The 55,666-nt window shown below is 62.1% G+C and carries 55 protein-coding genes and 2 pseudogenes (2 of these 57 cut by a window edge); 22 read left to right on the top strand and 35 right to left on the bottom strand.

Translation table 11 applies throughout. From position 1 onward, the window contains the following. On the bottom strand, positions 1 to 880 hold the 5' portion of the coding sequence (locus GC127_RS15870; protein ID WP_151978976.1) for an AsmA-like C-terminal region-containing protein. It extends 2,525 nt beyond the left edge of the window; the window shows 880 of its 3,405 coding nt (coding positions 1-880); the start codon lies at positions 878 to 880; its stop codon lies off the left edge, out of view. 107 nt (positions 881 to 987) lie between these two features. Here GC127_RS15870 and GC127_RS15865 point away from each other — a divergent pair, with 107 nt between their 5' ends. From GC127_RS15865 to GC127_RS15855, 3 genes are all read left to right on the top strand, one after another. After that, positions 988 to 1,449, top strand: coding sequence for a peroxiredoxin (locus GC127_RS15865; protein WP_008280403.1), 462 nt, complete (start codon positions 988 to 990; stop codon positions 1,447 to 1,449). A gap of 20 nt (positions 1,450 to 1,469) precedes the next feature. Further along, the gene (locus GC127_RS15860) at positions 1,470 to 2,273 is read left to right on the top strand and encodes a ferritin-like domain-containing protein (RefSeq protein ID WP_151979809.1); all 804 of its coding nucleotides are present in this window, start codon (positions 1,470 to 1,472) and stop codon (positions 2,271 to 2,273) included. Between the two features lie 183 nt (positions 2,274 to 2,456). Further along, positions 2,457 to 3,776 (top strand): M23 family metallopeptidase, encoded by a 1,320-nt coding sequence (locus GC127_RS15855; RefSeq protein WP_198385577.1) that lies wholly within the window; start codon positions 2,457 to 2,459, stop codon positions 3,774 to 3,776. 569 nt (positions 3,777 to 4,345) lie between these two features. Here GC127_RS15855 and GC127_RS15845 read toward each other — a convergent pair. Further along, a complete protein-coding gene (locus GC127_RS15845; RefSeq protein WP_081508320.1) occupies positions 4,346 to 5,236 on the bottom strand; it encodes a LysR family transcriptional regulator in 891 nt (296 codons plus the stop codon). Between the two features lie 96 nt (positions 5,237 to 5,332). Further along, entirely contained in the window at positions 5,333 to 6,208 is an 876-nt protein-coding gene (locus tag GC127_RS15840) for a dioxygenase (protein WP_008281990.1), read from the bottom strand. Between the two features lie 177 nt (positions 6,209 to 6,385). On the opposite strand from GC127_RS15840, the gene GC127_RS15835 reads away from it, so the two are divergent. The 3 genes from GC127_RS15835 to GC127_RS15825 are packed head-to-tail and all read left to right on the top strand — an operon-like array spanning position 6,386 to position 8,510. After that, the gene (locus GC127_RS15835; protein WP_151978956.1) at positions 6,386 to 6,781 is read left to right on the top strand and encodes a hypothetical protein; all 396 of its coding nucleotides are present in this window, start codon (positions 6,386 to 6,388) and stop codon (positions 6,779 to 6,781) included. Further along, positions 6,778 to 7,635 carry an alpha/beta fold hydrolase gene (locus GC127_RS15830; protein WP_151978955.1) on the top strand — a complete coding sequence of 286 codons (858 nt, stop codon included), beginning with the start codon at positions 6,778 to 6,780 and terminating at the stop codon, positions 7,633 to 7,635. Before GC127_RS15835 ends, GC127_RS15830 begins: the two co-directional genes overlap by 4 nt. 14 nt (positions 7,636 to 7,649) lie before the next feature. Continuing rightward, positions 7,650 to 8,510: a 3-keto-5-aminohexanoate cleavage protein gene (locus GC127_RS15825; RefSeq protein ID WP_151978954.1), complete on the top strand. Its 861-nt coding sequence runs from the start codon at positions 7,650 to 7,652 to the stop codon at positions 8,508 to 8,510. 31 nt (positions 8,511 to 8,541) lie between these two features. On the opposite strand, the gene GC127_RS15820 is transcribed toward GC127_RS15825, so the two are convergent. From GC127_RS15820 to GC127_RS15810, 3 genes are read right to left on the bottom strand one after another with little or no spacing between them, the layout of a single operon-like run. After that, positions 8,542 to 9,219, bottom strand: coding sequence for an ABC transporter ATP-binding protein (locus tag GC127_RS15820; protein WP_151978953.1), 678 nt, complete (start codon positions 9,217 to 9,219; stop codon positions 8,542 to 8,544). Continuing rightward, a complete protein-coding gene (locus GC127_RS15815) occupies positions 9,216 to 10,421 on the bottom strand; it encodes an ABC transporter permease (RefSeq protein WP_151978952.1) in 1,206 nt (401 codons plus the stop codon). The genes GC127_RS15820 and GC127_RS15815 overlap by 4 nt, the downstream gene beginning before the upstream one ends. After that, entirely contained in the window at positions 10,421 to 11,452 is a 1,032-nt protein-coding gene (locus tag GC127_RS15810) for an efflux RND transporter periplasmic adaptor subunit (RefSeq protein WP_151978951.1), read from the bottom strand. Before GC127_RS15810 ends, GC127_RS15815 begins: the two co-directional genes overlap by 1 nt. Positions 11,453 to 11,843: 391 nt before the next feature. Between GC127_RS15810 and GC127_RS15805 the strand changes: the two genes are divergently transcribed. Continuing rightward, positions 11,844 to 12,875, top strand: a complete 1,032-nt coding sequence (locus tag GC127_RS15805; protein WP_151978950.1) for a proline racemase family protein — start codon at positions 11,844 to 11,846, stop codon at positions 12,873 to 12,875. A 30-nt stretch (positions 12,876 to 12,905) separates the two neighbouring features. On the opposite strand, the gene GC127_RS15800 is transcribed toward GC127_RS15805, so the two are convergent. Further along, positions 12,906 to 13,943 carry an Ldh family oxidoreductase gene (locus GC127_RS15800; RefSeq protein ID WP_151978949.1) on the bottom strand — a complete coding sequence of 346 codons (1,038 nt, stop codon included), beginning with the start codon at positions 13,941 to 13,943 and terminating at the stop codon, positions 12,906 to 12,908. Positions 13,944 to 13,970: 27 nt separating this feature from the next. Next, entirely contained in the window at positions 13,971 to 14,606 is a 636-nt protein-coding gene (locus tag GC127_RS15795) for a helix-turn-helix domain-containing protein (protein ID WP_008282000.1), read from the bottom strand. A 157-nt stretch (positions 14,607 to 14,763) separates the two neighbouring features. On the opposite strand from GC127_RS15795, the gene GC127_RS15790 reads away from it, so the two are divergent. From GC127_RS15790 to GC127_RS15775, 4 genes are read left to right on the top strand one after another with little or no spacing between them, the layout of a single operon-like run. After that, positions 14,764 to 16,464, top strand: coding sequence for an aconitase X (locus GC127_RS15790; RefSeq protein WP_151978948.1), 1,701 nt, complete (start codon positions 14,764 to 14,766; stop codon positions 16,462 to 16,464). A gap of 45 nt (positions 16,465 to 16,509) precedes the next feature. After that, positions 16,510 to 17,469 (top strand): dihydrodipicolinate synthase family protein, encoded by a 960-nt coding sequence (locus GC127_RS15785; RefSeq protein ID WP_008282002.1) that lies wholly within the window; start codon positions 16,510 to 16,512, stop codon positions 17,467 to 17,469. Further along, a complete protein-coding gene (locus tag GC127_RS15780; RefSeq protein ID WP_151978947.1) occupies positions 17,460 to 18,374 on the top strand; it encodes a proline racemase family protein in 915 nt (304 codons plus the stop codon). Before GC127_RS15785 ends, GC127_RS15780 begins: the two co-directional genes overlap by 10 nt. 21 nt (positions 18,375 to 18,395) lie before the next feature. After that, a complete protein-coding gene (locus tag GC127_RS15775) occupies positions 18,396 to 19,637 on the top strand; it encodes an FAD-binding oxidoreductase (RefSeq protein WP_151978946.1) in 1,242 nt (413 codons plus the stop codon). A gap of 49 nt (positions 19,638 to 19,686) precedes the next feature. Here GC127_RS15775 and GC127_RS15770 read toward each other — a convergent pair whose 3' ends face one another. From GC127_RS15770 to GC127_RS15755, 4 genes are all read right to left on the bottom strand, one after another. Beyond that, a complete protein-coding gene (locus GC127_RS15770) occupies positions 19,687 to 20,409 on the bottom strand; it encodes an amino acid ABC transporter ATP-binding protein (RefSeq protein ID WP_081508330.1) in 723 nt (240 codons plus the stop codon). Continuing rightward, on the bottom strand, positions 20,402 to 21,055 hold the full coding sequence (locus tag GC127_RS15765) for an amino acid ABC transporter permease (RefSeq protein ID WP_008282006.1): 654 nt from the start codon (positions 21,053 to 21,055) through the stop codon (positions 20,402 to 20,404). Before GC127_RS15765 ends, GC127_RS15770 begins: the two co-directional genes overlap by 8 nt. A 12-nt stretch (positions 21,056 to 21,067) precedes the next feature. Next, the gene (locus GC127_RS15760) at positions 21,068 to 21,733 is read right to left on the bottom strand and encodes an amino acid ABC transporter permease (RefSeq protein WP_008282007.1); all 666 of its coding nucleotides are present in this window, start codon (positions 21,731 to 21,733) and stop codon (positions 21,068 to 21,070) included. 75 nt (positions 21,734 to 21,808) lie between these two features. Then, a complete protein-coding gene (locus tag GC127_RS15755; RefSeq protein WP_008282008.1) occupies positions 21,809 to 22,615 on the bottom strand; it encodes a transporter substrate-binding domain-containing protein in 807 nt (268 codons plus the stop codon). A gap of 176 nt (positions 22,616 to 22,791) precedes the next feature. On the opposite strand from GC127_RS15755, the gene GC127_RS15750 reads away from it, so the two are divergent. Continuing rightward, positions 22,792 to 24,306: an aldehyde dehydrogenase (NADP(+)) gene (locus GC127_RS15750; RefSeq protein WP_151978945.1), complete on the top strand. Its 1,515-nt coding sequence runs from the start codon at positions 22,792 to 22,794 to the stop codon at positions 24,304 to 24,306. 72 nt (positions 24,307 to 24,378) lie between these two features. Here the strand turns inward: GC127_RS15750 and GC127_RS15745 are convergent, their stop codons facing one another. Beyond that, the gene (locus tag GC127_RS15745; protein WP_199861271.1) at positions 24,379 to 26,658 is read right to left on the bottom strand and encodes a DEAD/DEAH box helicase; all 2,280 of its coding nucleotides are present in this window, start codon (positions 26,656 to 26,658) and stop codon (positions 24,379 to 24,381) included. A 174-nt stretch (positions 26,659 to 26,832) separates the two neighbouring features. Here GC127_RS15745 and GC127_RS15740 point away from each other — a divergent pair, with 174 nt between their 5' ends. Further along, complete coding sequence (locus GC127_RS15740; protein ID WP_008282011.1) at positions 26,833 to 27,993, top strand: M20 aminoacylase family protein; 1,161 nt, start codon at positions 26,833 to 26,835, stop codon at positions 27,991 to 27,993. Positions 27,994 to 28,005: 12 nt separating this feature from the next. Here the strand turns inward: GC127_RS15740 and GC127_RS15735 are convergent, their stop codons facing one another. Next, a complete protein-coding gene (locus tag GC127_RS15735) occupies positions 28,006 to 29,367 on the bottom strand; it encodes a cytochrome P450 (protein WP_151979801.1) in 1,362 nt (453 codons plus the stop codon). A 128-nt stretch (positions 29,368 to 29,495) separates the two neighbouring features. Here GC127_RS15735 and GC127_RS15730 point away from each other — a divergent pair, with 128 nt between their 5' ends. Further along, on the top strand, positions 29,496 to 30,209 hold the full coding sequence (locus GC127_RS15730; RefSeq protein WP_151978944.1) for a hypothetical protein: 714 nt from the start codon (positions 29,496 to 29,498) through the stop codon (positions 30,207 to 30,209). Positions 30,210 to 30,317: 108 nt separating this feature from the next. Next, positions 30,318 to 30,728, top strand: a pseudogene (locus tag GC127_RS15725) (GTP-binding protein); the annotation flags it as partial. A 7-nt stretch (positions 30,729 to 30,735) separates the two neighbouring features. On the opposite strand, the pseudogene GC127_RS23145 reads toward GC127_RS15725, so the two are convergent. Beyond that, positions 30,736 to 30,921, bottom strand: a pseudogene (locus GC127_RS23145) (acetyl-CoA carboxylase, biotin carboxyl carrier protein); the annotation flags it as partial. A gap of 149 nt (positions 30,922 to 31,070) precedes the next feature. Beyond that, positions 31,071 to 31,607, bottom strand: a complete 537-nt coding sequence (locus tag GC127_RS15715; protein ID WP_037298358.1) for a LuxR C-terminal-related transcriptional regulator — start codon at positions 31,605 to 31,607, stop codon at positions 31,071 to 31,073. Positions 31,608 to 31,720: 113 nt separating this feature from the next. Here GC127_RS15715 and GC127_RS15710 point away from each other — a divergent pair, with 113 nt between their 5' ends. The 5 genes from GC127_RS15710 (at position 31,721) to queF (ending at position 35,536) form a co-directional block, all read left to right on the top strand. Beyond that, positions 31,721 to 33,199 carry an AMP-binding protein gene (locus GC127_RS15710; protein ID WP_151978943.1) on the top strand — a complete coding sequence of 493 codons (1,479 nt, stop codon included), beginning with the start codon at positions 31,721 to 31,723 and terminating at the stop codon, positions 33,197 to 33,199. Between the two features lie 87 nt (positions 33,200 to 33,286). After that, positions 33,287 to 33,985 (top strand): 7-cyano-7-deazaguanine synthase QueC, encoded by a 699-nt coding sequence (gene queC / locus GC127_RS15705; protein WP_151978942.1) that lies wholly within the window; start codon positions 33,287 to 33,289, stop codon positions 33,983 to 33,985. Continuing rightward, complete coding sequence (locus GC127_RS15700) at positions 33,985 to 34,341, top strand: 6-pyruvoyl tetrahydropterin synthase family protein (protein WP_081508304.1); 357 nt, start codon at positions 33,985 to 33,987, stop codon at positions 34,339 to 34,341. Before queC ends, GC127_RS15700 begins: the two co-directional genes overlap by 1 nt. Further along, the gene (gene queE / locus GC127_RS15695) at positions 34,320 to 35,060 is read left to right on the top strand and encodes a 7-carboxy-7-deazaguanine synthase QueE (protein ID WP_151978941.1); all 741 of its coding nucleotides are present in this window, start codon (positions 34,320 to 34,322) and stop codon (positions 35,058 to 35,060) included. Before GC127_RS15700 ends, queE begins: the two co-directional genes overlap by 22 nt. An 11-nt stretch (positions 35,061 to 35,071) precedes the next feature. Further along, positions 35,072 to 35,536 carry a preQ(1) synthase gene (gene queF, locus GC127_RS15690; protein WP_151978940.1) on the top strand — a complete coding sequence of 155 codons (465 nt, stop codon included), beginning with the start codon at positions 35,072 to 35,074 and terminating at the stop codon, positions 35,534 to 35,536. A gap of 51 nt (positions 35,537 to 35,587) precedes the next feature. Here queF and GC127_RS15685 read toward each other — a convergent pair whose 3' ends face one another. The 11 genes from GC127_RS15685 to GC127_RS15635 all read right to left on the bottom strand — a co-directional run bounded on the left by GC127_RS15685 (position 35,588) and on the right by GC127_RS15635 (position 45,588). After that, positions 35,588 to 36,277 carry an ABC transporter ATP-binding protein gene (locus GC127_RS15685; protein ID WP_081508307.1) on the bottom strand — a complete coding sequence of 230 codons (690 nt, stop codon included), beginning with the start codon at positions 36,275 to 36,277 and terminating at the stop codon, positions 35,588 to 35,590. After that, positions 36,270 to 37,013 (bottom strand): ABC transporter ATP-binding protein, encoded by a 744-nt coding sequence (locus GC127_RS15680; RefSeq protein ID WP_008281967.1) that lies wholly within the window; start codon positions 37,011 to 37,013, stop codon positions 36,270 to 36,272. The genes GC127_RS15685 and GC127_RS15680 overlap by 8 nt, the downstream gene beginning before the upstream one ends. Then, on the bottom strand, positions 37,006 to 38,010 hold the full coding sequence (locus GC127_RS15675) for a branched-chain amino acid ABC transporter permease (RefSeq protein ID WP_008281968.1): 1,005 nt from the start codon (positions 38,008 to 38,010) through the stop codon (positions 37,006 to 37,008). Before GC127_RS15675 ends, GC127_RS15680 begins: the two co-directional genes overlap by 8 nt. Before the next feature lie 4 nt (positions 38,011 to 38,014). Beyond that, the gene (locus tag GC127_RS15670; RefSeq protein WP_008281969.1) at positions 38,015 to 38,884 is read right to left on the bottom strand and encodes a branched-chain amino acid ABC transporter permease; all 870 of its coding nucleotides are present in this window, start codon (positions 38,882 to 38,884) and stop codon (positions 38,015 to 38,017) included. Between the two features lie 54 nt (positions 38,885 to 38,938). Then, a complete protein-coding gene (locus GC127_RS15665) occupies positions 38,939 to 40,114 on the bottom strand; it encodes an ABC transporter substrate-binding protein (RefSeq protein WP_151978939.1) in 1,176 nt (391 codons plus the stop codon). A gap of 42 nt (positions 40,115 to 40,156) precedes the next feature. Continuing rightward, positions 40,157 to 40,936 (bottom strand): benzoate diol dehydrogenase BenD, encoded by a 780-nt coding sequence (gene benD / locus GC127_RS15660; RefSeq protein WP_151978938.1) that lies wholly within the window; start codon positions 40,934 to 40,936, stop codon positions 40,157 to 40,159. Then, a complete protein-coding gene (gene benC, locus GC127_RS15655) occupies positions 40,933 to 41,955 on the bottom strand; it encodes a benzoate 1,2-dioxygenase electron transfer component BenC (protein ID WP_151978937.1) in 1,023 nt (340 codons plus the stop codon). Before benC ends, benD begins: the two co-directional genes overlap by 4 nt. A gap of 56 nt (positions 41,956 to 42,011) precedes the next feature. Continuing rightward, on the bottom strand, positions 42,012 to 42,497 hold the full coding sequence (gene benB, locus GC127_RS15650) for a benzoate 1,2-dioxygenase small subunit (protein ID WP_368074236.1): 486 nt from the start codon (positions 42,495 to 42,497) through the stop codon (positions 42,012 to 42,014). Positions 42,498 to 42,551: 54 nt separating this feature from the next. Then, entirely contained in the window at positions 42,552 to 43,940 is a 1,389-nt protein-coding gene (gene benA, locus GC127_RS15645; RefSeq protein ID WP_008281974.1) for a benzoate 1,2-dioxygenase large subunit, read from the bottom strand. A 40-nt stretch (positions 43,941 to 43,980) separates the two neighbouring features. Beyond that, on the bottom strand, positions 43,981 to 45,129 hold the full coding sequence (locus GC127_RS15640; RefSeq protein ID WP_302848604.1) for a muconate cycloisomerase family protein: 1,149 nt from the start codon (positions 45,127 to 45,129) through the stop codon (positions 43,981 to 43,983). A gap of 198 nt (positions 45,130 to 45,327) precedes the next feature. Further along, positions 45,328 to 45,588, bottom strand: a complete 261-nt coding sequence (locus tag GC127_RS15635) for a DUF2312 domain-containing protein (protein WP_008281976.1) — start codon at positions 45,586 to 45,588, stop codon at positions 45,328 to 45,330. A 134-nt stretch (positions 45,589 to 45,722) separates the two neighbouring features. Between GC127_RS15635 and GC127_RS15630 the strand changes: the two genes are divergently transcribed. Further along, on the top strand, positions 45,723 to 45,938 hold the full coding sequence (locus GC127_RS15630; RefSeq protein WP_008281977.1) for a hypothetical protein: 216 nt from the start codon (positions 45,723 to 45,725) through the stop codon (positions 45,936 to 45,938). Between the two features lie 5 nt (positions 45,939 to 45,943). Here the strand turns inward: GC127_RS15630 and GC127_RS15625 are convergent, their stop codons facing one another. From GC127_RS15625 to GC127_RS15590, 8 genes are all read right to left on the bottom strand, one after another. Continuing rightward, positions 45,944 to 47,908, bottom strand: a complete 1,965-nt coding sequence (locus GC127_RS15625; RefSeq protein WP_151978934.1) for an enoyl-CoA hydratase-related protein — start codon at positions 47,906 to 47,908, stop codon at positions 45,944 to 45,946. 85 nt (positions 47,909 to 47,993) lie between these two features. After that, positions 47,994 to 48,203 carry a hypothetical protein gene (locus GC127_RS15620; RefSeq protein WP_254700135.1) on the bottom strand — a complete coding sequence of 70 codons (210 nt, stop codon included), beginning with the start codon at positions 48,201 to 48,203 and terminating at the stop codon, positions 47,994 to 47,996. A 90-nt stretch (positions 48,204 to 48,293) separates the two neighbouring features. Further along, the gene (locus GC127_RS15615) at positions 48,294 to 48,620 is read right to left on the bottom strand and encodes a TraR/DksA C4-type zinc finger protein (RefSeq protein ID WP_008281980.1); all 327 of its coding nucleotides are present in this window, start codon (positions 48,618 to 48,620) and stop codon (positions 48,294 to 48,296) included. A gap of 96 nt (positions 48,621 to 48,716) precedes the next feature. After that, on the bottom strand, positions 48,717 to 49,721 hold the full coding sequence (locus GC127_RS15610) for a FliM/FliN family flagellar motor switch protein (protein WP_151978932.1): 1,005 nt from the start codon (positions 49,719 to 49,721) through the stop codon (positions 48,717 to 48,719). 78 nt (positions 49,722 to 49,799) lie between these two features. Next, entirely contained in the window at positions 49,800 to 52,484 is a 2,685-nt protein-coding gene (locus GC127_RS15605) for a sensor histidine kinase (RefSeq protein ID WP_081508318.1), read from the bottom strand. Continuing rightward, a complete protein-coding gene (locus tag GC127_RS15600) occupies positions 52,485 to 52,751 on the bottom strand; it encodes a hypothetical protein (RefSeq protein WP_151978931.1) in 267 nt (88 codons plus the stop codon). Further along, the gene (locus GC127_RS15595) at positions 52,748 to 53,116 is read right to left on the bottom strand and encodes a response regulator transcription factor (protein ID WP_008281984.1); all 369 of its coding nucleotides are present in this window, start codon (positions 53,114 to 53,116) and stop codon (positions 52,748 to 52,750) included. Before GC127_RS15595 ends, GC127_RS15600 begins: the two co-directional genes overlap by 4 nt. A gap of 69 nt (positions 53,117 to 53,185) precedes the next feature. Then, positions 53,186 to 54,496: a helix-turn-helix domain-containing protein gene (locus GC127_RS15590; RefSeq protein ID WP_151978930.1), complete on the bottom strand. Its 1,311-nt coding sequence runs from the start codon at positions 54,494 to 54,496 to the stop codon at positions 53,186 to 53,188. Between the two features lie 325 nt (positions 54,497 to 54,821). Here GC127_RS15590 and GC127_RS15585 point away from each other — a divergent pair, with 325 nt between their 5' ends. Next, on the top strand, positions 54,822 to 55,666 hold the 5' portion of the coding sequence (locus GC127_RS15585) for a DMT family transporter (protein WP_151978929.1). 184 nt of this gene lie beyond the right edge of the window; 845 of the gene's 1,029 nt are visible here — the first part of the coding sequence; its start codon is at positions 54,822 to 54,824; its stop codon lies off the right edge, out of view.

The following is a 55,666-nucleotide window of genomic DNA, read 5'->3' as shown; positions in this document are numbered from 1 at the left end:
GCAGCGCGCCGGAAATCGGCGCTTGCAACGCCCCCAGCCACGCCAGCGCCGGCGACTGTCCGGCAATGTCACCTGCGGGCATATCCTCAAAAGTAGCGCCAAACTCTGCCACCTTGCTGCCAATCCGGCCCGTATAGTTCACCGCCAGCGTTGTCGCATAATCGCGCGCCCCCAATAGCGCCACGTCGCCCCGCAAGGTCAGATCATCGCCTGCGCGCGTCAACTCCAACCGCCCGCCATCCGCACTCCAGGCGCGGCCCGCGCGCGCATCCTCATAACGCAGCGTCAGGTTATCCGCCGTCACACGGGACAGCGCATCCAGTTGTGGTCGGGCAAAGAGCGCATCCATCTGCTCGTTGAATGTTCCGTTCTGCCCCGTGCCCTCGAACATGATCGCGAACTCGCCCGACGCCATCCGCCGCAGCCCCAAACGCGCCCCCGACAGATGCACCGCCTTGGGCTGCACCTCGCCGCGCAAAAGCGGCGCGGGCGCCACCGTGACCGCAAGCGATCCCAGCGTGACCAGCGGCACCCCGTCGAGATTGGCCAGCACCACATCGCGCAGCGCCACACGCGGCACCAGATCCTCACCCACCACCAAAGACATCTCGCCGAACCGAAGGGCATACCCCGGCACGCTTGCATCAATCCGCGTGGCGATGCGTTCCTGCAACCAACCGGGCGCGCGCAGGCTTGCGCCAATGCTCATCGCCACACCAAGGCCCAGAACCACAACCAGCACCGCGCAGGAAAAGAAAAACTGCATCACATGCCGCAGCGCACGCCGACCCTGACGCCGCGTGCGGGGGCGCGCGGTCGGGTTTCCGACAGGCTCTGACGTTTCCGCCGCGCCCTGCTCTTGTGTCGGCTGCGTGCTCATCCTATCCGTTCGGGCGCGTCTTGCGCCTCTCTTCTGCCTCGTGGCTTTATTCTGGTCTCTTGCGTCCTAATATGGAATTCACAATTTTTCATCCCAGAGGATACCCCATGCCCGATACATCCGAAATGGCCCCCGATTTCACCCTGCCGCGCACCGGGGGTGACAGTACTACGCTCTCGGCCCTGCGTCCCGGCGCAGTTGTCCTGTTTTTTTATCCCCGCGATGACACTTCGGGCTGCACAAAAGAGGCGGTGGCCTTTTCCACCCTCAAGGATCAGTTCGACGCCGCCGGTGTGACGGTCATGGGCATCTCCAAAGACAGCCTCGCAAGCCACGAAAAATTCGCATCGAAACATGCACTTACTGTGCCTCTCCTGTCTGACGAACATACGGATGTTTGCGAAGCCTACGGCGTTTGGGCGGAAAAGAGCATGTATGGCAAGAAATACTTTGGCATCGAACGCTCGACCTTCCTGATTGATGGCGAGGGTCGCATCGCGCGTGTCTGGCGCAAGGTCAAGGTGCCCGGCCACGCCGAAGAGGTGCTGGACGCGGTCAAGGCCCTGTGACCCCCCAAACCCTGACAGACATGGCCGTCGCGGTGCTCTCTACCCACGACGGCCGCACCAAAACGGCGCTGTCGCGCGCCCATGCCGCCACATGGTTCGCCGCGCGCGCGGCAGGGCACGACATTCCTTTGGGGCGTGCGCAACCGCCCCTGCGTCCTGCCCGGCCCGCCAAGCCCGAACTGCTCGACCCGCGCGACGTGCCGCGCCGCCGCCCCGGTTCGGTGCAGGGCCGCATCGCGCTTCTTCATGCCGTGGCCCATATCGAACTCAACGCCGTCGATCTGCATTGGGATATCATCGCACGCTTTGCAGACATCCCAATGCCGCTTGGATTCTACGATGATTGGGTCAAATCCGCCGATGAGGAATCCAAGCATTTCAACATGATATGCGACTGTCTTGAAGCGATGGGCAGCCATTATGGCGCTCTGCCCGCCCATGCAGGCATGTGGCGCGCCGCCGAGGATACGGCGCAGGATTTCATGGGTCGGCTTGCCGTCGTGCCCATGGTGCTCGAGGCGCGCGGCCTTGATGTCACCCCCGGTATGATCGAAGTGTTCGACCGCGCAGGAGAGTCCGCCGCCGTCGCCGCCATGCAGGTGATCTATGCCGAAGAGGTGCATCACGTCGCCTATGGCTCCAAATGGTTCCACTTTCTATGCGGTCGCCATGACCTCGACCCCAAGACCACCTTCCACGACCTCGTACGCCGCTACTTCCATGGCGCGCTGAAACCGCCCTTTAACGAGGAAAAACGGGCCGAAGCAGGCATTCCACCCGATTTTTACTGGCCTTTAAGCGAGGCTGGCTCAATTCAAGGTTGAAATTCAGGCCACAGTATCGGCGAATTTCCGCCACTCGGGCAAGAAACAGCCCAGCCTCGCCCCCTGATTGGTCAAAAATCTTGCCCAAAGCCCGACCGCTGGCTAATCACGGTTCATTACGGTGCCTGCAATCAATGCGGCATCCTTCAGGACTACGGCAGGGGCAACAGGGACAATGAGCGCGTGAGAACAAGACTTGCGATAAAAATCCATGCGATCCTTGAAAGGTATTTTCCCGAACGTCGGGTCTTTTTGCGATCCGACAATGATACGCGGTTCATTCGCCTGCGCCCCTCAACACAGCTTTTCGCCTTTCTCGGGGCCTCGGCGATCATAGCGTGGTCAATCATCGCCACCTCTATCCTCGTGATGGACAATATCGGGGCCGGCAACTTCCGCGAACAGGCCAAGCGCGATCAGCGCACCTATGAAAACCGCCTCAACGCCCTGTCCTCCGAACGCGACAAGCGCGCGCAAGAGGCGATTGCCGCACAAGAGCGGTTCTCTTCCGCGCTCGAACAGATTTCGCTGATGCAGTCCGAATTGCTGGCGTCAGAAACCCGCCGCCGCGAATTGGAAACCGGCATCGAGGTGATCCAATCCACCCTGCGCCGCACCATGTCAGAGCGCGAAGAAGCGCGCGACGAGGTCGAGCAATTGGCCCTCTCCCTCGAGTCAGAAGGCGGCACCGGCGTCGGGCCGACGGCGGACGCAGGCTCTGATGCCACCGTCGATTTCCTGACCGCCGCACTCGAGGATGCCGCAGAGGAACGCGATACAACCATCGCCAATGCCCAGGATGCCCTCCTCAAAGCCGAAGAGATGGCTTTGGAACTGGACCTGCTCAAGGATCAGAACGACCAGATCTTCAGCCAGCTTGAGGATGCGATGGCGATCTCTGTCGAACCGCTCGACAAGATGTTTCGTGCCGCAGGGCTGAACACCGATTCTTTGCTCGATACGGTGCGCCGGGGCTATTCCGGCCAGGGCGGCCCGCTGATGCCGCTGTCCTTCTCTACCCGTGGCGAAGAACCCTCCGTCGATGCCGAGCGCGCAAACCGCATCCTTGGCCGGATGGACGAGCTGAACCTCTACCGCATTGCCGCGCAAAAGGCACCCTTTGCCCTGCCCGTCAAAAGCGCGTTCCGCTACACATCGGGCTATGGCATGCGCTGGGGTCGGATGCACCAAGGCACCGATTTCGCCGCCCCCCATGGCACGCCGATCTATTCCACCGCCGATGGCGTCGTGACCCACGCGGGCTGGCTTTCGGGCTATGGCCGCCTGATCAAGATCCAGCACGCCTTTGGCATCGAAACCCGCTACGCGCATCTGTCTCAAATCCGTGTCAACGTCGGGCAAAGGGTCTCGCGCGGGGAACGGATTGGTGATATGGGCAACTCTGGACGTTCTACGGGCACACATCTACACTACGAGGTCCGCGTCGGCGACAAGTCCGTCAACCCCATGATATATATCAAGGCTGCAAACAATGTTTTCTAAGAGCAAAATCAACGAACCCGCGCAAAAGCCTGCAGAGGCCAAACCGGCTGCCTCCGAGAACCGGCTCGATTCGGCGCGGCCTGACGCGCTGAATACGGAATTCAAGGCCTCCGCCCCCAAGGCCAAGCCGCCCGCCTCTGTGCTGTCCTCGGACCTGCACGTGACCGGCAACCTCAAGACCACCGGCGATATTCAGGTCGAGGGATCTATCGAGGGCGACATCCGCGCGCATCTGCTGACCGTGGGCGAGGGCGCCACCATCAAGGGCGAAGTGATCGCCGATGACGTGGTGATCAACGGTCGTATCGTGGGCCGCGTGCGTGGCCTCAAGGTGCGCCTGACCTCGACCGCCCGCGTCGAGGGGGACATCATCCACAAGACCATCGCCATCGAAAGCGGCGCGCATTTCGAACTTTCCCTTATACACATCTCCGAGCCCACGAGACGGACTCCTATCTCGTATGCCGTCTTCTGCTTGAAAAAAACAACGCCGGGGCCCCCCACGCCCCCTCGGCGAGGTCCCGGGCCAAGCCCGGCACATGTGCGGTTTCTGTCGAGCGCAACACGCCTTAAAACTGCTTGCGGGCCACGCGTTGAGCGATTTTGACAAAGTTGTGCACATGCACACCCTGTTCGTCGAGGCGGTGATTGACTGATAGGCTGGTGCGGGCAATCTCTGGCTCAATGCGCAGAAACTTCATGCCCTTGCGCGGCGCGGTCGAGACCGATTCCGGCACGATGCACACGCCCTCGCCAATCGCCACAAGGCTGAGTGCTGTTTGCAAATCCATGCACCAAAGGCGCAGAGGGGCGGTGAACCCTGCGCCCTCAATCGCCTTGAGCACAAAGTCGGCATAGCTGGGCCGGGGGTGTTCGGGGTAAAGCACAAGATTATGCGTCTCAAGCCGCTCCAGCTTGGCCACGGTGCGACCGCCGGTGTCGACCGTATCGGGCAGGGCCAAGATCAGCTTTTCCTCCATTAATTCCTTGGTAACGAATTCCGGATCGCGCAGCGCGGGCCGGGCAAAGGCCACGTCAAGCTCGCGCGAGACAAGCGCGCGATGCAGCTGCGCGTTGTTCATCGGGTTAAGGCTCAGATTGACCTCGGGGTAATTGGCGCGAAAGGATTTGATGATCGTTGGCAAGATGCCAAAGGTGGCCGATCCAACAAACCCCACACGCAGCCGCCCCTCTGCCCCTTGACCTAATCGGCGCACTTCAAGTTTGGTATCCTCGAGCTGTGCAAGTATCGACCGCCCGCGTTCGAGCAAGCGCTCGCCGGCCTGTGTCAGGCTGATGGCACTGCGGCCCCGGTTGAACAGGATCGCGCCCAACTCTTCTTCGATCTGTTTGATCTGGCGACTAAGCGGCGGCTGCGCCATGTCGAGCCGTTCCGCGGCGCGGCCAAAGTGCAACTCTTCTGCCACCGCTATGAAATAGGTTAGTTGCTTGAAATTCATGGCACCCTCCAGCCCCAAAACTAGCCTAGCCTGTTGCGGGCATAAAAAAAGCCCCCGCGTGACGGGGGCCTTGAAGTTCCAGGCAGGGAGGGTGGGTTATTCGGCGGCCACGGCCTGCGCCGCAGCGTCTGCCTTGAGCACAAAGTCGAATTCGAAATGCAGGTCTGTGCCAAGCTCTTTGGGGGCCGGTTTGAACTTGCCGATCAGGCTGTCCTTGACTGCGAACACGCTGTCATCATCCAGCCATTTGCTGTCACCGTCATAGATTTGGCTGATCAACTGACGATATCCGTCTTTCGAGATGATGAAATGCATATGTCCGGGGCGGTAGGGATGATGGCCCATATAGCGCAGCAATTCGCCCGCCGTTTCCGTATCGGGGATCGGATAGGGCACGGGGCGCACGGCGACAAAGGCGTAGTGACCATTCTCATCGGTCTCGAACCGGCCGCGCAGGTTGTATTCCGGTTGATCGGGATCGAGGTTTTCGTAGATGCCATTGGGCGCATCTTCCCAGACATCAAGCGTGACACCGGCAATGCCGTTGCCTGCTGCGTCGCGGATATAGCCCTCGAAATAGGCGGTTTCCTCGGTGTCGTAATGTTTCTGGATGGTCGACGCCCCCTTGGGCAGCACGGGCGGATTCTCGCGGTAAAACGGCCCCAGCACGGTCGACTCGCTCTCGGGGCCGTCAATTGGGTTTGACAGCATGTCCACCAGCACTTCGACGCCGAGAATATCGCCCAAAAGGATGAACTCCTGCCGGTTCTCGTCGCAGGTCTGGCCTGCGCGCTTGAGGTATTCGCAGCCCTCAAGAAACTCGCCGTGTTGCAGGTTCACATCCTTGCAAAAGGCGTGCAGGTGGCGAATGAGCGCGGTCATGATGTCGCGCTGACGCTCAGTGATCTCACCGTGCTTGCCGAGGCTTGCGATCACCACATCGGTGATGTTCTCCAGATTTACGATTCCCATGGGTTCTCCTCCAAACGGGGTTTCATATGGCGTGGGGCAGGCCGGGGCGCACCCTGTGGTCCTCGTTGTCGATCAAGGCGGGTGTCAAACCAATGCCGCAGGCGGTATCGCGTGATACCCGGTCCGGCATAGATTAATCGCCCCCTTAAATGCCACCTCTAGCACAGACCTAGCATTATGAGGGAGGCAGAGGTGATCGACAGATTTCGCGAGATTGCGACACGGCTAGAGGACCAGCCCCATCTCTTGCGCCTTGGGCGGCTCTTTTCCGAGACGGTACTGATCGAGATTGAGGGCGACGAAATTTATCTGACCTTTGACAAGGGCCGGATCGTTTCGGTTGTAGCCGGGCCAAGCCGCAAAACGCCGTGGCGCTTTGCGTTGCGCACTGATGCTGACGCACTGGAGCAGTTCTGGCAGGCGCGCCCAGCGCCCGGATTTCACGATATCTTTGGGCTGGCCAAAATCGGGCGTGGGCGGATCGACGGCGACATTCTGAGCCTGGTCAAGAACCTGCGGTTTTTCAAAGAAGTCATGGCGCTTGCGCGGTGCAAAGAGGAGGCTGCCGCATGAGCATCGAGCCCATCACTGGACGTTACATCACGGTCGAGATCGCGGGCGCGCCGCGCCGCATTTATTTCGAAGAGGCGGGGCAGGGGCGGCCTGTTCTGTGCCTGCACACCGCCGGGGCCGATACGCGGCAATGGCGTCATCTGATGAACGATGCCAAGGTGACAGCGGACCATCGCCTGATCGCCTTTGACATGCCGTGGCATGGCAAATCCCTGCCGCCAGAGGGGTTCGAGACCGAAGAATACCTGCTTACGACCGAAGACTATATCGAGACGGTGTTGGCGGTGGTGGCCGGATTGGGACTGGAGCGCCCCATTCTGGCGGGCTGTTCCATGGGGGGGCGGATCGCGCTGCAACTGGCGGCGCTGCACCCGGAGCACTTCAGCGGATTTATCGCCATCGAGGCATCGGATTTTCAGCCCGCATGGTATGATATCGACTGGTTCCACCGTCCCGATGCCCATGGCGGCGAGATGGGCGCGGCGCTCGTGTCGGCCAATATCTCGCCCTATGCTCCAAATGCAGAACGCTGGAACACGCTCTGGATGTTCATGCAGTCGGGGCCGGGCGTGTTTCGGGGGGATCTGAGCTTTTACACGCGCGATGACAGTTTGATCGCGCGATTGGCGCAGATCGACACTGGCAAAACTCCGGTGCATCTGCTGGTCGGGGCCTATGATCTGACCTGCACGCCCGAGGATGCGAAACGCACGGCGGCCGCCATTCCCGGCGCGACGGTTTCGGTGATGGATGAGCTAGGCCATTTCCCGATGAGCGAGCATCCGCAAGGGTTTCGCCCGTTTTTCCTTGATGCCCTTGCGCGGATGCCGCGCGTGGCCGCGCAAGCGGCCTGAGAGGAGTTTCCGACATGACCAATCCCTGCATCATCTGCGTGGCAATCACGGGAAGCTTGCCGCAGAAATCCGATAACCCGGCAGTGCCGATCACTGTGACCGAACAGGTCGAAGCGACCCATGAGGCGTTTGAGGCCGGGGCCACAATCGTGCATGCCCATGTGCGCAATGACGATGGCTCGCCCTCGTCCGACCCTGAGAAATTCGCGCGCCTCAAAGAGGGGATCGAGACCCATTGCCCCGGTATGATCATTCAATTTTCCACGGGTGGGCGCTCTGGTGCGGGTCAGACGCGCGGCGCGATGCTGTCCTTGCGCCCTGACATGGCCTCGCTCTCGGTCGGGTCCAACAACTTTCCCACACGGGTCTATGAGAACCCGCCCGATCTGGTCAACTGGCTGGCGGGGGAAATGCGCGAGTATGAGGTCAAGCCCGAGATCGAGGCGTTTGACCTAAGCCATATCCTCAAGGCCAAGGACATGGCCGATCAAGGCCAACTTCTTGGCACGCCCTATGTGCAGTTCGTGATGGGCGTCAAGAATGCGATGCCGGTCGACCGCGATGTGTTCGACTATTACATCCACACGGTCAAACGCCTGTTTGGCCCGGATGCGCCCTGGTGCGCGGCGGGGATCGGGCGGCATCAGGTCACGTTGAACGACTGGGCCGTTGCGGCAGGCGGGCATGCCCGCACCGGGCTTGAGGATAACGTGCGGCTGGATCGGGATACCCTCGCGCCCTCGAATGCCGCTTTGGTGCGGCGGGTGGTCGAGATCTGCGCGCGCCATGCCCGCCCTGTGGCCACCTGGCGCGAGGCGCGGCAGATGCTAGGCCTGCGCGCGCAACATGGCCTCAAGGATGGCAAAGCGGCGTGATTCTATGGTGAGTGGGCTGGTCCTTTGGCGGTCAGCCCGTCACCTGCCCATCCCCGACCACGATCTTCCGACGACAGAGCGATGCGATCTTGTCGTCATGGGTCGAAATCAGAAAGGTTGTGCCCTCTTCTTGATTGATCTGGGCAATCAATTCCATCACCTGCATGGCTGACACACGGTCGAGATTGCCAGTCGGTTCGTCCGCCAGCACGAGTTCGGGGCTGTTCATCAGCGCCCGCGCCACGGCGACGCGCTGTTTTTGCCCGCCCGACAGGCTGGTGGCGGGGAAATTGATCCGCTCCGCCAGACCCATCCGCGCCAAAAGATCACGGCCCCGCGCCCGCACCGGCGCGGTTTCCCGGCCCTCGCGCACGGCGGTGGGAAAGATCACATTCTCCAGCGCGGTAAAATCCGGTAAGAGATTGTGGAACTGAAAGACAAATCCGATATGGGCATTGCGAAACTCTGTCAGGGCCCGGTCATCGGCGGCAATCAGGTCCTCGCCCAGCATGACGTGACGGCCCGAAGTGGGTTTCATCAAAGTGCCAAGAATGGTCAAAAGCGTGCTCTTGCCCGATCCGGATGGCCCCAGCAAAGCCGCCATTTCACCTGTCTCAAGCCGCAGCGAAAGCCCGCGCAAGACCCGCGTTGCGGCCTCTCCGGTGCCGAAGGTCTTGACCAGATCGCGCACCTCCAGAAGCGCGCTCATTGGCCAATCGCCGTGACAGGATCGACCCGCGCCGCCGCGCGCGCAGGCAGGATCGAGGCGAGGACAGCCCCGATCACTGTGAGGGTAATGGCCAGACCATACGAGCCTTGGGTGATGTCCATCGGCAGGGTGCCCGCCTTGAACGCGTCGCGCGGCGGGAAGGGCAGGAGCGCCAGATACCCAAGCCCCGCGCCCATCATCCCGCCCATCAGCCCAATGAGCGCGCCTTGGGTCACGAAAACCACCACGACAAATCCGCGCCCCGCGCCCATCGCGCGCATGATCCCGATTTCCGGGCGGCGACGGTAGGTCGAGAGCAGCAGCGCCGAGGCCACGCCGATCACAATGGTGATAAGCGCGAATGTCTTGAGGAAATAGCCGGTCTGCGCCTGTGCGCTCAGCGCCTCCATCAACTGTTCGGCCCCATCGGTCCAGGGCACGGCATCGAGCCCGGTCAGGGTGCGAATGCGCAGCGCCGTGGCATCTGCGGCGTTGAGGTCCAAAAGCTTGATTTCGATCTGGCTCACGCCCTGTGGCATGGCAAAGAGCGTGCGTGCAGTCGACAGGCTGACAAAGGCGCGCGCCCCGTCCAAGGCCCCGTTGCCCGTCTCAAAGATACCCGAGAGGGTCAGCAGGGCCGTCACCCCCTCAGAGCTTTGCAGGCGCAGCGGCTGATTGAGCGACAGGTCGAGATCATCGGCAAGCTCGCGCCCCACCACGATCAGACCTGCGCCCAGCCTTGCTCGCCCCTCAACCATATACCCGTCCAGATCGAGGATCGCGGATTCGCGCCCCGGCTCAATCCCGGTCACGCTGACCTGCTCCACTTGTGCCCCACGCGTCAGAAACCCCGCCCCGGTGATCTGTGGCGAGACCGCCTTGACCCCCGGCACCGCCTCAATCAGCGGCAGCCACGTTGCGGCCTCGGCCAAAGAGGCGGTGCGGGTGCGGCCCCGTTCTGCGACCATAAGCACATGGCCTTCGGGCGTGAACAAAAGCGTGGGATCATCCGGTTCCGCCTCGATTGTGACATGGGCGATATCGCCCACGGTGCGCGACAGGATGAATTGCGCCAGCCCCCCGATAAGGGCGGACATGAAGATGAAGATAAAGACACCCACCGTCACCCCGAGCACCAAAAGCGCGGTCTGCGCCTTGCTGGCGGTCAGATAGCGAGCGGCGATCTTGAGCGCATAGAGCATCAGGGCGGCCCCGCTGTGACGGCCTGACCATCCACGATGCCGGTGGCCTCGGTGACGAAAGTATCGCCTTGGGCCAGCCCTGCCGTGACGATCAGCCGAGCGGCGGGCCACTCGACCACTGAAATCGGCTGAAACCTCGCCGTGCCGTCGCGAATGACGAAAACGCCCGGTGCGCCTGCGTCAGAAACCAATGCGGTGCGGGGCACGGTCAGGGCTGCGTCGCGCTGATCCACGATGATATTGGTCGCCACGGTCAGGCCCACCGGCGCAAGGACGGGCGTGTCAAAGGACAACTCGACCGCCAGCCCGCCGGTTGCGATATCGACCCGTTTTGAGACATAGCTGACCTGTCCCGCGCGGGTCTGCGTTTCGCCCGCCAATTGAAGAAGGGCGGGCTGCGCTACGGCGATTTGGGTGGCATAGGCCTCGTCCACATCGGCCTCGACCAAAAGCGCGCTGAGGTCGGCAAGCGTCAGGATGGGCGTGGCGGGGCTGACAAGTTGGCCCTGCTCGACATCGAGCATTACAACACTGCCTGCGACAGGCGCGCGGATTGTGTGATTGGCCAGCAGAACGCGCGCCTGATCGAGCGCCGCACCAAGGCGGGCGACCTCTTGGGTCGCGGCCTCGAGTCTGTAGCCATAGGTGTCGCGCACAGAGCGGGCGATTGTGGTGGTGAGCGACGTGGCGCGATCAAATTCAGCCTGCGCTTCGCGGAGTGCGTCGCGCGCGGCGTCTAGGGCGGCTTGTGCCTGTCGCACGCTGGCGCTCTGCGCCTCGGCATCAACTTGGGCCAAGATCTGACCCGCCTCGACACGGTCGCCCTCGATCACAGGCAATGCCACAAGCGTGCCGGTGACGATTGACGTCACCTCAACCGAATTGACAGCCGCGATCCGGCCATTCACAGCCAAGACGCGGGTGACAGGGGCCAGCGCTGCCGTCTCGACCAAGACGGTTGGCGGGCGGGCCATCCACGCCTGAGCGGTGATGAGCCCAGCAATGGCCATGCCGACAAGCGCCGCTGCCACCCATATCCACCGCCGCCCGGATTTCCGAACAGGAGCGTCCCGGCGCGGCACTGGCAACGGCGAAGGAGATGCAGGGTCTTTCTGCGCGGTCGCAGGCGCGTTGTGTCGGGCAGGTTTCTGGTCAGCCGGGGCCAAACGGGGTTCCTTTGCTCAGGGCACATATGCCGGGGGCGGCGGATTTTGCGCCGCCTCCTGTTCCTCTAGCATAGGCGGGCAAATCGCAACTGCCTTGACGTGGATCAGGGGCGGGTAGACTGCCCGCGCGCCTCCATTGACCCATGCAGGCACCCCGGGCATAACCGACGCAGAGCGGCGGTGACCCGACGCTTTGACACAGGCATGCTGCCCCGGCGGATCAAAGCCTAGGTAGCCAGAAAGATTGAGCCGGACCATGCGCAGCACCAAGATCATCCATGTCGTTTCCTGTCATGCCGAGGGCGAGGTGGGCGATGTCATCGTGGGCGGCGTAACCCCGCCCCCCGGCGATACGATCTGGGATCAGCGCAAATGGATCGCCGAGGATCAGACCCTGCGCAATTTCATGCTGAACGAGCCGCGTGGCGGCGTGTTCCGGCATGTCAATCTGCTGGTGCCGCCCAAGCATCCAGAGGCACAGGCCGCCTGGATCATCATGGAGCCCGAGGATACACCACCGATGTCGGGATCAAACTCGATCTGCGTGTCGACCGTGCTGCTAGACAGCGGCATCATCCCGATGCAAGAGCCGGTGACGCATATGGTGCTTGAGGCGCCGGGTGGGCTTGTGCGGGTGCGCGCCGAGTGCGCCAACGGCAAGGCCGAGCGCATCTTTGTCGAGAACTTGCCCTCCTTTGCCAGCCGTTTGGGCGTGCCGCTTGATGTGCCGGGTGTCGGGCAGATTACTGTGGATACGGCCTTTGGCGGGGATAGTTTCGTGGTGGTCGATCCCGTGGCGCTTGGCGTCGATCTGGTCGAGGATAACGCGCGCCGGATTGCAGAGCTTGGCATCCGCATCACCAATGCCGCCAATGCCCAGTTCCGGTTCGAGCATCCCGAAAAGCCAGATTGGGCGCATCATTCGTTCTGCCTTTTTGCCGGGCCGATCACGCGCGAGGGGAGCGCCCTGCGCGCGCAATCGGTGGTCGCCATTCAGCCCGGCAAGCTGGACCGGTCGCCGACCGGCACGGCGGTCTCGGCGCGCATGGCGATCCTCGCGGCGCGCGGCGAGATGGGCGAAGACGACCGCTTTACCGGCGTGTCGATCATCGGGTCAGAATTTCACGGGCGGATTCTGGGTCGGGTGCAGGTTGGCGGGCAAGAGGCCATTCGCCCCGAGATTAGTGGCCGCGCCTGGATCACCGGCACGGCACAGCATATGCTGGACCCCAGCGATCCGTGGCCGGGCGGTTATCGGCTCTCGGATACATGGCCACGGATCATTTAAGGGGCAGGGCGGCGGGACGCGCCCCTGCGCTCAGACTGTGACCGCAGCCAGCCCTTCGGATTCGAACCGCGCCAGTTGCGCCAGTTCTGCATCGCTTAGGGCAATGCCGCCGCTCAGGGCGTTTGCCCGCGCCGCAAAGCGCCGTTCAGAGGGCAGGCGCGCGCCCTGGCCACTGATGGCGCTCAACAGGCGCTCGCCTTCGGCAATCGGATCGCGCCCGCTGCGTGCGGCGAAGGTCGCCGGATCGAGCGCTAGGACCAATGCGCCATGACGCGGCAAGAGGCTGGTGCCGCCGGAAAACTCTAGCGCTTCCTTGCTCATGAATTCACCCAGCATGGCACCGGCCAGCAATTCGACCATTGTCGAAATCGCCGATCCCTTGTGCCCGCCAAAGGGCAGCATCGCGCCCGCCAGTGCCGCCTCGGGATCGGTGGTGGGGTGGCCGTCCTTGTCCATCGCCCAGCCTTCGGGGATGGGCGTGCCTGCGCGGCGGTGCAATTCGATCTCGCCCCGCGCGGCGACGCTTGTGGCAAAATCGAACACATAAGGATGCGGGCCGGGACGCGGCCAGCCAAAGGCAATCGGGTTGGTGCCCAAGAGCGGCTCTTTGCCGCCCGTGGGCGCGACCGAGGAATAGCTGGGGCACATCGAGAGCGACGCAAGGCCCCGCGCGGCCAAAGCCTCGACATCGTGCCAGAGCGCCGAGAAATGCAGGCAATCGCGGATCACCAGCGCCGCCAGCCCGGTGTCACGCGCTCGCGCGGCCAAGGCATCGACAGCCGCGTCAAAGGCCGGATTGGAAAATCCGCCGCCCGCGTCCACGTCGATCACCGCGCGGCCTGTATCCTGCAGCACCGGCACAGCATCGGGCACCACCTTACCTGCTGCGATCACCCGCAAGCAGCCTTCGATCCGGTAGATGCCATGCGACTTGCAATGATCCCGCTCACCCGCAACGATGACCCGCGCCACGGATGCTGCGCTCTGAGGGCGCACGCCGCAGGACTCGAAAATCGACGTCACGCGCGCCAAAAGGCTATCAACGGAAATCACGGTCGGCTCGGCCATGCGGGCGGTCTCCTTCAGGATTGGGGGCTATTTGTCCACGTCGGTATAGGTGCAGGCCCAGAACACCTTGGTTTCGGTATCATCAATCGCGCGCAACCCGTGTTTGATGGTGCTGTCGAAATAGGCGCAATCGCCGGGCTCCATGATCACCGGCTCGTAATGCTCGACCGTCAATTCAACGCGACCCGAAAGAACATAGAGCGTCTCTTCGCCGTCATGCGATTCCAACTCGTCGCGCGTGAGGGGGGCGCGTTTCTCGACCAGTGTCACCAGCGGGATGATCTTTTTTTCGGCCAGCGCGTTGCACAGCACCTCGTATTCGAAATTCTTGGCGCGCACCTTGCGTCCTTGGCCTGCGCGCGTCACGGTCATGCGCGTGGTCTGTGTCGCGTCATGATCGGCGGAAAAGAGCCGCTCCATGCCAATATCATAGGCGCGGGCGATCTTGATGAGGTTCTCATAGCTGGGCGAAACGCGCCCGTTCTCGATTTTGTGGATGGTCGAAAGCGCCAGACCTGTGCGCTGCGCCGCCACTTCGAGCGTATAGCCGCAGGCCTGCCGCACAGCTTTCATGCGTGCGCCCAAATCCGCGCGCAGTTGATGGCGCTCTACGTCCCAATCATCCGCGGCACTCTCGACGGAGGTTTTTTCTGTTTCGGCCATAATTTTTCTTTTCTTACCAGTCATGATTGTTTAAGCATATATTTGTGTTGGGCACAACAGTAGCAATCCTGATATTGCAGGGGGAGACGGAATATCGGACTTTTCCGTCGTCCGGACCGAATTTCTCAGGAAACAAACTTCAACAAAGGGTGATCTCATGCCAGACCTGATTGTTGCCGCCGAGGTTCAGGGGCCAATCCTGCTCTGCGATGAGGGGCTGAGCGTCTGGGGCGGTGTTGATCCCCAGAGCGGGCGGATCATTGACGCGCATCACCCGCAGCGGGGGCAATCGCTGGCCGGTCACGTTGTAATGATGCCGACCAGTCGTGGCTCTTGCACGGGTAGTGGCGTACTTTTGGGGCTGGCCTTTGCTGGCACGGCGCCCAAGGCGCTGATCTTTCGCGAGGGCGAGGATATTCTGACTTTGGGCGCGCTTGTCGCCACGCGGCTCTTTGATCGACCGATTGCCGTTCTGCGCCTCTCGGCCTCCGACTACGACCGTCTGGCCCAGCAATCCCATGCCAAGATCACCGCCACCCATCTGCGCGCAGGTGATCTGGCGCTGCCGCTGACCTCTGTGGCCTCCGAGGGGCTGACCCTGTCGGACAGCGACCGCGCCTTTCTTGCCGGGGAGCATGGCGAGGCGGCACAACTGGCGATGGAGATCATCACCACCCTCGCCGCCGCCCAAGGCGCGCCCAGCCTGACCGATGTGACCCGCGTGCACATCGACGGCTGCATCTATGCCAGCCCCGCCTTTCTGACCTTTGCCCGCGCCATGGCGGACAAGGGCGGGCGGGTGCGGGTGCCCACCACGATGAACGCTATCTCCGTCGATCACGCCAATTGGCGCGCGCAAGGCGTGTCCGAGGCATTCGGCCTGCCTGCCAGCCAATTGGCCGATGCCTATGTCGAAATGGGCGCGCGCCCCAGTTTCACCTGCGCGCCCTATCTGCTCGAGGACAAGCCGGTCGCGGGCGAGGACATCGCCTGGGCCGAAAGCAATGCGGTGATCTACGCCAACACGGTTCTGGGCGCGCGCACCGTGAAGCATGCCGATTTCATGGACCTCTGCATTGCGCTGACGGGGCGTGCCGCACGCTCTGGCGTCTATCTCGACCAGAACCGCGCAGCCCGTCGGATCATCGACATCGACGTGCCTGAAGGGATCGACGATGCCTTTTGGCCGATGCTGGGCTGGATCGTTGGTCAGGTCGCCCCCGACCGCATCCCGCTCTTGCGCGGGCTGGAGTGGCTGAATCCCTCCGAGGATGATCTCAAGGCGCTTTGCGCGGCCTATGGCACCACCTCTGCCTCGCCGATGATGCATATCAAAGGGATCACGCCCGAGGCGGACATGCCGCCCACGCCCGATGCCGATCACGCCCGCATCACGGCGGCTGACTTTGCCCGGCTTTGGTCGGGGTTCAATCAAGGTACGGACAAGGTCGATCTGGTGGCGCTTGGCAGTCCGCATTTTTCCGCCGCTGAATGCAGCGCCTTTGCGGCATTGATGGAGGGGCGGCAGGTCAATCCCGCCGTAGCCACGATCATCACCCTTGGTCGCGGCACGCTGAGCACCATCACCGCGAGCGGCGTCAAAGCACGGCTTGAGGCCGCCGGTGTGACCATCGTGCCCGATATCTGCTGGTGTTCGATTTCCGAGCCGGTTTTTCCGCCTTCGGCAAAGGTTCTGATGACCAACTCTGGCAAATATGCGCATTACGCGCCGGGTCTCAGCAATCGTGCCGTGCGGTTTGGCTCGCTCGCGCAATGTGCGCAGACCGCGCAATCTGGCATGGCCCCCACAACCTCACCGCCGTGGATTGCCGCGGCTCCAGCCCTTGCTGGCCACTGATCCGCCTCCACAGGCACAACGCCACGCATCCAAAGGAGTTTTCCGATGAACAAAGACGTCTTTCACGGCACCATCCCCGCCCTGCTGACCCCCTGCACCCCGGACCGCAAACCCGATTTTGACGCGCTGGTGCGCAAGGGGCAGGAAATGATCGCGGCAGGCATGTCGGGCGTGGTCTATTGCGGGTCCTGCGGTGACTGGCCGCTTTTGACGGACGCCGAGCGGATGGAGGGCGTCGAACGCCTGACCAAGGCCGGCGTGCCCGTGGTTGTGGGCACTGGCGCCATCAACACGAAATCCGCCGTGGCCCATGCCGCACACGCACAAAAAGTGGGCGCGGCGGGCCTTATGGTGATCCCGCGCGTTCTGTCGCGGGGCCTGTCTGTCGCCGCACAGCGCAACCATTTCAAGGCCATTCTAGAGGCAGCCCCAGATGTGCCCGCGATCATCTACAACAGCCCCTATTACGGCTATTCGACCAAGGCCGATCTCTTCTTTGCCCTGCGCGCCGAGCATAAGAACCTGATCGGCTTCAAAGAGTTTGGCGGCAAGAATGATCTGAGCTACGCCGCTGAACACATCACCTCGCAGGATGATGACGTGATCCTGATGGTGGGGGTGGATACCGAAGTGTACCACGGCTTTGTCAAATGCGGGGCGGTCGGGGCCATTACCGGCATCGGCACGATGTTCCCCAAAGAGGCGCTTTTGCAGGTGGCACTGTCCCGCCGCGCAGCGACGGGTTGCCCCGAGGCGGACATGCGCGCGCGCGAGCTGGCCGATGCGTTTTCCGTGATTGCCAAGTTCGACGAAGGCGTCGATCTGGTGCTCTATTTCAAGCATCTCATGGTGCTGAAGGGCGAAGAGGAATACCGCCTCAACATCAACGAGACTGATGCGCTCTCGCCCTCTCAGGCGCGGTTCTGCGAGGCGCAGTTCCATCAATTCAACGCATGGTTCGCCAATTGGGTCAAACAGGGCGGGGTGATCGCTGAATGCATGTGATCGACAGCCACACCGGGGGCGAGCCGACGCGCGTTATTCTGGACGGGGGGCCGGACCTTGGGTCTGGTGCCCTGTCCGAGCGCGCTCGACTGTTGGCCTCGGAGCATCGCGATTTTTACCAATCGGTCAGCCTTGAGCCGCGTGGACAGGTGGCGATGGTCTGTGCCCTTATGGTGCCGCCAACAGACCCGACTTGCGTGACCGGCGTGATCTATTTCGACGCCGAGGCGGTGCTTGGCATGTGTGGCCATGGCACCATCGGCCTTGTGGTCACTCTGGCACATATGGGCCGGATCAAACCGGGCATTCACCGGATCGAGACGCCCGTAGGCATCGTCACCGTCGATCTTATCGACGCCAACACCGTCACCGTCACCAATATCGAAAGCCGCCGCACCCATACCGGCGTCACGGTCGAGATTGAGGGACTTGGCGCTGTCACTGGCGATGTCGCTTATGGCGGCAATCTCTTTTTCCTTGTCGACCCCAGCCCCGTTCCGGTCCATTCCAGCAATATCCGCGCGCTGACTGATGCCACCATCGCTGTGCGCGACGCGGTGCAGGCGCAGGGAATAGACGTGGATCACGTGATCTTTTACGGCCCCTCTGATGATGCGGCGGCGCATAGCCGCAACTTTGTCCTTTGCCCTGACAACGCCTATGACCGCTCGCCCTGTGGCACGGGATGTTCGGCACGGCTCGCCTGTCTGGCGGCTGAGGGGCGGCTGGACGCAGGGCAAGAGATCGTGCAGGAAAGCGTGATCGGCAGCACCTATCGGCTGTCCTATACCCCCGGCCCGAACGGCGGCGTGATCCCCTCGATCACTGGGCGCGCCTATGTGATGGCCGAAAGCACATTGCTTTTTGATCCCAACGATCCGTTTCGCAACGGTATCCGTCTCTAACCCTTTCAACAAAGGTGCCGCATGGCCCGCTCAGACATCATCGTCATCGGTGCCGGCATCATCGGCGTGACCAGCGCGCTTGCGCTGCAACGGGAGGGTCACCGCGTCCGCATTCTGGACCGCAAGGGCGTGGCGGCAGAAACCTCGCGTGGCAATGCAGGCGCGTTCGCCTATACCGATATCGAGCCGCTGGCGACGCCGGGCATCCTGCGCAAGGCACCGAAATGGCTGCTCGATCCGCTGGGGCCTTTGTCGATCCCACCGGCCTATGCGCTGCCGCTTTTGCCGTGGATGCTGCGGTTCTGGCGGGCGAGTTGGCAGGATCGCTATGCGGCGGCTGTGGCGGCACAGGCCAGCCTGATGCACCATTCGCGTGCGGCCTTGGAGCGTTTGATCGCCAATGTCGACGGCGAGCCGTTGATGCGCCGCGAAGGGCAGTTGCAGGTCTACGAGGGCGAGGCGGCCTATCGCGCGAGCCTGCCCGCATGGACCCTACGTCGTCAGCATGGCGTGCGCTTTGACCTCTTGGAAAGCCCCAATGCCTTGGCCGAGATTCAACCCGGTCTCAGCCCACGGTTTACACATGCGGGCTATACCCCCGACTGGATGAACACCGTCGATCCGGCGCGGTGGACCGAATATCTGGCGCAACAGTTTGTGGCCGTTGGTGGCGTGATCGAGACCGCAGATATTCGCGCGCTGCGACAGGCGGGCGACGGCGTCGAGATTGAGACCGCCACTGGCACGACATGCGCCGATCAGGTGGTTCTGGCTGCCGGTGCTTGGTCGCACCATCTGGCGCGCACGCTGGGGGACGCGATCCCGCTCGAAACCGAGCGCGGTTACAACACCACCTTTTCCACCGCCAGTTTCGATCTGCGCACGCATCTGACCTTTGCCGATCACGGCTTTGTCGTGAGCAAGATCGGCGAGGGGCTGCGCGTGGGTGGGGCTGTGGAACTGGGCGGCCTGCGCCTTGCGCCCAACTACAAACGCTCGGAAACGTTGCTGCGCAAGGCCCGCGATTTCCTGCCGGGGTTTGATCCACAGGGCGGCACGCAATGGATGGGCTTTCGCCCCTCGTTGCCCGATAGCTTGCCGATCATTTCGCGCGCGCCGCGCGCCGACCGGGTGATCTATGCCTTTGGTCACGGGCATCTGGGGCTGACGCAATCGGCGGGCACGGCTGAATTGGTGGCGGCGCTTGCCGCACACCGTGATCCGGCGATAGAACTGCAGGCGTTTGACGCCGCGCGATTTTAAAGGGTGCGGGGTTGGGAGGCGTCAACCGCCCCAACCCGGCCTTTCCCTCTTACCGAACATTGGCCAGAAACTTCTGCGTCTCGGGGTGTTGCGGATCGCCAAAGAGCTGATCCGGCGCGCCGATTTCGGCCATGATACCCTGATGAAAGAACGCCACGCGGTTCGACACATCGCGGGCAAACCCCATCTCATGCGTCACGCAGATCATGGTCATGCCTTCTTCGGCCAGCATCTTGAGGGTTTCCAGAACCTCGCCCACAAGCTGCGGATCAAGCGCGGATGTCACCTCGTCAAAGAGCATGTAATCGGGTGACATGGCCAGTGCACGGGCAATGGCCATGCGCTGCTGTTGCCCGCCCGAGAGACGCGAGGGATAGGTTGTCAGCTTATCGCCCAGACCGACATGTCGCAGCTGCTTTTCGGCGATCGCTTCGGCCTCTGCCTTGGCCATGCCCAGCACCTTGCGCGGGGCAAGGGTGACATTCTCCAACACCGTCAGATGCGGAAAGGCGTTCCATTGCTGAAACACGATGCCCACCTTGCGACGCAGCTTGTTGAGATTGGTGGATTTGGCATGCACCTCGGTGCCGTCGATGGTGATGCGGCCACTATCAATCGGCTCTAGCCCGTTGATGCAGGTCAGCAGGGTAGATTTACCTGACCCAGAGCCGCCGATTACGGTCACCACCTCGCCACGCTGCACCGTCAGGTCGATCCCCTTGAGAACCTCCAGATCGCCAAAGGATTTACGGACATTCTGGATCTCAATCATTGGACCACCTTTTTTCGAGATAGCCGCCGAAACGGGCAAGCGGGAAGCTGATGACAAAATAGAACGCGCCGCAGATCAACAGCAGGAACAGTGGTTCTTGCAGGCGCGTGATGAGGATTTGGGTGGATTTCAACAGTTCGGTAACCTGCACCACATAGACCAGCGCCGAGTCCTTCATCACCCCAAGTGCCAGACCGATCCACGAGGGCAGGGCGACGCGCGTGGCCAGCGGCAGCACGATATAGCGCATGTCCTGCCCCCATGTCAGGCCAAGGGACCGCGCCGCGCGACGGGTGATTTCCGGCACCGCATCAATCCCGCCACGCACGATTTCGGCGCAATAGGCCGAGGTGTAGAGCGACAGCACGATGCAGGCCACGGTAAAGCCGGAAATCTGAAGTTGCAGCACCATGCCGACAAAGGCGTTGCCCAAGACCAGTTGAATAAGTAGCGGCACAGAGCGGAAAATGTCGAGAAAGAAGGTCAGCGGTGCGGCCAGAACCGGGCCAAGCTGCATTCGGATCACCCCAAAGAGGATGCCCAAGAGGGTGCCGATGACCACGGAAATTGCCGTAACAAGGATCGTGATCCCTGCGCCCTTGGCGAGAAAGACCAGATCATTGGCGGTGAGGGCGGTGTCGAACATGCGCGTCTCCCCTCAGTACCGGAACAGACGCGCCGCGATCAGGCGGCCGCCGATGGTGATGGTTTTGGTGATCAGGTAAAAGATCACGGCGGCCAGCGCGAACAGCTCGAATGTGCGGAACGTCAGTGCGTTAAGATCCTGCGTGACCCCGTAAAGATCACTGTTCATGCCCACGGTGACGCCCAAAGAGGTCATCAGGATCGCCCAGACCATCTGATTGGTCATCGGCAGGAAGGAAATGCGCAGCATCTGCGGCAGGATGATGTAGCGAAAGGATTGCAACTGCGTCAGGCCCAGAGACCGCCCCGCGCGCCCCTGCGTATCTGGGATCGCCTTGAGTGCGCCGCGAAAATTCTCGGTCAGATAGCCCGCGTTGTTGAAGGTGATGCCGATCAGGATCGACACGAAGGGGCTGAAATGGATGCCAAAGCTGGCCACGCCAAAATGCGCCATGTAGATTTGAAAGAGCGCGGGCGTATTGCGCGCAATTTCCACCCAAGTGGTTGCAAAGGCCATCAGCGGGCGTGACCCAGATAACCGGAAGACGGTAAGCAGGATGGCAAGTGCTATGCCCAAGGCCATCGAGAGGATCGCGATTTCCATCGTGACCAGCGCCCCGTCAAGCATCTGCGGCAGGCGGTTCAGGGCCTGCTTCCATTGGAAGGTATAGTTGAACATCAGGACACCCCGCCCCTAGGGGAAATAGCAAATGGCGGCACGGGGTGTCCGCGCCGCCAATCCTAGCGCAAGCTATCAGCGATAGGCGTTCGGCACCATCAGTTTCGGTACTTCGCCGCCAACCCACTTCTCGTAAAGCTCGTCATACCGGCCGGTGCGCACCTGCTGGTTCACGAAAAGATCGAGATAGTTGAGAAAGCCGTATTCGTCCCGCTTGGCAAATAGCGCCACATAGTCGGTGTCGAAAGGGGCAAAACCTACAACGGTGATGTCCTTGTAATTGCCCGACTGCACGTTGGCCTGTGCGACGGTGGATGTCGACACGGTCGCGTCAAGCTGGCCTTGGCTCAGCGCCAGGAACACATCGGCCTGCGTCTGATAGGGGCGGAATTCGCCCTCGCCCCATTCCTTGACCTGTGCCTCAAGCGCGATGGCCTCGTAGGTGCCTGCAACCGCGCCGACGGTGTGGCCCTTCATCCCCTCGTAAGAGGTGATGCCGGTGCCAGAATTGGCGGTTACGGCCATTTCAAAGGCGAAATAGGGGATCGAGAAACCGACCGTCTTGGCCCGCTCCAGCGTGTCCGAGGTCGAGGCGACGCCCACATCGACGCGGCCAGACATCAGCGCCGGAATGCGCTCGGGGAAGGGGGTTTCGACGATTTCTGCCTCTACGCCAAGAGCGGCGGCCAGATCGTTGCAATAATCAACGTCAAAGCCGATCGGCACGTTGTTGGCATCGCGCATCCCCATTGGCGGGAAATCGAGCACGACAGCGCAGCGCAATGTGCCCGAGGAAATAATGTCATCGAGTTTGTCCGCCTGAGCGGTGCCTGCGATGCTGGTCATGCCCAGCAAGGCAGCAAAAAGCGTCACTTTTTTCATTGGTGGTCCCCTCTCTGTTGATTCTTTTCTCAGCATGAGGCCTTTGGTTCTTTTTTGCAATAATTTTCCTAAAAGAAAAATACTGGCATGTCGGGAAAAAAATCGGTAAGCCATGAAAACCCCGCATCAGGCCTTTGATCGCGGTCGTATCTTCCCTCGGACCGAAAGGATTTCCCATGACCTTTACCCCCCATGGCAAGCATCTGATTGCAGGCACGTGGACAGGCACCGAAGAGACAGTGCTGTCTGATCCGGCAGAGGGCGCAGGCCATGCGTTTTCGGTCGGCACGCCGGACCTCGTCGATAGGGCGGCGCAGGCCGCGGAAGAGGCGTTCTGGACCTTTGGCACCACCAGCCGGGCCACGCGCGCGGCGTTTCTGCATGCTATCGCCGATGAAATCGAGGCGCGCGGCGCACAGATCACCGAGATCGGCTGCGCCGAGACCGGCCTGCCTGCAGCGCGGCTTGAGGGCGAGCGTGGGCGCACCACCGGGCAATTGCGACTCTTTGCCGAGCATATCCTAAAGGGCGATTACCTCGACCGTCGCCATGATGCTGCGCTGCCAGACCGCAAACCCTTGCCGCGCCCCGATTTGCGGATGATGCAACGGCCCATCGGTCCGGTGGCGGTCTTTGGCGCGTCGAATTTCCCGCTCGCCTTTTCCACGGCAGGCGGGGATACGGCGGCTGCCCTCGCGGCGGGTTGTCCAGTGGTGGTCAAGGGCCACGGCGCGCATCCCGGCACCTCCGAAGTGGTGGCCGAGGCCATCCATGCGGCGATTGTGAAATCTGCGATGCCAAGCGGCGTCTTTAGCCTTGTGCAGGGTGGCAATCGTGCGGTTGGACAGGCGTTGGTGCAGCATCCGTTGATCCGGGCGGTTGGCTTTACCGGCTCTCTGGCAGGGGGTCGTGCGCTCTTTGATCTCTGCGCGGCGCGCCCCGATCCGATCCCGTTTTTCGGCGAATTGGGCAGCGTCAATCCGATGTTTCTGTTGCCCGAGGCAATGGCTGCGCGCGGGGCGGCCATCGCAACCGGCTGGGCCGGATCGCTGACGATGGGCGCGGGGCAGTTTTGCACCAATCCGGGCATTGCGGTTGTCCTCAAAGGACCAGAGGCAGAGACCTTTGCAGAAGCAACGCGCGCGGCGCTGAGTGAGAGCGGTGCGCAAGTGATGCTGACCGATGGAATTGCTGCGGCCTACGTCGCGGGTGCGGCGCAGATGGCGGCGCAGACGGGGGTGCAAGACCTGTTGACCGCGATTTGTGATCAACGTCAGGCCAAGCCCTTTCTCTACCGGGTCGCTGCGTGCGACTGGCTGGGCAATCATGCGCTTGGCGAAGAGGTCTTTGGGCCCCTTGGCCTGATCGTTGTGGCCGAGAATGCCGAGGAAATGGCAGCCGTCGCGCAGAGCCTCAAGGGCCAGTTGACCGCCACCCTGCACATGGACGCAGGCGACACGCCTCTTGCGCGCTGCCTGTTGCCCGTGTTGGAACGTAAGGCGGGCCGGGTGCTGACCAATGGCTTTCCAACCGGCGTTGAAGTCTGCGATGCGATGGTCCACGGCGGGCCATATCCGGCCTCGACCAATTTCGGCGCGACTTCTGTGGGCACCCTCTCGATCCGCCGCTTCCTGCGGCCCGTCTGTTACCAGAACATCCCCGAGGCCCTCTTGCCAGAAGATTTGGTTTAGGGTTCGCAGCGTTCTAAAACACACAGGCCGGGAAAATCCCGGCCTGTTGCTTTTCAGAGCTATGTCAGCACATCACGGCTTGCCGCGCTTCGGTGGGGTGCTGCCGCCAAATCCCGCGCGGGCTTTGGGTGCAGCACCTTTGCCTTTGGGCTTTCCAGCGGCAGGTTTTCCCGCGCCGGGTTTGCCAGCAAAGGTCTTGCCTGTGCCGGGTTTGCCGGGCTTTTTCGCCGCTCCGGGTGGAACAAACCGTTTGGACGTATCAGCCGCAAGATTGGGTCTGGGCGCGGCTGGTTCCGCATCGCGGGGCGCAGGGCGCGCGCGCGGCTTGTCAAAGGGTTTGTCTGACGGTTTCGCCCCCGGCTTGCCATAGGGCTTTGCGCCGGGTTTGCTATCCGACTTGTCATAGGGCCGGCCTTCGGGCTTGCCAAAGGATTTCCCGGGTTTGCGATCCCCGGCGGGCTTGCCAAAGGGCTTGTTGGCAGGTTTGCCAGCGGGCTTGTCACTGGACCAAGGTTTTTTGGCCGGGCGCGGCGCATCGCCCGCCTCTGCACGCGGTTTGCGATACGGGGTCACCGTGCCATCCTCGACCGCGCGGGTCATTGCCGCGGGCGGCGCACCTGCCGGTTTCGGGCGCGGCTTTGGGGCGGTGCGTGGGGCAGAATGGTCGCGCGAGCCGCCATACTCGCGGGGCGCGCGCGCAGGGCGGTCCTCTCGCGGGGCGCGGGGCGCACGTTCGGGACGATCTTCGCGCGGGGCGCGCGGGGCAGGGGCAAATGCCGGGGCACTATCCAGAGCGCGGGCGGTGATGCCCTCATCCAGTTGCCCGCCTTCACCGAGCGAAGAAAGAAATCCGGGAACGGCGGCCTCTGCCAGTTCGACAAAGGTTTCGGCAGCCTGCACGCGGATGGCCCCAATCGCGGATTTGTCGAGATTGCCAGCACGGCACAAAAGCGGAAGCAACCACCGCGCCTCGGCCCGGTCGTCATTGCCAACCGACAGCGCAAACCAGCGGCTTGGGCCAAAGGCCGACCGCTCGCGCGCCGGGGCGGGCGCGCCGGGGGCGCTCAGTTCCTCGGGTGCGGACCAGCGCGATTTGTAAAGACGCAGATAGGCGGCGGCGATCACCTCGGGGCTGTGCAGCGCCAGCAATTCAGCGGCAAAGGCACCTTCGGTCTCGGACGGCGTTTCGGACCAGACCGGGTCGGACAACAGGCGCTCGCGATCCTTGGCCTCGATATCCTCGGGCGTGGGGGGCGTGGTCCATTCTGCGGTGATCTTTGCGAATTTGAGCAGGCGCTCTGCCTTGTTTGCCGATTTGAGTGGAACGATAAGGGCAGAGATGCCCTTGCGTCCGGCGCGACCCGTGCGGCCCGAGCGGTGCAAGAGGCCTTCGGAATTGGTGGGCAGTTCGGCATGCACGACCAGATCAAGGTTGGGCAGGTCGATACCCCGCGCGGCGACATCGGTGGCGACACAGACCCGTGCCCGTCCGTCGCGCATCGCCTGCAGGGCATGGGTGCGCTCGGACTGGCTCAACTCGCCTGAGAGCGAGACCACGGCAAAGCCGCGATTGGACAGGCGTGCCGTCAGGCGGGCCACCATGGCGCGGGTATTGGCGAACACAATCGCATTCTGGGCATCGTGATAACGCAGCAGGTTGATCACGGCGCCCTCGGCATCTTGCGGCGACACAGTCAGCGCCTGATAGGCGATATCAGCATGCTGTTTCGCGCCGGTCAGGGTGGTCACACGCTGCGCATCGCGCTGGAATTTCTCAGCCAGCTTGGCGATCATCGGCGGCACGGTGGCCGAGAACATCAGCGTGCGGCGATCTTCGGGCGCTGCGGCCAGCATGAATTCGAGGTCTTCGCGAAAGCCGAGATCGAGCATCTCATCGGCCTCGTCGAGCACGATGGCGCGCAGGCTTGTCATATCGAGCGCGCCGCGATTGATGTGGTCACACAGACGTCCGGGCGTGCCGACAACAATATGCGCCCCGCGCTCCAGCGCGCGCCGCTCGTCACGGGCATCCATCCCGCCAACGCAAGTGACCAAACGCGCGCCCGCTTCGGCATAAAGCCAGCTCAGCTCGCGCATGACCTGAAGCGCCAGCTCTCGCGTCGGGGCCACGATCAGGGCCAGCGGTGCGGCGGCAGGCGGCAATCGGTCCTCACCCCCCAGCAGGGTGGGCGCGATCGCAAGGCCAAACCCTACGGTTTTACCAGATCCGGTCTGGGCCGAGACCAGAAGATCAGAGCCAGACAGCGCGGGGTCCGTTACCGCCTCTTGCACAGGCGTCAGGGTTTCATAGCCGCGCGCGGCAAGAGCATTGGAGAGGGCAGGCAGGATCATGGGGGAGGTCGGTTCCGAAAAAGGGGTGCGGCTTGCGCGTCAAGCCGCGACGCATAGCTCAGTCACGCGCTGTTGTATATGGCAAATACGTCTGTCTGGCAGTGCCCCTTGTGGTCGCATCGGGATTGCGCCACGTTGGGGAAAATCCCGAATTTGCGAACAGGAGGCTGACCGATGCCCGTCAAGAACCGATTTGCCGAATTGCACACCGACATAACAGAATGGCGCCGCGATATCCATGCCCATCCCGAGATCCTCTATGAGACGCATCGCACCAGCGCACTGGTTGCCGAAAAGCTCAAGGCGTTTGGCTGTGACGAGGTGGTGACAGGCATTGGTCGCACCGGCGTGGTGGGGGTGATCAAGGGCCGCAGCACTGCATCGGGCCGGGTGATCGGCCTGCGCGCCGATATGGACGCGCTGCCCATTCACGAGGCCACTGGCGTGGACTATGCCAGCAAGACCCCCGGTGCGATGCATGCCTGCGGCCATGACGGGCATACCGCGATGCTGCTTGGGGCCGCGCAATATCTGGCAGAGACCCGCAATTTCGATGGCACGGCCGTGGTCATCTTTCAGCCCGCCGAGGAAGGTGGGGCAGGCGGGCGCGAGATGTGCGAGGATGGCATGATGGACCGCTTCGGCATTCAGGAAGTTTACGGTATGCACAACTGGCCGGGCCGCCCGGTGGGCAGCTTTGCCATTCGCCCCGGTGCGTTTTTTGCGGCGACAGACCAGTTCGACATCGCGCTGACTGGCAAGGGTGGACATGCCGCAAAGCCGCATGAAACCGTGGATACCACTGTCATGGCCGCGCATCTGGTCACGATGTTCCAAACCATCGCCAGCCGCAACGCTGATCCTGTGGATCAGATAGTGGTGTCGGTCACGTCGTTTCAGACCTCTTCGACCGCTTTCAACGTGATCCCGCAGGGGGTGCATCTGCGTGGCACTGTCCGCACCATGAGCCCTGAGATGCGCAATCTGGCCGAGCAGCGCATTCGCGCGCTCTGCGAGCATGTGACGGCGGGTTTCGGCGGCAAGGCCGAGGTAAGTTATCACCGGGGTTATCCGGTGATGATCAACCACGAGGAACAGACAGAGTTTGCAGCGAGCGTTGCGGCCAAGGTCAGCGGCGGGTGCGAAGAGGCGCCCTTGGTCATGGGCGGCGAAGATTTCGCCTTCATGCTCGAAGAGCGCCCCGGCGCCTATATTCTGGTCGGTAACGGCGATACCGCCATGGTCCACAGCCCCGATTACAATTTCAATGACGAGGCTATTCCGGCGGGTTGTAGCTGGTGGGCGGGGATCGTCGAAGAACGTATGCCAGCGTGATCCCAACCCGGATCACACCGGCTCTGCCATAAGCCAGACGCCCCCCTGGGGCCGCAACGTCAGGATCATCACCGGGTCGGGATCCCGCCCCGGCACCGGGGTGAACCTGAACCGCGAGAGCAGCGTTGCAAGAATGATCACCGCCTCTTGCAGGGCAAAACTGGCACCAATGCAAATACGCGGCCCATCGCCAAAAGGCAGATAGGCATAGCGCTCGATGGTCTTGCGATCGGCAAAACGGTCGGGGTTGAACGCGTCTGGCTCTGGCCAGAGCTGGTGGTTTCGGTGCAGCGCATAGATCGGGATGATCACCGTATCACCGGGTCGAATGTCACGCCCGCACAGCGTATCGGCAACTTGCGCAGTGCGCGAGATGATGCCCGCAGGCGGATAGAGGCGCAGCGCCTCGTCGATGATCTGGCGAGTATAGGGCAGGCGGGCCACATCCGCGCCCGTCGCGGCACGGCCCCACAGCACGGCTTGCGCCTCGGCGCGGGCGCGGTCCTGCACAGCCTGATCAAAGGCGCAGAGGTAGAGCGACCAGCCCAGCGTCAGCGCTGTTGTCTCGTGCCCCGCGACAATGAAAGTCAGCAGGTTGTCGCGCAACTCGGGCGTGCTCATCCGGCGCTTCGTCTCGGGGTCTTCGCCGTCTAGCAAAAGATCAAGAAGGTCTGGCACGCCCTCTGACCCGCGCGCGCGCCGCGCCTCGACGGCCTCGTCTGCCACGCGCTTCATCTCAGCCACCGAGCCACCCGACATCACGCGCCCCGGGCGCGGCACCCAATCGGGAAAGCCCAAGATATCAAAAAGCGAGATTTTGCCCGCCTCTGAAATATAGGCATCAATACCGCGATGCACGGCGTCCACATCGAACATGCCATCGCCGGAAAAGGTCACGTCGGCGATGACATCAAAGGTGGTGCGCACCATTTCGGCGGCCATATCCACCGCGCGCGGGCCTGCTGCCGCCACACGTGCTGCACTTTGTTCGGCAGCGGCTGTCATGATCGGCGCGAGGTTCATCACGTTGCGATGAGAAAAGACCGGCGCGGCCGTGCGCCGTTGCCAGCGCCAATGCGCGCCCTCGGCAATAAAGAGCGACTCGCCAATGGCGGGGCGTAGAAGGTTCTTGGTGACAATGGATTTCGGGTAATTGTCCAGCTCTTCCAAGAGCATCCGGCGGATCGCGCCGGGGTCCATCACCATGTGCCAGCGTTTGCCGGTGCGCCCTGAAACCATGGGTTGCCGTGTGGCAATCTCGGGGATGATCGACAGGATGTTGCGCCGCGCGGCCTTCAGGCTGGCCAGCACGCCCATTGGCTCTGTCACCAAGGGCACATGCGCGGGCAAAGTATGGGGCGTCTGGCGGGGCATGGGGGACATTGGGCACCTCTGGGCAACTGGGTCTTAGATAGGGCGCAGGAGGGGCGGGGGCAAATGATTGCGTGTCGCCGATGTCTGGGCTATCCCTGCCCGAACTGTCACCTCTGGGGAATTGCTTGATGATCCGTCTCTTCGCGCTCTTCGGGCTTGCCCTGATGGCCGCCTGCACCAATCCCAACGATCTTGACGAGGCCCCGGCCTATCTGGGCAATTTCCATCTGGGGCATAATGTTGTGGTGGCCCCGAACCTGACCAAGGGCCCCGCATCGCGCGAGGCGTCCAAGGAGGAATGGATCGCCGCGATGACCGAGGCGATGACGGATCGGTTCGGGCGCTATGAGGGCACCAAACTCTATCATCTGGGGGTAAGTGTCGAAGGCTATGTGCTGGCCATTCCGGGCGTGCCATTGGTTGCGTCGCCGAAATCGGCGCTGATCCTGAATGTCACCGCTTGGGATGATGCCAAGGGCGGCAAGCTCAACGCCAAGCCGCATCTGGTGACAGTGGTCGAGAGCTTTTCCGGCAATACGTTCCTTGGCTCGGGCCTGACCCAAAGCAAGGAAAAGCAACTCGAGAACCTCAGCCGCAATGCCGCCAAGCAGATCCAGAACTGGCTGGTGCAGCAGAATAACGAGTTTGGCTGGTTTGAAGACGATGGCGTGCCTGCAAATGACAAGGAGCGCCCCGAGGCGCGTTCGGTGGAACCGCCCGCACCGGATGCGGATAGCGCGCCCGCAGCGAGCGCGACAGAAGCCCCAAGCGCGGCCGATCTGGCCGAAGCCGCCGCTGAGGTGATTGAGGAACCGACTGTCGCACCCGTTTCCGCAGAGTGACGCCAAGGCGGCGAGTAAGGCTTGATTTTCCCGGCGCAACCCAATAAACGGCGCGCGATGTAACCCTCGGGCCACCCTGGCCCCCCAACTGACAAGGCGTCCTGAGATATGGCAAAGGAAAAGTTTGCACGTAACAAGCCGCATGTGAACATCGGCACGATTGGTCACGTTGACCACGGCAAGACGACGTTGACGGCGGCGATCACCAAGTATTTCGGCGAGTTCCGGGCCTATGACCAGATTGACGGGGCGCCTGAAGAGAAGGCGCGCGGGATCACGATCTCGACCGCGCATGTGGAGTATGAGACCGAGGCGCGTCACTATGCGCATGTCGACTGCCCCGGCCACGCCGACTATGTGAAGAACATGATCACCGGCGCCGCCCAGATGGACGGCGCGATCCTGGTTGTGAACGCGGCTGACGGCCCGATGCCGCAGACGCGCGAGCACATCCTGCTTGGTCGTCAGGTGGGCATCCCCTTCATGGTCGTCTACATGAACAAGGTCGATCAGGTGGATGGGCATAAGCAGGCGCAGGCGGGGGCGCGTAGTGGGTGGTAACTGTTTCACCCCGGCGGCTGACGCGAACCTGAAGCGTGTCGTCCTCGCCATATTCCCGCTTGACCGACAATTCAGTCAGATCGTTGTCATTCAGCAGTTCCGCCAATGCCTTGATAAAGGCCACGTCCGATTCATGGGATTTGTTCGACATATCTTCCTCGACCACAGCGCGATGATGTCCCGTTCCGGGCTCATGGCATTTTGTTTTGGCCGCTTATAGGGCAAGGCGGAGGCTGAGAAAAGCGGCCATTACCCTATAATCTGGGGGCAGGGGGGCAATTTTACGAGAGCTGCACGCCATCAGAGCGGCATCCCAGAAAGTTTTGCCACCAGTTCCGCCAGTTTGCGGGCCTGAAATTTCTCTAGCAGGCGCGCGCGATAAACCTCGACGGTGCGGTAGCTGAGACCCAGATCAAGGCCGATTTCCTTGGACGTCATCCCCCGACAGGTGAGAATCGCCACCTCGCGTTCGCGTTGGGTCAGCTCGACAAGGGGGCGTTCGTCCGAGAGATCGGAGAACGACCAGATGCCGCGCTGAAACGGGGCCTCGGGCGTCAGCGACTGGCCGCGCACCCGGCACCAAAAAAGCGTGCCATTGCGGCGCTTCATCACCCGTTCATCCGCATAACGCCCGGTTTTGCGCATGATGGCGAGCGCATCCGCCCCGATGCGGCGATAATCCTCGATCGAGGGGTAATAGCGGGCCAGCGGGATGTTGGTATAATCGGCGGGGGTATCGCCAAAGATCGCGGCAAATTTCTGATTGCACTGCCGGATGATGCGGTGTTCCAGCAGAGCAAGGCCCACAGGGGCATGATCGAAGGCGAGTTCCTTGATGTCCATGGCCCGTTATGGCGCGCGGGACGCGGTGCGCCAAGAGGTTTGCGTGTTTCTACGGAATTGTGCCGGGGCCGCGTCGGTGCTTTGGTAGCGACGCGGAGGATTGGGCGATGAATATCGGGATTTGGCTGGAGCGGGCAGCGCAGGCTTGGCCCAGGCGGGCGGCGCTCTTCACCGGCGTTGATCTGGTGGCGGATTATGCCGGGTTTGACCGCGCCGCGCGCGAGGTGGCGGGCGGGTTGATGGCGCAAGGCGTGGCGGCTGGCGACCGGGTCGCGATCTTCATGGGCAATGCGCCCGAGTATCTCTTGGCGCTTTACGGTATCTGGTATGCCGGGGCCGCTGCCGTGCCGATCAACGCCAAGCTGCACGGGGCAGAGGCGGCGTGGATCATCGCAGATGCAGGCGCGCAGGTGGTTTTGGCGGATGCGGTGCGGCGCGATGCCTTGGCCGAGCAGGGGGTCGTGGCACAGGCGGTCACGCGGGGGGCGCCCGTGGTCGAAGTTGCCGCGCGCGCGCCCGGCGATCTGGCGTGGTTGTTTTACACCTCCGGCACCACTGGGCGGCCCAAGGGGGTGCGGATCACGCATCGGATGCTGGTCGCGATGTCGCTCAGCTATCTGGCGGATGTCGATGAGGTGACGGGTGAAGATGCCACGCTCTATGCCGCGCCGATGAGCCATGGCGCCGGGCTTTATGCGATGGTGCACGTGCTGCGCGGGGCGCGTCATGTCTGCCCGGCGTCGGGCGGCTTTGACGAGGGGGAAATTCTTGATCTCGCGCGGTATCATGGCCGGGTGCATATGTTCGCCGCGCCGACGATGGTCAAGCGGCTGACCGCACAGGTGCAGGCGCGCGGCGAGACCGGGGAGGGGCTGCGCAGCGTGGTCTATGCCGGGGGGCCGATGTATCTGGCGGATATTCTCGAGGCGGTCGAGGTGTTCGGGCCAATCTTCCTGCAAATCTACGGGCAGGGGGAATGCCCGATGGCGATCACCGCGCTGAGCCGCGCCGATGTGGCGGATCGCAGCCATCCGCGTTGGCGCGAACGGCTGGCCTCGGTGGGTCGCGCGCAATCGGTGGTCGAGGTGCGGATTGCGGATGACACGGGGGCAGAGGTGCCGCACGGGCAGGTGGGCGAAATCCTCGTGCGCGGCGATGCGGTGATGCCGGGCTATTGGCAGAATATCGTGGCCAGTGAAAAGGCGCTCAAGGGCGGTTGGCTCTGGACCGGCGATCTGGGGCGGATGGATGGCGACGGCTATGTGACCTTGCAGGACCGGTCCAAGGATATGATCATCTCGGGCGGGTCCAACATCTATCCGCGCGAGGTGGAAGAGGTGCTCTTGACCCATCCTGACGTGATCGAGGCGGCGGTGGTGGGCATGGCCGATGCCGAATGGGGTGAGGTCGTGGTGGCCTTTGTGGTCTGTGTCGGGGCGCTGGATGAGGCCGCACTTGATGCGCATTGCCTGCGCCAGATCGCCCGGTTCAAGCGGCCCAAGTGCTATATCGCGGTCGCCGAGTTGCCCAAGAACAATTACGGCAAAGTGCTCAAGACCGAATTGCGGGCGCGTCTGAGCACCTAGCGCAGCCTTGTTTTCACCCGCCAAAAGCGCTAGATGCGCGGGGTCGAGCGGTCGCAGCCTACCCGCTTTAAAAAACAAGGATGAAAGATGAGGACGATTGTTATCTGCTCGGGCGGGCTCGATTCCGTATCGCTCGCCCATAAGGTGGCCGCTGAGCATGAATTGGCGGGGCTTCTGAGCTTTGATTACGGGCAACGCCATGTGAAAGAGGTGGAATACGCGGCTGCTTGCGCGCGCCGACTGGGCGTGCCGCATAAGGTGGTGGATATTCGCCAGATCGGGGCGGCGCTGTCGGGTTCCGCGCTGACCGATGATGTGGCGGTGCCGGATGGGCATTACGCCGAAGAGACCATGAAAATCACCATCGTGCCCAATCGCAATGCGATCATGCTGGCCATAGCCTTTGGCATGGCGGCGGCGGAAAAGGCCGATGCCGTGGCCACGGCGGTGCATGGCGGGGATCATTTCATCTACCCTGACTGCCGCCCCGGCTTCATCAACGCGTTTCAGGCGATGCAGGATGCGGCGCTGAAGGGCTATGCCGAGGTGAAGCTTTATACGCCCTATTTGCAGGGGTCCAAGGGCGATATCGTCACCGATGGGGCCAAGCATGGCACGCCCTTTGCCGAAACATGGTCGTGCTACAAGGGCGGGGCCAAACATTGCGGGCGCTGTGGCACCTGTGTCGAGCGGCGCGAGGCGTTTCATCTGGCGGGGGTCGTTGATCCGACCGAGTATGAGGACCGGGATTTCTGGTTGGCGGCTGTGGCCGGGCGGGGGGCGTGATGTATCGGATCACCAAGGAATTCCACTTTTCAGCGTCACATCAACTGTTTGGCCTGCCTGAGACGCATCAATGCGCGCGGCTGCACGGGCATAACTACATTGTGGTGGTCGAACTGACCGCCGCCGAGTTGAACGCGCATGGCTTTGTGCGCGATTACCTCGATCTGGGGGATCTGAAGCGGTATATTGATGACACGCTCGATCACCGGCATCTGAATGATGTGCTGGGGGATGATTGCGTGACCGCTGAACGGATGGCCAAACATCTTTTTGACTGGTGCCATGCGCGCTGGCCCGAGGTGACGGCGGTCAAGGTCAGCGAGACGCCGAAAACATGGGCGGAGTATCGCCCGTGACCGAGGCGATCCGGGTCTCGGAAATCTTTGGCCCGACCATTCAGGGCGAGGGCGCGCTGATCGGTCAGCCGACGGTGTTTGTGCGCACCGGGGGCTGCGATTACCGCTGCGTCTGGTGTGACAGCCTGCACGCGGTCGAGTCGGCCTATCGCGAGACTTGGGTGCCGATGAGTGCCGAGGCGGTGTTGGCCGAGGTCGCGCGCCTCTCGGGCGGTCGGCCCATCATGGTGACGCTCTCGGGCGGCAATCCGGCGATTCAGCCGTTAGGGGCGTTGATTGATCTGGGCCATGCGCGCGGCTATCGCTTTGCGATGGAAACCCAAGGCTCTGTCGCGCGCGACTGGTTCGCGGCGCTTGATATGCTGGTGCTCAGTCCCAAGCCGCCGTCGTCGGGCATGGAGGTAGACTGGGCGCTCTTTGACGATTGCGTTGCAGCGGCCAAGGGTGCTGCGAGCGTCCTCAAGATCGTCGTATTTGACGAGGCGGATTATGAATGGGCGCGGGCGGTGGCGGGGCACTATCCGCAATTGCCCCTCTATCTGCAGCCGGGCAATCACACGCCGCCCCCGCCCGAGGATGATGCCGCCACGGTCGATCAGGCGGGCATCGACGCGCGCATGCGCTGGTTGGTAGAGCGGGTGACGGGTGACGGATGGTTTGAAGCAAAGGTGCTGCCGCAATTGCATGTGATGCTCTGGGGCAACAAGCGCGGGGTGTGAAGGAGAAAGCGATGAGCGAGAATATTTACAAAGACCTCAAGCAGTTGGGCGGTGCGGCGCAGATACCGCAGAGCCCCGAAGAGGCGCTGTTGGAGCGTGTGGCCAATCCGCAGGCGGATGTCCAGTATAACGTGCGGTTCACCGCGCCTGAGTTTACCTCGCTCTGCCCCATGACCGGACAGCCGGATTTCGCGCATTTGGTGATTGATTATGTGCCGGGCCAATGGCTGGTCGAGAGCAAATCGCTCAAGCTTTACCTGACCAGTTTCCGCAATCATGGAGCCTTCCACGAGGATTGCACGATTTCCATTGCGCGGCGGCTGGTGGGCTTTCTGGAGCCGGAGTGGCTGCGCATTGGTGGTTATTGGTATCCGCGCGGCGGCATCCCGATTGATGTGTTCTGGCAGACGGGTGCGATGCCAGAGGGCGTGTGGATTCCCGATCAGGGCGTGCCGCCCTATCGCGGGCGCGGCTAAGCCGCCTTTGGGCATCTCGCCCGCCCGTTGATCGGGCGGGCGCATGCCCCCTCAGACACCCAGCCAGCGATGCTGCGCCTCGGTATCGGCGCGGATATCGTCGGCGGTGCCGGTCCAGACCACTTGGCCCTTGCTGACCACCACCACATCATCCGCAAGCGAAGTGGCAAAGCCGAAATTCTGCTCGACCAGAACCATCGACAGCCCCTCGCGCTTGAGCTCCATCAGCTTGTCATGGATCAGCTTGACGATGATCGGGGCCAGCCCCTCGGTGGGTTCGTCCAGGATCAAGAGGCGTGGATTCATCAGAAGCGCGCGGGCAATCGCCAGCATTTGCTGTTCGCCCCCCGACAACTGCGTGCCGCCATTCTCAAGGCGTTCGCCAAGGCGCGGGAAGAGGTCCAGCACCCGGTCCATTGTCCATGCCCCGTCAAACCGCTTTGACGCTATTTCAAGGTTCTCACGCACCGTCAGAGAGGGGAAGATATCCCGCGTTTCCGGCACATAGGCGATGCCCGCCTTGGCGATATCATAGGGCCGTTTGGGCATGGCGCGGCCATCAAAGGTGATCTGCCCATCGCGCAGCGGCAAGAGGCCCATCACTGTCTTCAGCGTGGTGGATTTGCCCGCGCCATTACGCCCCAGAATGGCCAGAACCCGGCCTGCCTCGGCGCGCAAACCCATGCCATAAAGCACTTGGGTTTCGCCATAGCCGGAATTGACGGCATTCAGTTCAAGCATCTTCCCAACTCCCCAGATAGATTTCCTTGAGCAGCTTGGAGCCGCGCGCGGCCTCGGGCAGCCCGTCAAACACCACCTCACCATAGTTCAGCACGGTGATCGTATCGGCCACGTCAAAGGCGAGGTCCATGTCATGCTCGATGATCAGAAGTGTCAGATCACGCGGCAGGTTGTTCAGCAGGTCGTGAAACCCCTTGGCCATCTCGGGGCCCACGCCGCTTGTCGGTTCATCCATCAAGAGAACGAGAGGGCGGGTGGCCAGCGCCACGCCCACCTCCAACTGCCGCCGCACACCATAGCTGACCTCAGACACACGCGCATGCAGATAGGGCATGAGATTGACCTGTTCGGCCACCTCGGCCACGATGTCGCGCACTTCGGGACGTGCGAGGCTGTCGGTATAAAGCCGGGTTGCGTTGCCCGTGTGGATCGCCGCTGCCAGCCCCAGATTTTCCTCGACGGTCAGCCCGTCAAAGAGCGTGTTCTTCTGATAGCTGCGCGACAGACCTTGCCGCGCGCGCCGGGCCACGGGCAGGGCGGTTACATTCTCGCCCGCCAGATGCACCGATCCGCTATCGGGGCTAAGTTCGCCCACCAGCAGGTTGAAGAGCGTCGTCTTGCCCGCGCCGTTAGGGCCAAGGATCACCCGCCGCTCGCCCCGCTCCAGCTTGAGCGAGACCCCGCGCGTGACATGCACCGCGCCAAAGCTCTTATCGAGATTGCGTGTCTCAAGCATCGGTCTTGACCTCCCTTGGGTCGATATCGCGCACCGCATCCGCCGCACGCCGTTCTATCCGCGCGCCAAACCGCGCCTCGATCCAGCCAAAGATGCCATTGGCGCGGCTCATCACCACGGCAATCAGGATGACCCCGACCACCAGATGCCAATAGCTTGTGAGCGCGCCCACCTCATGCTTGAGCAGCACAAAGACCGCAGCGCCCAGCAAGGGGCCGACCAGCGTTCCAAGCCCGCCAAGGATCACAACCACCAACGCCTCGCCCGAGACTGTCCAAGACAGAAGGCCGGGCGAGACAAACATCACATGCTGTGCTGCCATCACGCCCGCCAAGCCGGAAATCAGACCAGAGAGGCCAAAGACATCCGCCTTGACCCGCCAGACCGTGAGGCCAAGCGCGCGCATCCGCTGTTCGTTGTGCATGACACCCGACAGGGACCGGCCTAGTCCAGAACGCAGGATCAGCACGGCCGCGCCATAGATCGCGGCCAGCATGGCAAGGCAGAAGAGAGCAAAGCTGCGCCCGTCATTCAGGTCTAGCCCGATCAGCGCAAGATCGAGCCGTTCAATCCCGCCGAGCCCGTCATCGCCGCCAAAAAGCGGCGCTTCGAACACATAGGAATAGCCCATCTGCCCAAAGGCCAGTGTCGCCATGATGAAATAGATGCCATGGCTGCGGGCGCAGATGGCACCGATGACCCAAGCGATGGCCCCGGTAATCGCCACCGCGCCACCCATAGCGGCCACTGGCGTCAACCCAACCTTGGTTGACAGGATCGCATAGCCATAGGCCCCGACGCCAAGCAATGCGCCGTGGCAGAGCGAGACCATGCCGCCAAAGCCTGCGACCATATCGAGCGCGATCACCAGCATGGCGAGGATGAGAATCTCGGTCAGGATTTCCAGCCCGAAATATTCCGCCGTAAAGGCCTGGAAGAGGGCCGCCGATGCCAAGAGCACGAGCGCGCCGTATCGCAGAGGTGTGTGTCGGAACATCGCCTTATCCTTTCGCCGGAAAGAGGCCCACAGGCCGGATCACCAGCACCGCCGCCAAGAGCGCGTAAATCAGAACCGAGGCCAGTTGCGGTGCCAGCACCGCACCAAAGGTCTGCACGAACCCAAAGATGAGAGAGCCCGCGATGGCCCCTTTGAGCGAACCCAAGCCCCCGATCACGATCACGATCAGCGTGGGGATAAGGATTTGCAGACCCATGTCGGGTGTGACGCTCAAGAGCGGTGCCGCCACCGCGCCCGCCAACCCTGCAAGCGCGCAGCCCACACAAAAGACGATAAAGAACAGCCGCTCGACATTGATCCCAAGGCAGGCCGCCATCGCGTCATTGTCAACGCCCGCGCGGATCATTGCGCCAATCTGTGTGCGGCTGAGGACAAAGGCCAATGCGCCAAAGATTGCCAACCCCAAAGCGATGATAAACAGCCGGTAGGCGGGATATTCGACACCCAAGAGCGCCACGCGCCCGGCAAGAAGCTCTGGCACTTCCAGCCCGAGCGCCAGATCGCCCCAGACGATCCGGGTGATATCGAGCAGGGCAAAGATCAGCCCAAATGTCACCAGAACCTGTGCCATCGGACCCGATTTGCGCATCCGCTGGATGAGGCCGGAATAAAGCAGCACGCCCACCCCCGCGACCGCCACCGGGGCCAGAAAGAACCCGGCCCAATAGCCGCCAACCGCTGCCACCGAGGCCGCGAAATAGGCCCCAAGCGCATAGAGCGCGCCATGCGCCAAGTTGACGAAATGCATCAGGCCAAAGATCACGGTCAGGCCGATAGACAAGAGAAACAGCAGCATGGACAGTTGCAACGCATTGAGCGCCTGTAGTGTCCAGAAACCAAGATCGAGTGACATTGCGGAACCTCCTCCCGAAAGGGCCCGGCCAAGGATATGGCCGGGCCGCCTGTCTTAGTTGCTGACGGGGGCCGCCATCTCGCAGCCGTTGACCGGATCGGCCTCGGCGGGCAGCTCTGCCAGCACCTTTTGGGTCAGCCCATCGGTGCCTGCGATAGTCTCGTAGACATAGATCGGCTGCACGATGTTGTTGGTCGCGGGATCAATCGACAATGCGCCGCGCGGCCCGTCGAACCGCACTTGGCGCAGGGCGTTGGCAAGGCTCTCGCGATCCGTGGCACCTGCCTTGACCGCCTCGATCAAGGCGCGGCCTGCGTCATAGCCATGCACGGCGAATTCCGACGGCACGCGGCCTGTCTTGGCCGTGAAGGCCTCGACGAATTGCGCGTTGGCGGGGCTGTCGATGGTGGGCACGTAATGCAGGGCGGTAATCACACCCTCTGCCGCCGGACCTTGGGCATTGACATAGAGCGACGAGGTCAGGAAGCCTGAACCATAAAGCGGCAACTCGGCCTTGAGACCAAAGCTATCGTATTGCTTGACAAAGGAAATCGCCTCGCCGCCTGCATAGAACACGAACACCGCTTCGGCACCGCTTGACTTGGCCTGTGCCATATAGGGGCCAAAATCCTGCGTCTTCTGGAACGGGGTGAAATCCTGTCCGACGATCTCGCCGCCCGCAGCGGTGAAGGTCTGAACAAACCCGTCGATCATCTGGCGACCGGCGGCATAGTCGGGGGCAAGGGTATAGACCTTGCGGATGCCCTGATCATACATCCACTGACCCATCGGGCGGTTGACCTGCCCGTTAGAGAAAGACATGCGCGTGATATAGGGCGAGCAGGCCTCGCCTGTGGCCTCGTCATTGCCTGCGTTGGCAACGATCAGCGGCACGCCCGCGCCATGCACCATGTCGCGCACAGCCCCCAAGACGCCAGAGCTGACGATGCCTGAAATCACATCGACCTTGTCCTGCAGGATCAGCTTTTTGGCCTTGGCCAAGGCAACTGGCGGTTTCACTTCGGTATCTTCTCGGACGATCTCGAATGTCGCCGCAGTTTCAGACCCGAATTGCTCAAGCGCTGTGGTGAATCCGGCCTCGATATCATTGCCAAGGGCGGCATAAACGCCGGAAAAGGGCAAGAGCAGGCCAACTTTGATGTCTTGGGCTGTTGCGGGCATAGCAAAGCCAGTGGCAAGCCCGAGGGCCGCCAGAAATGCGCGTTTCATAGGGTAGTTCCTCCAGTTGGTGTTGAGACCCCTCCTCAGGGCCTATCCAAGATCGCCCCCGCCCACCGGCACTGTGACGCCGGTGATGTAAGAGGCCTCATCCGACGCCAGAAACAGGATCGGGCCTGCCTGTTCGTCGAGTGTTCCGTAGCGTTTCATCAGGCTCGATTGGATCGTCTGATCGACGATGGTCTGATACCAGTCTTCGCGCTGTTCTTCGGCGGCATTGGGGTTGCGCGGCACCGCGCGTGGCGGGGCCTCTGTGCCCCCCGGCGCGGTGGCGACCACGCGAATGCCGCGTTCCCCCACTTCCCAGGCAAGGCTGGCGGTGATCGCATTCACCCCACCCTTGGCCGCCGCATAGGGCACGCGGTTCAGACCGCGTGTGGCAATCGACGAGACATTGACGATCACGCCCGATCCCTGCGGCAACATCCGCTCGATCGCCGCCCGGCAGCAATAGAGCGTCGGAAAGAGCGAGCGGCGCACCTCGGCGTCAATCTCATGGGGCGCATAATGCTCATAGGGTTTGGCCCAGATGGTGCCGCCCACGTTGTTGATCAGAATGTCGATCCGACCCCAGATATCAATCGCCGCCGCCATGGCCGCGTCGCAGCCTTCCCATGTTTCCAGATCGACGTTGAGCGCTTGGGCTTCGCCGCCTGCGTCACGGATCGCTGTAACCACCGTGTCGCGATGCTCTGAGCGGTCCACGACCAGCACCTTTGCCCCCTCGGCGGCGGCGCGTTCGGCCACCCGGCGACCGATCCCTTGGGCCGCGCCAGTGACGACCATCACCTTGCCTGTGAAACGCGGTGTCATGCGGCGGCGGCCTCTGTCTCGGTCGGGTTGAATTTTTCGAAATGGAACGCGGCGGGTGTGACACCCAGTTGTGCGAAATGCGCGCGCACCGCGTCCACCATCGGGGGCGGACCGCAAAGGTAGACATCGCAATCGCCGCCATTCAGATCCTCTGCCGTCACGTGATCGGTGACAAATCCCTTGCGCGCGTGCTCTTCGTTTTGATCGGCCAGCACCGTGATTACGGTCACATTGCCAATAGCCTCGGCCAAGGCCATGACACGGTCGAGTTCAACCAGATCGGCGGCACGGGTTACGGCGTAGTAGAGCGTGATCGGCTGATCCGCGCCGTGCGTTGCCACCTGTTCCAGCATCGACAGGAAGGGTGCCAAGCCGGTGCCACCCGCCAACCACAGTTGTGGGCGCTCAATGGGCCGCAGGTAAAACGCCCCCATCGGCCCGGTCAGCGTGACGGCATCGCCAGCCGTGGCGCGTTCGCCCAAATAGCGGCTCATCAGCCCGCCCGGAATGTTACGAATGAGGAATGTGGCCTCGTCCGCGCCGGGGGCAGAGGAAAAGGAATACGAGCGGTGCGCCTCGGTGCCGGGCACGGAGATATTGACATATTGACCGGGCAGAAAGCCCATAGGCTTGGCCAGTTTGACGCGCAGGCCAAAGGACGTCTCGGACAGGCGGTCAACGCCCAACACCTCTGCCGATATCGCCTCGGGCGCGGTCTTGCACATGGCAGAGGAGGCAGGCACCCGGATCACGCAATCGCTCTGCGGCATCATCTGACAGGTCAGCACATAGCCCTCAGCCGCCTCATCCTCGGTCATCGCCTCGTCGAGGTAGAATTCCAGCTCATATTTGCCCTTTTCGGCAAAGCATTTGCAGGTGCCACACACCCCGTCACGGCAATCCATCGGAATGTTGATCTTTTGCCGAAACGCGGCTTCGGTGACTTTCTCGTCCTCGTCGCATTGAATGACACGGGTCACGCCATCCTCGAAATTCAGGGCGATATTATAGCTGGTCATGGCGGGCTCCTCCCCTCTTGTGGCGCGTCCCCATCGGGCACGCGCCGGTCTTGGCCTCAGATGTGGTAAACGTCGATCACATGGTGGATCTGGTCGTTCTTGAGCACGACCTTCTTATCGGTGATCAGCGGGTTTTTCCCTGTCACATCAATCGTGTAATAGGACGTGCCCCAGTGTTGATCGGTCTTGCCATAGCGATAGGTCAGCGTGTGCCAGTTAAAGCGCAGCGTGATCGTGCCCGCATCCCGGCTCAGCACCTCGATATTGGCAAGGTTGTGATTGGTGCGCGGCTCTGGCAGCGAGGTGGCCGAAGACCGATCTGTCTGAATGCGGAACACGCGATCCTCGATGCCCGAGCGGTCAGGATAATAGATCAGCGACATCTCGTTTTGCGGGTCTTCGGTCAGGAGATCCTCATCATCCCAGGCGGGCATCCAGAACGGGCAATCGGCATGGTAGAACGTCAGCCAATTGTCCCAGTCGCGATCATCAAGCGCGCGCGCCTCGGCGTAGAGAAAGGCTTGGATTTCCTCATAGTTCATGGTGGCCTCGGTGCTCTGGCGGTCTAGCGTTGCGGTGGTCATGGTCATCTCTCCTCACTCTGCCGCAACGGCGCTGCCGGGGGCGGTTTCGCGTTCCTTGGCGATGGCCTGCGCCATGCGCTCGGACCATTGCTTGTGCTGGATCACGAACAATCCCTCATCCTCGGTGCGGGCCCCCGAAAGGATCGGGTTCACACCAAGCGCCTTGGCATCCTCGTCCGGGCCGTGAATCCACTGGGTCGCGCCTCGGCAAATGTCATTCCACTTGGCATGGGCGGCACCGGCATAACCACGTTGCGTGGCGCGGAATTCCTCGGTGTCGTCGGGCGTGGCCATGCCAGAGGCGTTGAAGAAATCCTCATACTGGCGAATGCGGCGCGAGCGCGAGTCTTGGCTCTCGCCTTTGGGGGCGATGCAATAGATCGTGACTTCGGTCTTATCCACGCTGATCGGGCGGAACACCCGGATCTGGCTGCTGAACTGATCCATCAGGAACACGTTGGGATAGAGGCAGAGATTGCGCAGCACGCCCACCATCCATTCGGCCTTGGTGGCCCCATATTTCTCGGTCCATTCGGCAAGGCGCGGATAGTTGGGGCGATTGGTCGAGTCAGCCCATGTGGTCCACAAGAGGAGGTGCCCATTCACATAGGAATGAAAGCCGCCCTTCTGCTTGGCCCATTTGCTGGCGTCGGTTGCTTTGATCTTGTCTTCCTTGCCATCCGCCGTGCGGTGCGAGGTGGTGGCCACGTAATTCCAATGCACCGCCGAGACGTGATAGCCATCAGCGCCATTCTCGGCCTGCAATTTCCAGTTGCCGTCAAACGTATAGGTGGACGAGCCGCGCAGCACCTCGAGCCCCTCGTCGGATTGATCGACAACCATGTCGATCATCTTGCGCGCCTCACCGAGATACTCTTCCAGCGGGGCCACATCGGCATTGAGCGAGCCAAAGAGGAAGCCACGATAATTCTCGAACCGGGCCACTTTGGTCAGATCATGGCTGCCGTCCTTGTTGAATTGCTCGGGGTAGCCCGCGCCATTCGGGTCTTTGACCTTCAAGAGCTTGCCAGTGTTGGAAAAGGTCCAGCCGTGGAAGGGGCAGGTAAAGGTCTTTTGGTTGCGCCGCTTGAACCGGCAAAGCTGCGCGCCGCGATGCGAGCAGGCATTGACCAGCGCATTCAGATTGCCGTCCTTGTCGCGCGTGATCACGACCGGCGTGCGACCCATGTGCAGGGTGAAATAATCGCCGGGATTGGGGATCTGGCTCTCATGCGCCATATAAATCCAGTTGCCCTCAAAGATATGCTTGATCTCAAGTTCGAACAGTTCCTCATCGGTGAACATGTCGCGCCGCGCGCGGAAAATCCCCGCCTCGGCATCCTCTTGCACGATGCCGTCAAGACGGCCTTCCAGTTCGTCGAGATTGGATTGGGTAAACATGGTCTTTCCTCCTCCGGAAATGTCTTGGGTCTTGGGCCAGTTATTCACCGGCCACGGTTTTTAGGCTCCGCGCGCGGTCGCGGCGGAAAAAGTCGATCTTGTCGGGGTCGAGCGTCACGCCCAGGCCTGCGCCCTGCGGCACCTCGACGGTGAAATCCCGATAGACGATAGGGGTGGCCAGAATATCCTCGGTCAGAAGCAGGGGGCCAAAAAGCTCGGATCCCCACCGCAAGTCCTCAATCCCGGCAAAGAGTTGCAGCGCAGCGGCTGTGCCAAGCCCGGTTTCCAGCATGGTCCCGGCATACAGGCCCAGCCCCGCCGCCTGCCCAATCGCCACCACCTCGGACGCGCGTTTGATCCCGCCCGATTGCGCCACTTTGACGGCAAAGACATCCGCAGCACCCCGTGCCACGATGCTGACGGCATCCTCGGGCCCGTTCAGCGCCTCATCGGCCATCACCGCAATCTCGTGAGCGCGGGTCAATTCGCGCAGCGCATTGAGATACCGCGCGCGCACTGGCTGTTCGACCAATTCGCAGCCCACATCCTGAAGGCCCCTGAGGCCCCAGCGGGCATCCTGCAACGACCACGCCTGATTCACGTCGACGCGGATGCTGGCGGCGTCGCCCACGGCGGCCTTGATCCGCGCCACATGCGCCACATCCTCGGCGACGGCGCGCTTGCCGATCTTGAGCTTGAAGATGTTGTGGCGGCGCGCGGCGATCATCTCTTGTGCCTCGGCGATATCGGTTTCGGAATTGCCAGAGGCCAGCGTCCAGGCCACAGGCAAACGGCCATGCACCGCGCCCCCGAAAAGCTGCGCGACAGAGACGCCCAAACGCTTGCCAAGCCCGTCCCAAAGCGCGATTTCCACCGCCGCCTTGGCGATCCGGTTGCCCTTGACCAGATGGTCGACCAATTGGAGGGCACCGTTTACATCATCCGCCGACCGGCCCAAAAGCGCGGGGGTGATATAGGTATCAATCGCGGATTGGATGCTCTCTGGGCTTTCGGGGCCATAGGTCAGCCCGCCGATGGTGGTGCCTTCGCCGATCCCTTCGGAGCCATCCGAGAACCGCATCCGCACCAGAACGGCGGTCTGCACCCGCATCGTAGCCATCGACAGGACATGCCCCCGGATGGTTGGAATATCGAGGATCATCGTTTCGATCTGGTCGATCTTGGTCACGGCGTTCACCACATGTCAGTATTGCATTGAGGTGCAAATTGCCTGTGGTGGGGCATCAAGTCGATGATGCTGCGGGTCTTGGGTGATACCCGAACTGAAGGGTTGCCGGAACCTATCAGAGCGTCACGGACCTGCCAAAAAGACGAAAGGCGCGCCACTGGGGCACGCCTTCTGACTGAATCAGCGGATAGTACGGGGTCACATCATCCCAAGCGCTTCTTTATACATCTCGAGCACGGCTTCTTCTTCGGCGATGTCGTCCTTGTCGCGTTTGCGCAGGGCGATCACCTTGCGCATGACCTTGGTGTCATAGCCGCGCCCTTTGGCCTCGGCCATCACTTCCTTTTGCTGGTCGGCGATGTCTTTTTTCTCGGCCTCTAGCCGCTCGAACCGCTCGATGAACTGGCGCAACTCATCGGCAGTAACGCGGTAGTTGCTGTCAGAATTCATATCATCCATGGCCTGATCTCCGGTCGGTTGGGGTTTCTGACTAACGCTGTGCCGGATGCGGTGCAAGGGTCATCTGCGGCGCGGCTTGCAATGGCGGAAAAATTGCTCTAGCGCCGGGGCGATATCATGCGAAGGAGGTGGCGATGGAGTATATGATCTGGTCTGGGGCTGCCCTGTCGCTGGCTGGTCTGGCCACGTTGATGTGGTGCATCGTCAAGGTTTGGCGCGCGCGCAAGGCTGGTCTTTCGGATGATGACTTGCGGGCTGTGGTGCAACGGATCGTGCCGCTCAATACCGGTGCATTGTTCTTGTCCGTGATCGGCCTGATGATGGTCGTGGTGGGCATTCTTCTGGGGTGATCGCCTCAGTCGTGACGTCGGCCAAACATTCCCTCACCGTTCTTGACCATCTCGACCACCATCGGCGGCACCTGCCAGAGCGGGGTGCCCATCGTGGCCAGAGCCTTGAAATCCTGCAACATCGCCAGCATTCCGCGCTGATCGGCGGCAAACAACGGCCCACCGCGCGCGCGGTCATAGCCATAGACGCGCACCATCAGAACATCGAGATCCGAGGCGCGTTGCACCGCACCGCGCGCCAAAAGCTGCACCGCGGCCCCAACCAATGCGGCTTGCAAGGCGTGTCTTGGGGCCACCGTGCCCAATACCTCAGCCGGATCGCGCCCGGGTCCGGCAAGGTTTTTGGGCGGGCGTGGGCCCTCGCTCGGGTGGTCATAGAACCCCCGCCCAACCGCTCGGCCCACGGCCCCTTTGGCCAGCCGCTCGGCCAGAGGGTCATCCGCGCCGGGGGCAGGGCACCCAAGCCATTCCGCCACCGCACGCAGCCGGTTCGCGACCACCGGCAGCCCGTCAAAATCCATCATGAGGAAGGGTCCGGCGCGAAATCCAAGGCGCTGTGCCGCCTGATCTACCCGCTGGGGCGTCAGGCCAAGGCGGACCATTTCCAGCCCCGCGAGGCAAACCGCGCCCATCAGGATGTGACCCAGCCCCGGTCCCGCCGCAGGTTGCGCCGCGCGCACGAGTGTCACGCCCAGCCCGGTGCAAAGCTGCGCGAGACTGGCCACAATCGCAGGATCGGCGGTATCGGACACGGCCAGTTCCGCAAGCCGCAAGGTTTGCGCCGGTCGGTAAAGCCGTAGCCCCAGTGGCGCGCCCGCCAGCCCCCGCCCGTCATCGAGAGGCACGCTAAGCGTCCCGTCGGCAACCTCTGAGCCGCGTGTGCAGAGCGCCAGATCAACGGGTGCCATCCCGCTTGTCAACCGCGCGAGATGTGCAGCCCGGGTGGCGGCCTCTATCTTGCCGTGCGTGACCAATCCGTCGAGCGCGCGTGACACGCTGGCGCGCAGGTCGGGCGCATCGCTGCGCACCACTTTGCCGCCCTCTAGCAATAGCAGCGCCACATCCCCCAACCGCGCCCCGGCGAGGGCGATCCGGCTTATGTCGCGGGTGGCTGCCTGCGCGCGCTCGGGCATGCCTGAGGCCCGGCGTTCGGCGGCGTAGATGTGCCGCTGCGCGCGGGCTTCGGGGCTGCGTAAACGATCCTCAAAAAGCGTCGCTTCAAAGGCTAACCCCTGCGCAAAGGGCAAAAGCTGCGCCGCCTCGACCGCGCGCAAGATATCCGACGCGGCACCGTTCTGGCCCTTGAGCCGCTCAGCCACTGTGGCGATGGCACGCTGATAGCCCGCCGGGTCGGACAGGCCGCGCGTGGCCTCTTGGCTGCGACGCCAGTGGCCTTGGTCGGCCAGCTTGCCGGCAAGGTCGACCGCGGCGGGCAGGGGATCATCGGCGGTGACTTGGGAAAAAAGGCGGCGCAGCCGTGGATCGGTGGCGCGCAGGGTTTGCCCCGCCAACATCACCTCAAGCGCCACCTGCGCCCCCAAAAGGCGCGGCAATCGTTGGGTAACGCCGCCTCCGGGTACCATGCCAAGCGTGATTTCAGGCGACGCCAATCGCGCCTCGGCCTGTGCGATACGCGCGTGCGCTGCCAAGGCGAGCGCCAAGCCCGCACCAAAGGTTGGCCCGTGCAACGCGGCGATCACCGGCTTGGGAAAGTCCTCGATCCGCGTGCAAAGCGCGTCAATCCACGGCTCTGCCAGCGGCCCGTCGTATTCGGTAAGATCGACACCCGAAGAAAACCCGCTTCCAGACCCCGCAAGAACCACGGCGCGCACCTCAGCGGCGGTTGCCGCGTGATCCAATGCGCCCGCCAGTTCTGCGCGCAATTCAGCCGATAGGGCATTGGCCACGGGGCGATCCAGCAGCAGCACCGCCACCCCGTTACGCAAGTCTTGGCGTATTTGCCCGGTCACACTGCCTCACCCCTGAACGCTTCTACGCACAAGTTCTACGGGGAATTTCCCCATGCGCAAGCGTAGGAGGGAAAAAGCGGCGGATTCAGACCGGCATGTTGTCGAACTGCGCCTCAATGGCCTCGCATAACAGCATCTCGTGCAGGCTCTTGGTTTGGTCCGGGACGGCTATGCCTTCGTCATGCAAGCGCGCGATCATCCGGCGCAATTGCGGTTCCAGCTTGTGGCGGATGTTGGGATTGGCCTGCCCAATCTGATGCTCAAGGCGGTCAAGCTCGGTGCGCGTGTTGGTCATGATCATCCTCCCTGGTGAAATTACAACTATAGCGTGTTTTTGCTGTCGTTGGCGATAGTATAGAGACCTCGTAACAGCTGCGTGACTGGATCAAGAAACCTGTGCGGCACAGACCCGACAAAGCGGTGCTTCTGGAAGCACATCCAAACGCTCGACGGCGATCATTTCCTCACAGCGGGTGCAGGTGCCGAAACTACCTTTGCGAATGCGATCAAGCGCCGCACGGATTCGGCTGATTTCGTCCTGGCCTTGATGACCCAAATGCTCAAGCACCTCGTCACCTTCGCGCTCGATCGCGGCATCGTCCCAATCTTTGGATTTGGCCGAGTCGAGTTCTGCTTCAATGGCATGCAGGCGTTTGTCCAACTCACCGAGCCGCGCCATCAAGGCCAACCGATATCGTTCTGTGTCTAGCATCCGAAGCCTCCATGATTTTGACTATCCTATCAGACAGCCATGTTTCGGTCATTGATACAGGTCAAGAGGGGGGCAGATCGGCGTCATGGTGCCGGCTCATATGGTCTCCCGAGGCCGGTCTTGGCTCTCGATGGGGATTAGATCGGTGCCTCTGCGCGGCTCTGTCGGTAAAGGCTCCGGCTCGGTTTCGATAGAAGGTGGCAGGGGTGCCGCTGCGCCCGAAATCAGGCGCAATGCTCGCAATCCGTTCATCTGTCCAAGCTCTGCCGTGGCAACGATATGGCCGCGCGTGCCGACAAGTTGTGTGTCGTTCAGCGTCTCACGCTGGAAGGGCAGAAGATCACCGGGTTTGAGCGCCAGAATGTCACGTAAGGGCAGGCGCAACCGGGCCATGACAGCGTCAAGCATGACCGGTGCGTTGTTCACAACCTGTTCGAGATTTGCAGGGGCCTCGATTTTGGTGTTTGCGATCTTGCCCGAAGAGGCACGCGCCGGTGACGCGATCACGGGCAAGAGCAGATCAAGACGCCCCGTTTTTGCCCCCGGTCCCAGATCGACGGTGAGGCGTAGCAATTCGAAATCCGGGGCCACCAACAAGAGTGAGAGGCCGCGCAGATCCTCGACCATATCGCCAAAACCAAAACGGCGCGGTGGCGGCGCGTCGTGCTCTTGCGCCAGCTGACTTTCAAATTCTGTCAAAACTGCATCAATCAAGGGCGCGACCATCGCCGCGTCTGTGCGTGTGGCGGCGCGCGGCCGTGCCAATCCGGGGCGCACGGACCCGGTGGTCTGCACCTCGATCAGCCCGGCGAGGAATTGCGAATCAAGACAGAGCGCGCCGCGTGCGCCCCCATCCCCCTCGAGCAGCACCAAGAGCCCCGCATCACCCAAGCTGCGCCCGACGTGGGCAAGCGGCACGCGCATCTGTTCGACCGTGGCCACAGTCAGGCCAAGGCCAAAGAGTGTATCCGCCGCACGCGCCAAGGACAGGCGCAGCGCCTTGACCGGTGTCATCTGGCGGCTGTCGGATCCGTCTCTTGCGGCCTGCGCCATCCGTTGAATGACCGAACTGTGATCCTGCGATCCCATACCCTGCGCCATCGCCCCTTTCTGAAGCTCTCGGGTGGACCCTAGGCAGGCTTGGTTACGATTTCATTTAAGCGGAGCAGAAATTTTGGCCTATTGCGCTGCCATGCGGGCGCTTAGTGGCAGGGTCACGCGGAATGCGGCACCCTTTTGCCCCGGCAAATAGCTGACCGCGCCCCCCAACCGCGCCATAATCTCGCGGCAGATCGCAAGGCCAAGGCCCGCGCCGCCCGCCTTGTGCTGGCCGATACGCGAGAATTTCTCAAAAATCACGGCCTGTTGTGCGGGGGCGATGCCCGATCCGTTGTCAGTAAAGTCGATCACCAGTTCCCCATCGACGACCGCCGTACGAATCGTCAAAATCGGCGGTTGCCCGTCGCAATATTTGCGCGCATTGGCGATGAGATTGATGAATACTTGCACCAGCCGGTCCAGATCTGTGGTCAGGGCCACCGCCTCGGCCATGCGGTCGCGCATGACACGAAGCGTGCCACCCTGCACCCCGGCGGCGCGTTCCGCCCGGTCCAGCAGATCAGCCAGCGAACCGGTCTGCACATGCAGCACGACTTGGCCGTTTTCCAGCACGCTCAGATCCAAAAGATCATCCAAGAGCCGCGTCAGGCGCACGGCCTCGTCATGGATCACTGACGCATATTTGCTTTGCTCCTCTGGGGTAAGATCGCCGGTATCGCGCAGAATTTCCGAGAATGCGCGGATCGAGGTCATCGGCGTGCGCAGCTCATGACTGATCTGGCTTAGGAATCCGTCCTTTTGCACCGAAAGCTGCGTCAGTTTCTCATTGGCCTGTCGCAGTTGCCGCGCGGTGCGGACCAGTTCCTGTGATTTTGCCTCAAGCTGGCTGGAATATTCCATGATCTGTGCGGTTTCATCCGCGACAGCCATCAGATCTTCCACCGAGACCGCGGCCCCGCCGACGATCTGACTGATCATCGCATGGGCCGTGGCAGCCCCGACAGAGCCCGACAATTCGCGCTCCAGCTCTTGCAGAAATGTGGGGCTGGGTTCGGGCAGATAGCCTGCCAAGCCTTGCCGCTGCGCCGCTTCTGCAAAAAGCGCCTGCGCTTCGGTCGCCCCCATGATGCGTTGTGCCATGATCAACAGATCTTCGCTTTGCGCCATGCCGCCGGTCCAGCCGCCGGGCGTACCTGAATGATCGAACACATTGACGAATTGCGCCCCCTGCAACCGTTCCACAGGTTGAGGAAAGCTGAGCAGCGAGCCAAGGACAAAGGCGGCGGTGTTGAGCAGCAGTGACCACAGCACCGCATGCACCACCGGGTCCATCCCCTCAGAGCCAAAGAGCGCGCGGGGCCGCAGCCAGTGCAGCCCAAAGAGACCCTCGTCAAATACCACCTGGGGCAGCACCATTGAGGGGCCAAAGCTGGGCAGAAATAGGCAGTAGATCCAAACCACCGCCCCCACGATAAGGCCCGCCAAGGCCCCCGTGCGCGTGGCCCCTCGCCAAAAAAGCCCCCCCATCAGCGCGGGCATGAATTGCGCCACGCCCGCAAAAGCGATCAATCCAATCGCTGCTAGGGCGGTTCCGCCCCCAGAGAGCCGAAAATAGACATATCCCAGCAGAACGACACCGGCGATGCTCAGCCGACGTGCCAAAAGTGCCACGTGGCGCACGTCCCCGGACACCATTGCCGCCCCGCCCGAAAAATAAAGCCAAAGTGGCATCACCACATGGTTTGACACCATGGTCGAGAGCGCAATCGCCGCGACGATCACCATCGAGGTGGCGCTGGAAAAGCCACCCAGAAACGATAGGATCGCCAGCCCGTCGCGTCCGTCCATCAAGGGCAGTGTCAGCACGAAAAGATCGGGGTTCGCTCCTTCAGGCATCAATTCCAGCCCCACCGCAGCGATGGGCACGACAAAGAGACTCATCAACATGAGATAGGTGGGAAACGCCCATGCTGCGGTGCGTAAATGGTCTTCGTCCTCGTTCTCGACCACCATCACCTGAAACATACGAGGGAGGCACAGGAAGGCCACTGCCGACAACATCGTCAGACCAATCCAGCGACTGCCCGAGACTTCAAAGTGGGCAATAGCCGAGGCATCAATCCGGTCGAGCGTTGCAGCCACTCCGCCCGACAGGCCCCAGACTACGAATATTCCTACCGCCAACAGCGCGCAGAGCTTGACCACCGCCTCAAGCGCGATGGCCATGACCACGCCATGATGTCTCTCGTTCGCATCCAGATTGCGCGTGCCAAAGAGAATGGTGAACAGCGCCAGCCCCCCCGCCACCCAAAGGGCTGTGGAGTGCATGTCAGGCAGGGTTGTGGCGGTGAGATCGGTTTCGGCAAACGCTGCGAAGGAGAGGGTGACGGATTGTAACTGCAGCGCGATATAGGGCGTCGTGCCGATCACCGCGAGAACCGTTACGATCACCGCAAGTAGGTTGGACTTGCCGTAGCGCGAAGATATCAGATCCGCGATCGACGTGATCCGCTGGCTACGGCCCACGCGGACCATCTTGCGCAGGGTCCACCACCAGCCGATCATGATCAATGTCGGCCCGAGATATATTGTCACAAACTCCAGCCCCGAGCGCGCGGCAAACCCGACGGCACCATAGAATGTCCATGCCGTGCAGTAAATCGACAGGGACAACGTGTAGACATAGGGCGACCGCAGCCAGCTTCCGCGCCCACGCAGCGCTGCGCGATCCGCAGCAAAGGCCACGGCGAAAAGAAAGACCACGTAGAGGATGCAAACAAGGATGAGGACGTTTAAGGTCGTCATCTAGCGCTCCTGTGAACCCTTCGGGTCTTCCTCGGTGTCCGTTGGGCGTAGCCGCGCCGAAATAACGCCCGCGATCACGGCAAGCACGATCCAAAGGCTAAAGATATAAAACATGGCCCGCGTGGTGCGCACCCCTTCGGTTTCCCACAAGAGCGGCACCGAGAACAGCACCGCCCCGGCAATCGGCAGCATCCGCGCCGCGTCTGACAGCCGCCGCAACCGATAGGTGCGCCGCGCCAGAAACATCGGGCCGCGCTCGGCGCTCATGGCACGACCAGCGCCCGCACCGCTGCCAGCACATCGGCATTCGAGAACGGCTTGGTCATGTATTGGCTGGCCCCGGCGCGCTCTGCCATCTCGCGATCCTTGGTCTGGCCGCGCGCCGTCAGCATCAGAACCGGCGTATCACCATAGACGGCATCGGCGCGGATTTCCTGAAGGATGTCAAAGCCACTCTTGCCGGGCAGCATCACGTCAAGAATGATGAGGTCGGGCGCGCGGGCGCGCACGGCGTCCATCGCATCATGGCCATTGGCGTGGGTCTTTACCTCCCAGCCATCCCGCGAGAGGATAAAGCTGACAGCTTCGATGATGTTCGGCTCGTCCTCGATCACCAGAACCCTCTTCGTCATGCAACCGGCCTCCCCTCCGTTGCGCGCGCGGTCACTGCCGTGCGTCTGATTTTCTCTGCGCCCATTCTGTCACATCCCTTCGGCGACAATCGACGGCTCGCGTCGTGCGGCGCAATCGGCCAGTGGACATATGCGGCAACTCACCCCAATCGGGCGCACCGCGCCGCCTGTCTCGCCGGGGTCTGGCAGCATCAGCATCAACGCCTGCATCAGGGGTGGGCGGTCGAAACCGGCGGGCCCGGTCTGCGCGGCTACGGCAAAGGCCTCGATCACTTCGGCTCCGCGTCCGGCCTGTCGCAGGCGCAGGCGCAGAGGCACCTGTGGTTGGCTCAGCACCTGATACAGCGGCCAGAGCGCGCAGGCACCGGCCATACGCGGTGTGGCAAACCCGGCAATCGGCTTGCGGAAGGTGAGCGTGCCAGAGGCATCGCAAATCACCAGCCCGACTTCGCCGACGTCGGTTTCCGGCAGGCTGGCCAGACGCCGGAACACCCGCGCCATATCTGCGCCCGTTGCCTCGGCCAACCGGTCGGGGCGCAGCCCGAGCGTGGCGACCCGTGCCATAAACGCCCGAAGCGGAAGCGCTGCAGCATCCTCCATATACCGCAAGAGCGCCTCGCGCGTCAGGTTTTGGGCTGGGCTCGACATGCCCTCGGATGCGGCGGCGTCGATCAAACGCGCCACATCCCGCGGCCCCGCCATTTCGCGTTCCAGTTCGGGCAGGTGATAGCCGCGCGCTGCAAGATAGGCGTGCATCTCGTCCTGCGGCGAGGTCAATTCCGCCTCGGTATTGGGGGCCGCCTCGAGATACCGCACCAACGCTTGCGCGCCTTCGGTCAGGCGGGCGCTGTCTTCGTTGATGTTGCGGTGAAATCGCGCCTGCCATTCCGGCTCAATCGCCTCGGTTTCCACGAGGATCGAGGACGTGGCGCGAATGGCCGTTACGGCCGAAATCACCTCGTGCAGGGAATCCGCAAGAAAAGGATCATGCGCCAGCCGGTCGGTCAGGGTCTCGATGGTGCGTTCCAGCGTCTGCGTGCGCCGATGCAGATCGCTCAAGAGACTGGCCCAACCGGGATAGCGCCCGGCGAACTCCTCGGTTCGGTCCAGTTCCGGTCCATCGTTGCGAGGCTTGCCCGCCGCTTCGCGCAGCCCGGAAATCAGCGTGGCCTCAGCGCCTTGGGTCAGTTGTGACGGTTCAACCTTGAGCGCCTCTGCCAGCTTGAGCAGAGTCTTGCCCCCGATCCGGCGGTGATTGTGTTCGATCAGGTTGAGGTAAGACGGCGAAATCCCGGCCCTCTGCGCCAGATCGGATTGCCGCATGCCGTTCAGAACCCGCCGCTCGCGGATTCTGGTGCCGATCATGAGCCGGTCCGGCATCTGGCCTGTCCTTTTTCGGGGAAGAAGGGATGGTGCGAGAATTTTTTTACAATAGGCGCACGGCATTTGTCTATAAGTTTACAGGCCGTTTATTCCATAAGATATTTGCTTTGCGCAAGATTGTTTCGCGTTTATCTGCAGGCGGTCTTTCCTGCAAGACATCCCGCTGAAACCGCTGTGGTGTCGCCTCATCCGCCGTGTCGGCTCTGGCAACGGGTTGCTCTGTTTTTACGCATTCACGTCGCAAATTGACGCGACAGTCGGTTCCGATCCTCTCAGCCTGCAGAAAAGTGGCCTCGTGCCAACAGCCTAGAATTGGAACCCCATGGCCACGCTTTCGGCTCAGCCCGCCCCCGCGCCGTCGCGCGCGCTGCAAGGGATACTCTGCGTCGAGATCGCCATGCTGCTCTTTGTCGGGCAGGACGCCATGATGAAAACGCTGCTGACGATCTATCCGGTATGGCTGCTGATTTTCGTGCGCTCCATCGTGACACTTCTCGTGATGACACCGCTCATTCTATGGTTGGGCAAGCCGCATCGCCTGCTGACGCCTCTTTGGCCATTGCATCTGATCCGTGCGTTCCTTTTTGCCTCGGGATTTTCGATGTTCTATGCGGCTTTCCCGTTCATGGGCCTGGCCGAGGTCAGCACGATCTTTTTCTCTGCGCCCCTTATCACTGCGCTATTCGCGGCGGTGTTCCTGCGCGAAACCATCGGCTGGCATCGCGGGGTCGCCTTGGTGGCGGGGTTTGTGGGTGTGCTCATCGCGATGAATCCGACGGGCGAGAACTTTTCCCTTGTTGCGATCCTGCCGCTTCTGTGCGCCGTGACCTACGCAATTTCTCAGATCATCGCACGCCAGATCGGCGACCGGGAAAGCACGCTTACGGTGGGGCTTTATACCCTGAGCTTTGCAGGGCTCTTGATCCTGCCCATGGGCTGGCTGGTCAATCAGGTGATCGAGATCACCCCGGCGACCTATCACCTGCGCTGGGAGATGCCGCCGCAGGCGTTGGACGATCTGCCGCGTCTTGCGCTGTTGGGGGCCATCGGGATGGCGGCCTACACGCTTGTCTCGCGCGCCTATCAGGTGGCGAATGCCAGTCTCGTCGCACCGTTTGACTATACCTATCTGCCCTTTGCCGCCCTGCTGGCCTATGTGCTCTGGGA

Origin of the sequence: Roseovarius sp. EC-HK134 (assembly GCF_902498815.1) — a bacterium.
GTDB classification, from domain to species: domain Bacteria; phylum Pseudomonadota; class Alphaproteobacteria; order Rhodobacterales; family Rhodobacteraceae; genus Roseovarius; species Roseovarius mucosus_A.
This window is presented reverse-complemented; position numbering and strand designations above follow the sequence as displayed.

What these genes read in the sequence shown, in the direction of transcription:
- GC127_RS15865 (WP_008280403.1), top strand. Translation starts at nt 988, where the DNA reads ATGCCCGATACATCCGAAATGGCCCCCGATTTCACCCTGCCGCGCACC.
- GC127_RS15860 (WP_151979809.1), top strand. Translation starts at nt 1,470, where the DNA reads ATGGCCGTCGCGGTGCTCTCTACCCACGACGGCCGCACCAAAACGGCG.
- GC127_RS15845 (WP_081508320.1), bottom strand. Translation starts at nt 5,236, where the DNA reads ATGAATTTCAAGCAACTAACCTATTTCATAGCGGTGGCAGAAGAGTTG.
- GC127_RS15840 (WP_008281990.1), bottom strand. Translation starts at nt 6,208, where the DNA reads ATGGGAATCGTAAATCTGGAGAACATCACCGATGTGGTGATCGCAAGC.
- GC127_RS15835 (WP_151978956.1), top strand. Translation starts at nt 6,386, where the DNA reads ATGAGGGAGGCAGAGGTGATCGACAGATTTCGCGAGATTGCGACACGG.
- GC127_RS15830 (WP_151978955.1), top strand. Translation starts at nt 6,778, where the DNA reads ATGAGCATCGAGCCCATCACTGGACGTTACATCACGGTCGAGATCGCG.
- GC127_RS15825 (WP_151978954.1), top strand. Translation starts at nt 7,650, where the DNA reads ATGACCAATCCCTGCATCATCTGCGTGGCAATCACGGGAAGCTTGCCG.
- GC127_RS15820 (WP_151978953.1), bottom strand. Translation starts at nt 9,219, where the DNA reads ATGAGCGCGCTTCTGGAGGTGCGCGATCTGGTCAAGACCTTCGGCACC.
- GC127_RS15815 (WP_151978952.1), bottom strand. Translation starts at nt 10,421, where the DNA reads ATGCTCTATGCGCTCAAGATCGCCGCTCGCTATCTGACCGCCAGCAAG.
- GC127_RS15805 (WP_151978950.1), top strand. Translation starts at nt 11,844, where the DNA reads ATGCGCAGCACCAAGATCATCCATGTCGTTTCCTGTCATGCCGAGGGC.
- GC127_RS15800 (WP_151978949.1), bottom strand. Translation starts at nt 13,943, where the DNA reads ATGGCCGAGCCGACCGTGATTTCCGTTGATAGCCTTTTGGCGCGCGTG.
- GC127_RS15795 (WP_008282000.1), bottom strand. Translation starts at nt 14,606, where the DNA reads ATGGCCGAAACAGAAAAAACCTCCGTCGAGAGTGCCGCGGATGATTGG.
- GC127_RS15790 (WP_151978948.1), top strand. Translation starts at nt 14,764, where the DNA reads ATGCCAGACCTGATTGTTGCCGCCGAGGTTCAGGGGCCAATCCTGCTC.
- GC127_RS15785 (WP_008282002.1), top strand. Translation starts at nt 16,510, where the DNA reads ATGAACAAAGACGTCTTTCACGGCACCATCCCCGCCCTGCTGACCCCC.
- GC127_RS15780 (WP_151978947.1), top strand. Translation starts at nt 17,460, where the DNA reads ATGCATGTGATCGACAGCCACACCGGGGGCGAGCCGACGCGCGTTATT.
- GC127_RS15775 (WP_151978946.1), top strand. Translation starts at nt 18,396, where the DNA reads ATGGCCCGCTCAGACATCATCGTCATCGGTGCCGGCATCATCGGCGTG.
- GC127_RS15770 (WP_081508330.1), bottom strand. Translation starts at nt 20,409, where the DNA reads ATGATTGAGATCCAGAATGTCCGTAAATCCTTTGGCGATCTGGAGGTT.
- GC127_RS15765 (WP_008282006.1), bottom strand. Translation starts at nt 21,055, where the DNA reads ATGTTCGACACCGCCCTCACCGCCAATGATCTGGTCTTTCTCGCCAAG.
- GC127_RS15760 (WP_008282007.1), bottom strand. Translation starts at nt 21,733, where the DNA reads ATGTTCAACTATACCTTCCAATGGAAGCAGGCCCTGAACCGCCTGCCG.
- GC127_RS15755 (WP_008282008.1), bottom strand. Translation starts at nt 22,615, where the DNA reads ATGAAAAAAGTGACGCTTTTTGCTGCCTTGCTGGGCATGACCAGCATC.
- GC127_RS15750 (WP_151978945.1), top strand. Translation starts at nt 22,792, where the DNA reads ATGACCTTTACCCCCCATGGCAAGCATCTGATTGCAGGCACGTGGACA.
- GC127_RS15745 (WP_199861271.1), bottom strand. Translation starts at nt 26,658, where the DNA reads ATGATCCTGCCTGCCCTCTCCAATGCTCTTGCCGCGCGCGGCTATGAA.
- GC127_RS15740 (WP_008282011.1), top strand. Translation starts at nt 26,833, where the DNA reads ATGCCCGTCAAGAACCGATTTGCCGAATTGCACACCGACATAACAGAA.
- GC127_RS15735 (WP_151979801.1), bottom strand. Translation starts at nt 29,367, where the DNA reads ATGCCCCGCCAGACGCCCCATACTTTGCCCGCGCATGTGCCCTTGGTG.
- GC127_RS15730 (WP_151978944.1), top strand. Translation starts at nt 29,496, where the DNA reads ATGATCCGTCTCTTCGCGCTCTTCGGGCTTGCCCTGATGGCCGCCTGC.
- GC127_RS15710 (WP_151978943.1), top strand. Translation starts at nt 31,721, where the DNA reads ATGAATATCGGGATTTGGCTGGAGCGGGCAGCGCAGGCTTGGCCCAGG.
- queC (WP_151978942.1), top strand. Translation starts at nt 33,287, where the DNA reads ATGAGGACGATTGTTATCTGCTCGGGCGGGCTCGATTCCGTATCGCTC.
- GC127_RS15700 (WP_081508304.1), top strand. Translation starts at nt 33,985, where the DNA reads ATGTATCGGATCACCAAGGAATTCCACTTTTCAGCGTCACATCAACTG.
- queE (WP_151978941.1), top strand. Translation starts at nt 34,320, where the DNA reads ATGGGCGGAGTATCGCCCGTGACCGAGGCGATCCGGGTCTCGGAAATC.
- queF (WP_151978940.1), top strand. Translation starts at nt 35,072, where the DNA reads ATGAGCGAGAATATTTACAAAGACCTCAAGCAGTTGGGCGGTGCGGCG.
- GC127_RS15685 (WP_081508307.1), bottom strand. Translation starts at nt 36,277, where the DNA reads ATGCTTGAACTGAATGCCGTCAATTCCGGCTATGGCGAAACCCAAGTG.
- GC127_RS15680 (WP_008281967.1), bottom strand. Translation starts at nt 37,013, where the DNA reads ATGCTTGAGACACGCAATCTCGATAAGAGCTTTGGCGCGGTGCATGTC.
- GC127_RS15675 (WP_008281968.1), bottom strand. Translation starts at nt 38,010, where the DNA reads ATGTTCCGACACACACCTCTGCGATACGGCGCGCTCGTGCTCTTGGCA.
- GC127_RS15670 (WP_008281969.1), bottom strand. Translation starts at nt 38,884, where the DNA reads ATGTCACTCGATCTTGGTTTCTGGACACTACAGGCGCTCAATGCGTTG.
- GC127_RS15665 (WP_151978939.1), bottom strand. Translation starts at nt 40,114, where the DNA reads ATGAAACGCGCATTTCTGGCGGCCCTCGGGCTTGCCACTGGCTTTGCT.
- benD (WP_151978938.1), bottom strand. Translation starts at nt 40,936, where the DNA reads ATGACACCGCGTTTCACAGGCAAGGTGATGGTCGTCACTGGCGCGGCC.
- benC (WP_151978937.1), bottom strand. Translation starts at nt 41,955, where the DNA reads ATGACCAGCTATAATATCGCCCTGAATTTCGAGGATGGCGTGACCCGT.
- benB (WP_368074236.1), bottom strand. Translation starts at nt 42,497, where the DNA reads ATGAACTATGAGGAAATCCAAGCCTTTCTCTACGCCGAGGCGCGCGCG.
- benA (WP_008281974.1), bottom strand. Translation starts at nt 43,940, where the DNA reads ATGTTTACCCAATCCAATCTCGACGAACTGGAAGGCCGTCTTGACGGC.
- GC127_RS15635 (WP_008281976.1), bottom strand. Translation starts at nt 45,588, where the DNA reads ATGGATGATATGAATTCTGACAGCAACTACCGCGTTACTGCCGATGAG.
- GC127_RS15630 (WP_008281977.1), top strand. Translation starts at nt 45,723, where the DNA reads ATGGAGTATATGATCTGGTCTGGGGCTGCCCTGTCGCTGGCTGGTCTG.
- GC127_RS15620 (WP_254700135.1), bottom strand. Translation starts at nt 48,203, where the DNA reads ATGACCAACACGCGCACCGAGCTTGACCGCCTTGAGCATCAGATTGGG.
- GC127_RS15615 (WP_008281980.1), bottom strand. Translation starts at nt 48,620, where the DNA reads ATGCTAGACACAGAACGATATCGGTTGGCCTTGATGGCGCGGCTCGGT.
- GC127_RS15610 (WP_151978932.1), bottom strand. Translation starts at nt 49,721, where the DNA reads ATGGCGCAGGGTATGGGATCGCAGGATCACAGTTCGGTCATTCAACGG.
- GC127_RS15605 (WP_081508318.1), bottom strand. Translation starts at nt 52,484, where the DNA reads ATGACGACCTTAAACGTCCTCATCCTTGTTTGCATCCTCTACGTGGTC.
- GC127_RS15600 (WP_151978931.1), bottom strand. Translation starts at nt 52,751, where the DNA reads ATGAGCGCCGAGCGCGGCCCGATGTTTCTGGCGCGGCGCACCTATCGG.
- GC127_RS15595 (WP_008281984.1), bottom strand. Translation starts at nt 53,116, where the DNA reads ATGACGAAGAGGGTTCTGGTGATCGAGGACGAGCCGAACATCATCGAA.
- GC127_RS15590 (WP_151978930.1), bottom strand. Translation starts at nt 54,496, where the DNA reads ATGCCGGACCGGCTCATGATCGGCACCAGAATCCGCGAGCGGCGGGTT.